Origin of the sequence: Pseudomonas sp. zfem001, from assembly GCF_032621725.1 — a bacterium.
Lineage (GTDB): Bacteria > Pseudomonadota > Gammaproteobacteria > Pseudomonadales > Pseudomonadaceae > Aquipseudomonas > Aquipseudomonas sediminis.
Genome location: NZ_JAVYJI010000004.1, coordinates 54929 through 109796, shown reverse-complemented (window position 1 = coordinate 109796; position 54868 = coordinate 54929). Strand labels below are relative to the sequence as shown.

Annotated in this window: 57 protein-coding genes (2 of these 57 cut by a window edge); 32 read left to right on the top strand and 25 right to left on the bottom strand. The window is 63.8% G+C overall.

The genetic code is table 11. The features are described 5' to 3' along the window. Both doeB and RTH74_RS14885 read left to right on the top strand, forming a co-directional pair. Positions 1-770, top strand: partial view of a N(2)-acetyl-L-2,4-diaminobutanoate deacetylase DoeB gene (doeB, locus tag RTH74_RS14890; RefSeq protein ID WP_316915162.1) — the 3' portion only. The gene continues 232 nt to the left of window position 1, outside the view; 770 of the gene's 1002 nt are visible here — the last part of the coding sequence; its start codon lies off the left edge, out of view; the stop codon is at positions 768-770. A gap of 108 nt (positions 771-878) precedes the next feature. Further along, positions 879-1355 (top strand): Lrp/AsnC family transcriptional regulator, encoded by a 477-nt coding sequence (locus RTH74_RS14885; protein ID WP_316915161.1) that lies wholly within the window; start codon positions 879-881, stop codon positions 1353-1355. Here the strand turns inward: RTH74_RS14885 and choX (RTH74_RS14880) are convergent. Beyond that, positions 1352-2278: a choline ABC transporter substrate-binding protein gene (gene choX / locus RTH74_RS14880; protein ID WP_316915160.1), complete on the bottom strand. Its 927-nt coding sequence runs from the start codon at positions 2276-2278 to the stop codon at positions 1352-1354. The genes RTH74_RS14885 and choX (RTH74_RS14880) overlap by 4 nt on opposite strands. Positions 2279-2677: 399 nt before the next feature. Here choX (RTH74_RS14880) and RTH74_RS14875 point away from each other — a divergent pair, with 399 nt between their 5' ends. The 4 genes from RTH74_RS14875 to RTH74_RS14860 all read left to right on the top strand — a co-directional run bounded on the left by RTH74_RS14875 (position 2678) and on the right by RTH74_RS14860 (position 6932). Next, positions 2678-3049 (top strand): C40 family peptidase, encoded by a 372-nt coding sequence (locus tag RTH74_RS14875; protein WP_371916968.1) that lies wholly within the window; start codon positions 2678-2680, stop codon positions 3047-3049. Positions 3050-3204: 155 nt separating this feature from the next. Next, positions 3205-3855: a 7-cyano-7-deazaguanine/7-aminomethyl-7-deazaguanine transporter gene (locus RTH74_RS14870; RefSeq protein ID WP_316915158.1), complete on the top strand. Its 651-nt coding sequence runs from the start codon at positions 3205-3207 to the stop codon at positions 3853-3855. Between the two features lie 216 nt (positions 3856-4071). Next, entirely contained in the window at positions 4072-5535 is a 1464-nt protein-coding gene (locus RTH74_RS14865) for an NAD-dependent succinate-semialdehyde dehydrogenase (protein ID WP_316915157.1), read from the top strand. Between the two features lie 20 nt (positions 5536-5555). Next, a complete protein-coding gene (locus RTH74_RS14860; RefSeq protein ID WP_316915156.1) occupies positions 5556-6932 on the top strand; it encodes an aspartate aminotransferase family protein in 1377 nt (458 codons plus the stop codon). A gap of 162 nt (positions 6933-7094) precedes the next feature. Here RTH74_RS14860 and RTH74_RS14855 read toward each other — a convergent pair whose 3' ends face one another. The 5 genes from RTH74_RS14855 to def form a co-directional block, all read right to left on the bottom strand. Further along, positions 7095-7421: a tetratricopeptide repeat protein gene (locus RTH74_RS14855; RefSeq protein WP_316915155.1), complete on the bottom strand. Its 327-nt coding sequence runs from the start codon at positions 7419-7421 to the stop codon at positions 7095-7097. Positions 7422-7595: 174 nt separating this feature from the next. Next, the gene (gene trkA / locus RTH74_RS14850; RefSeq protein ID WP_017676312.1) at positions 7596-8969 is read right to left on the bottom strand and encodes a Trk system potassium transporter TrkA; all 1374 of its coding nucleotides are present in this window, start codon (positions 8967-8969) and stop codon (positions 7596-7598) included. A gap of 11 nt (positions 8970-8980) precedes the next feature. Further along, positions 8981-10294, bottom strand: coding sequence for a 16S rRNA (cytosine(967)-C(5))-methyltransferase RsmB (gene rsmB, locus RTH74_RS14845; RefSeq protein ID WP_316915154.1), 1314 nt, complete (start codon positions 10292-10294; stop codon positions 8981-8983). Then, on the bottom strand, positions 10291-11223 hold the full coding sequence (gene fmt / locus RTH74_RS14840; RefSeq protein WP_316915153.1) for a methionyl-tRNA formyltransferase: 933 nt from the start codon (positions 11221-11223) through the stop codon (positions 10291-10293). Before fmt ends, rsmB begins: the two co-directional genes overlap by 4 nt. A 56-nt stretch (positions 11224-11279) precedes the next feature. Continuing rightward, positions 11280-11786 (bottom strand): peptide deformylase, encoded by a 507-nt coding sequence (gene def / locus RTH74_RS14835; RefSeq protein ID WP_013713230.1) that lies wholly within the window; start codon positions 11784-11786, stop codon positions 11280-11282. A gap of 153 nt (positions 11787-11939) precedes the next feature. Between def and RTH74_RS14830 the strand changes: the two genes are divergently transcribed. The 3 genes from RTH74_RS14830 (at position 11940) to RTH74_RS14820 (ending at position 14798) form a co-directional block, all read left to right on the top strand. Next, positions 11940-12977, top strand: a complete 1038-nt coding sequence (locus tag RTH74_RS14830; RefSeq protein ID WP_316915152.1) for a LysM peptidoglycan-binding domain-containing protein — start codon at positions 11940-11942, stop codon at positions 12975-12977. An 81-nt stretch (positions 12978-13058) separates the two neighbouring features. Beyond that, complete coding sequence (gene dprA / locus RTH74_RS14825) at positions 13059-14174, top strand: DNA-processing protein DprA (RefSeq protein WP_316915151.1); 1116 nt, start codon at positions 13059-13061, stop codon at positions 14172-14174. Between the two features lie 66 nt (positions 14175-14240). Continuing rightward, on the top strand, positions 14241-14798 hold the full coding sequence (locus RTH74_RS14820) for a Sua5/YciO/YrdC/YwlC family protein (RefSeq protein ID WP_316915150.1): 558 nt from the start codon (positions 14241-14243) through the stop codon (positions 14796-14798). Positions 14799-14878: 80 nt separating this feature from the next. Here RTH74_RS14820 and RTH74_RS14815 read toward each other — a convergent pair whose 3' ends face one another. Beyond that, positions 14879-15856: an NADPH:quinone reductase gene (locus tag RTH74_RS14815; RefSeq protein WP_316915149.1), complete on the bottom strand. Its 978-nt coding sequence runs from the start codon at positions 15854-15856 to the stop codon at positions 14879-14881. Positions 15857-16002: 146 nt separating this feature from the next. Here RTH74_RS14815 and hemF point away from each other — a divergent pair, with 146 nt between their 5' ends. Beyond that, positions 16003-16917, top strand: coding sequence for an oxygen-dependent coproporphyrinogen oxidase (gene hemF, locus RTH74_RS14810; RefSeq protein ID WP_316915148.1), 915 nt, complete (start codon positions 16003-16005; stop codon positions 16915-16917). Between the two features lie 144 nt (positions 16918-17061). Beyond that, a complete protein-coding gene (gene aroE, locus RTH74_RS14805) occupies positions 17062-17883 on the top strand; it encodes a shikimate dehydrogenase (protein WP_316915147.1) in 822 nt (273 codons plus the stop codon). A 55-nt stretch (positions 17884-17938) separates the two neighbouring features. Here aroE and RTH74_RS14800 read toward each other — a convergent pair whose 3' ends face one another. Genes RTH74_RS14800 through betC form a run of 3 tightly spaced genes read right to left on the bottom strand, consistent with a single transcriptional unit; the run spans position 17939 to position 22047 of the window. Next, positions 17939-19510, bottom strand: a complete 1572-nt coding sequence (locus RTH74_RS14800) for a SulP family inorganic anion transporter (RefSeq protein ID WP_316915146.1) — start codon at positions 19508-19510, stop codon at positions 17939-17941. Between the two features lie 58 nt (positions 19511-19568). Beyond that, positions 19569-20489, bottom strand: a complete 921-nt coding sequence (gene choX, locus RTH74_RS14795) for a choline ABC transporter substrate-binding protein (protein ID WP_316915145.1) — start codon at positions 20487-20489, stop codon at positions 19569-19571. 49 nt (positions 20490-20538) lie between these two features. Continuing rightward, positions 20539-22047, bottom strand: a complete 1509-nt coding sequence (betC, locus tag RTH74_RS14790; RefSeq protein ID WP_316915144.1) for a choline-sulfatase — start codon at positions 22045-22047, stop codon at positions 20539-20541. 113 nt (positions 22048-22160) lie between these two features. Here betC and RTH74_RS14785 point away from each other — a divergent pair, with 113 nt between their 5' ends. Continuing rightward, positions 22161-23081, top strand: coding sequence for a choline sulfate utilization transcriptional regulator (locus tag RTH74_RS14785; RefSeq protein ID WP_316915143.1), 921 nt, complete (start codon positions 22161-22163; stop codon positions 23079-23081). 113 nt (positions 23082-23194) lie between these two features. After that, complete coding sequence (gene pbpG / locus RTH74_RS14780; protein ID WP_125881591.1) at positions 23195-24097, top strand: D-alanyl-D-alanine endopeptidase; 903 nt, start codon at positions 23195-23197, stop codon at positions 24095-24097. Positions 24098-24166: 69 nt separating this feature from the next. Here pbpG and RTH74_RS14775 read toward each other — a convergent pair whose 3' ends face one another. Further along, positions 24167-25060 (bottom strand): LysR substrate-binding domain-containing protein, encoded by an 894-nt coding sequence (locus RTH74_RS14775; protein WP_125834728.1) that lies wholly within the window; start codon positions 25058-25060, stop codon positions 24167-24169. Positions 25061-25264: 204 nt separating this feature from the next. On the opposite strand from RTH74_RS14775, the gene dkgB reads away from it, so the two are divergent. Continuing rightward, positions 25265-26068: a 2,5-didehydrogluconate reductase DkgB gene (gene dkgB, locus RTH74_RS14770; RefSeq protein ID WP_316915142.1), complete on the top strand. Its 804-nt coding sequence runs from the start codon at positions 25265-25267 to the stop codon at positions 26066-26068. Positions 26069-26141: 73 nt separating this feature from the next. On the opposite strand, the gene RTH74_RS14765 is transcribed toward dkgB, so the two are convergent. Then, the gene (locus RTH74_RS14765; protein ID WP_316915141.1) at positions 26142-26885 is read right to left on the bottom strand and encodes an SDR family oxidoreductase; all 744 of its coding nucleotides are present in this window, start codon (positions 26883-26885) and stop codon (positions 26142-26144) included. Between the two features lie 281 nt (positions 26886-27166). Here RTH74_RS14765 and ybaL point away from each other — a divergent pair, with 281 nt between their 5' ends. The 5 genes from ybaL (at position 27167) to RTH74_RS14740 (ending at position 32192) form a co-directional block, all read left to right on the top strand. Then, positions 27167-28897 carry a YbaL family putative K(+) efflux transporter gene (gene ybaL, locus RTH74_RS14760; protein ID WP_316915140.1) on the top strand — a complete coding sequence of 577 codons (1731 nt, stop codon included), beginning with the start codon at positions 27167-27169 and terminating at the stop codon, positions 28895-28897. Positions 28898-29073: 176 nt separating this feature from the next. Continuing rightward, entirely contained in the window at positions 29074-29481 is a 408-nt protein-coding gene (locus RTH74_RS14755) for a hypothetical protein (RefSeq protein WP_316915139.1), read from the top strand. Between the two features lie 126 nt (positions 29482-29607). Then, the gene (locus RTH74_RS14750) at positions 29608-31044 is read left to right on the top strand and encodes a SulP family inorganic anion transporter (protein WP_316915138.1); all 1437 of its coding nucleotides are present in this window, start codon (positions 29608-29610) and stop codon (positions 31042-31044) included. Positions 31045-31174: 130 nt separating this feature from the next. Continuing rightward, complete coding sequence (locus RTH74_RS14745) at positions 31175-31777, top strand: nucleotidyltransferase domain-containing protein (protein WP_316915137.1); 603 nt, start codon at positions 31175-31177, stop codon at positions 31775-31777. After that, positions 31767-32192 carry a hypothetical protein gene (locus tag RTH74_RS14740; RefSeq protein ID WP_316915136.1) on the top strand — a complete coding sequence of 142 codons (426 nt, stop codon included), beginning with the start codon at positions 31767-31769 and terminating at the stop codon, positions 32190-32192. The genes RTH74_RS14745 and RTH74_RS14740 overlap by 11 nt, the downstream gene beginning before the upstream one ends. Positions 32193-32341: 149 nt before the next feature. Here the strand turns inward: RTH74_RS14740 and trpA are convergent, their stop codons facing one another. Both trpA and trpB read right to left on the bottom strand, forming a co-directional pair. Further along, entirely contained in the window at positions 32342-33151 is an 810-nt protein-coding gene (gene trpA, locus RTH74_RS14735; protein ID WP_316915135.1) for a tryptophan synthase subunit alpha, read from the bottom strand. Further along, on the bottom strand, positions 33148-34362 hold the full coding sequence (gene trpB, locus RTH74_RS14730; protein ID WP_316915134.1) for a tryptophan synthase subunit beta: 1215 nt from the start codon (positions 34360-34362) through the stop codon (positions 33148-33150). Before trpB ends, trpA begins: the two co-directional genes overlap by 4 nt. A gap of 124 nt (positions 34363-34486) precedes the next feature. Here trpB and RTH74_RS14725 point away from each other — a divergent pair, with 124 nt between their 5' ends. The 6 genes from RTH74_RS14725 to RTH74_RS14700 all read left to right on the top strand — a co-directional run bounded on the left by RTH74_RS14725 (position 34487) and on the right by RTH74_RS14700 (position 40419). Then, positions 34487-35365: a LysR family transcriptional regulator gene (locus tag RTH74_RS14725; protein WP_316915133.1), complete on the top strand. Its 879-nt coding sequence runs from the start codon at positions 34487-34489 to the stop codon at positions 35363-35365. Positions 35366-35439: 74 nt separating this feature from the next. Beyond that, entirely contained in the window at positions 35440-35946 is a 507-nt protein-coding gene (locus RTH74_RS14720; protein ID WP_316915132.1) for a sigma-70 family RNA polymerase sigma factor, read from the top strand. Continuing rightward, on the top strand, positions 35943-36884 hold the full coding sequence (locus RTH74_RS14715; protein WP_316915131.1) for a FecR domain-containing protein: 942 nt from the start codon (positions 35943-35945) through the stop codon (positions 36882-36884). Before RTH74_RS14720 ends, RTH74_RS14715 begins: the two co-directional genes overlap by 4 nt. A 96-nt stretch (positions 36885-36980) precedes the next feature. Next, a complete protein-coding gene (locus tag RTH74_RS14710; RefSeq protein WP_316915130.1) occupies positions 36981-39389 on the top strand; it encodes a TonB-dependent receptor in 2409 nt (802 codons plus the stop codon). Positions 39390-39512: 123 nt separating this feature from the next. Continuing rightward, positions 39513-39728, top strand: a complete 216-nt coding sequence (locus tag RTH74_RS14705; protein WP_099524991.1) for a dodecin — start codon at positions 39513-39515, stop codon at positions 39726-39728. Positions 39729-39837: 109 nt separating this feature from the next. Further along, on the top strand, positions 39838-40419 hold the full coding sequence (locus tag RTH74_RS14700) for a hypothetical protein (protein ID WP_316915129.1): 582 nt from the start codon (positions 39838-39840) through the stop codon (positions 40417-40419). A 21-nt stretch (positions 40420-40440) separates the two neighbouring features. On the opposite strand, the gene RTH74_RS14695 is transcribed toward RTH74_RS14700, so the two are convergent. From RTH74_RS14695 to RTH74_RS14680, 4 genes are all read right to left on the bottom strand, one after another. Further along, positions 40441-41670 (bottom strand): nucleoside recognition domain-containing protein, encoded by a 1230-nt coding sequence (locus RTH74_RS14695; protein ID WP_099524989.1) that lies wholly within the window; start codon positions 41668-41670, stop codon positions 40441-40443. Between the two features lie 158 nt (positions 41671-41828). Beyond that, entirely contained in the window at positions 41829-42290 is a 462-nt protein-coding gene (locus RTH74_RS14690; protein ID WP_099524988.1) for an inhibitor of vertebrate lysozyme family protein, read from the bottom strand. Between the two features lie 10 nt (positions 42291-42300). Beyond that, the gene (locus tag RTH74_RS14685) at positions 42301-42465 is read right to left on the bottom strand and encodes a DUF1328 domain-containing protein (RefSeq protein ID WP_017676339.1); all 165 of its coding nucleotides are present in this window, start codon (positions 42463-42465) and stop codon (positions 42301-42303) included. 19 nt (positions 42466-42484) lie between these two features. Next, complete coding sequence (locus RTH74_RS14680; RefSeq protein WP_099524987.1) at positions 42485-42682, bottom strand: hypothetical protein; 198 nt, start codon at positions 42680-42682, stop codon at positions 42485-42487. 376 nt (positions 42683-43058) lie between these two features. On the opposite strand from RTH74_RS14680, the gene RTH74_RS14675 reads away from it, so the two are divergent. Further along, entirely contained in the window at positions 43059-43463 is a 405-nt protein-coding gene (locus tag RTH74_RS14675) for an acyl-CoA thioesterase (protein WP_017676341.1), read from the top strand. Between the two features lie 66 nt (positions 43464-43529). Here RTH74_RS14675 and RTH74_RS14670 read toward each other — a convergent pair whose 3' ends face one another. Beyond that, a complete protein-coding gene (locus RTH74_RS14670; protein WP_099524986.1) occupies positions 43530-44630 on the bottom strand; it encodes a TRAP transporter substrate-binding protein in 1101 nt (366 codons plus the stop codon). A 244-nt stretch (positions 44631-44874) separates the two neighbouring features. On the opposite strand from RTH74_RS14670, the gene RTH74_RS14665 reads away from it, so the two are divergent. The 3 genes from RTH74_RS14665 (at position 44875) to RTH74_RS14655 (ending at position 47791) form a co-directional block, all read left to right on the top strand. Next, positions 44875-45420, top strand: coding sequence for a TRAP transporter small permease subunit (locus RTH74_RS14665; protein WP_099524985.1), 546 nt, complete (start codon positions 44875-44877; stop codon positions 45418-45420). Next, positions 45413-46789: a TRAP transporter large permease gene (locus tag RTH74_RS14660; protein ID WP_074859838.1), complete on the top strand. Its 1377-nt coding sequence runs from the start codon at positions 45413-45415 to the stop codon at positions 46787-46789. The genes RTH74_RS14665 and RTH74_RS14660 overlap by 8 nt, the downstream gene beginning before the upstream one ends. A gap of 99 nt (positions 46790-46888) precedes the next feature. Next, positions 46889-47791, top strand: coding sequence for a D-hexose-6-phosphate mutarotase (locus RTH74_RS14655; RefSeq protein WP_316915128.1), 903 nt, complete (start codon positions 46889-46891; stop codon positions 47789-47791). Here RTH74_RS14655 and RTH74_RS14650 read toward each other — a convergent pair. The 5 genes from RTH74_RS14650 to purE all read right to left on the bottom strand — a co-directional run bounded on the left by RTH74_RS14650 (position 47784) and on the right by purE (position 50942). After that, positions 47784-48257, bottom strand: coding sequence for an FAD/FMN-containing dehydrogenase (locus RTH74_RS14650; protein WP_316915127.1), 474 nt, complete (start codon positions 48255-48257; stop codon positions 47784-47786). The two genes, RTH74_RS14655 and RTH74_RS14650, sit on opposite strands and share 8 nt — an antisense overlap. Positions 48258-48288: 31 nt before the next feature. Beyond that, positions 48289-48822: a DUF3299 domain-containing protein gene (locus tag RTH74_RS14645; protein WP_316915126.1), complete on the bottom strand. Its 534-nt coding sequence runs from the start codon at positions 48820-48822 to the stop codon at positions 48289-48291. 63 nt (positions 48823-48885) lie between these two features. Beyond that, positions 48886-49131 carry a GlsB/YeaQ/YmgE family stress response membrane protein gene (locus tag RTH74_RS14640; RefSeq protein ID WP_024306226.1) on the bottom strand — a complete coding sequence of 82 codons (246 nt, stop codon included), beginning with the start codon at positions 49129-49131 and terminating at the stop codon, positions 48886-48888. Positions 49132-49219: 88 nt separating this feature from the next. Continuing rightward, entirely contained in the window at positions 49220-50305 is a 1086-nt protein-coding gene (locus tag RTH74_RS14635; protein WP_316915125.1) for a 5-(carboxyamino)imidazole ribonucleotide synthase, read from the bottom strand. 145 nt (positions 50306-50450) lie between these two features. Then, a complete protein-coding gene (purE, locus tag RTH74_RS14630) occupies positions 50451-50942 on the bottom strand; it encodes a 5-(carboxyamino)imidazole ribonucleotide mutase (RefSeq protein ID WP_003242109.1) in 492 nt (163 codons plus the stop codon). 276 nt (positions 50943-51218) lie between these two features. On the opposite strand from purE, the gene adhP reads away from it, so the two are divergent. The 3 genes from adhP (at position 51219) to RTH74_RS14615 (ending at position 54229) form a co-directional block, all read left to right on the top strand. Continuing rightward, positions 51219-52241: an alcohol dehydrogenase AdhP gene (gene adhP, locus RTH74_RS14625; protein WP_316915124.1), complete on the top strand. Its 1023-nt coding sequence runs from the start codon at positions 51219-51221 to the stop codon at positions 52239-52241. 120 nt (positions 52242-52361) lie between these two features. Continuing rightward, on the top strand, positions 52362-53156 hold the full coding sequence (locus tag RTH74_RS14620; protein WP_316915123.1) for a hypothetical protein: 795 nt from the start codon (positions 52362-52364) through the stop codon (positions 53154-53156). An 80-nt stretch (positions 53157-53236) separates the two neighbouring features. Continuing rightward, positions 53237-54229: an AraC family transcriptional regulator gene (locus tag RTH74_RS14615; RefSeq protein ID WP_316915122.1), complete on the top strand. Its 993-nt coding sequence runs from the start codon at positions 53237-53239 to the stop codon at positions 54227-54229. 118 nt (positions 54230-54347) lie between these two features. Here RTH74_RS14615 and RTH74_RS14610 read toward each other — a convergent pair whose 3' ends face one another. After that, positions 54348-54868, bottom strand: partial view of a sulfatase-like hydrolase/transferase gene (locus RTH74_RS14610; RefSeq protein WP_316915121.1) — the 3' portion only. It continues 1516 nt past the right edge of the window; the window shows 521 of its 2037 coding nt (coding positions 1517-2037); its start codon lies beyond the right edge, outside the window; it ends in the stop codon at positions 54348-54350.

Genomic DNA, 54868 nt, shown 5'->3' with positions numbered 1-54868 from the left:
TGCGCGCCGAGGACGTCAGTGGCCGGGTGATCATCGTGCCGTTCATGAACACTCCGGCGGTGCAGGCGGGCACCCGTACCTCGCCCATCGACAAGGGCAACCTCAACCGCAGCTTTCCTGGCAAGCCGGACGGCACGGTGACGCAGAAGATCGCCGATTACTTCCAGCGCAGCCTGCTGCCCATGGCCGACGTGGTGTTGGATATCCATTCGGGCGGCAAGACCCTGGATTTCCTGCCCTTCGCCGCCTGCCACGTTCTGCCGGACAAGGCGCAGGACGCCGCCTGCGCCGCTGGCATGCGCGCGTTCGCCGCGCCCTACTGCATGCGAATGCTGGAACTGGACGCAGTGGGCATGTACGACACCGCGGCCGAGGAACAGGGCAAGGTATTCGTCACCACCGAACTGGGCGGCGGCGGCAGCAGCACGGCGAAAAGCCTGGCTATCGCTGAGCGCGGCGTGCGCAACCTGCTGATCCATTTCGGCTTGCTGCAAGGCGAGATCGAGGCCGGCAAGTCGGTAATGCTGGATATGCCCGACGGCGACTGCTTCGTCGCCAGTGAGGACGATGGCCTGCTGGAAATGTGCCGCGACCTCGGTGATACCGTGGAGAAGGGCGAGGTGATCGCGCGGGTGCACAGTGCGCGTCGTACTGGCGCACCGGCCACCGAGTACCGTGCCAAACGCAGCGGCCTGCTCGCTGCGCGGCATTTTCCGGGGCTGGTGAAAAGTGGTGATACCCTCGCGGTCATCGCCGAGGTGGTGGACTAGAAACGGTCGCGGSTAAAGCCCCTCCCACAAGAGACGCAGACAGTGGGAGGGGGCTTTAGCCGCGAACTGGCCTCTACATCTTTAAACCCTTAGCCAACCGAGAAACCGATGCACAAGCTCGACCGCTATGACCTGAAGATCCTGCGCATCCTCGCCGAGGACGGGCGGATCACCAAGTCGGCCCTGGCCGAGGCGATCAACCTCTCGGTGACGCCGGCCTGGGAGCGGGTGCGCAAGCTGGAAAGTGCCGGGTTGATCAAGGGCTACCGCGCGCAGATCGACTGGGCGGCGCTATTTCGCAGCCAGCAGGTGCTGGTGGAAATCACACTCGCCCGCCACACCGCGCAGGATATGCGCCGCTTCGAGCAGCGCCTGAGCGAGGCACCGGAGGTGGGCTTCTGCTACGCCACCGGCGGCGGTGTCGACTACATCGCGATGATCCGCGCTCGCGATATCGACCACTACCAGCGTTTCGTCGATCAGCTGTTGCTCGAAGACCTGGGCATCGAGCGCTACTTCACCTACATCGTCACCAAGACCATCAAGGCGGACACGGCGGGTGCGCCCGCCGAACTGGACGACTAGAGCTTCGCTTTCACCGCCGCCAGCCCTTCACCGCCATCACGGGTTTTCACGCCCTCCAGCCAGCCATCGAGCACCTGCGGGTTGGCCTTGATCCAGTTCTTGATCGCCGTGGCGTTGGCTACCTTGCGGTTGAGCACGTCGTCCATGATGGTGTTCTCCATCTCCTGGGTGAACTTCAGGTTGGTCAGCAGCTTGCCTACGTTCGGGCATTCGGCCACATAGCCCTTGCGCGCCAGAGTGTTGACCGAGCCAGTGCTGCCGAAGAATTTCTCGCCGCCCTTGAGGTACTGCATATCGAACTGCACGTTCATCGGGTGCGGAGTCCAGCCGAGGAACACCACGAACTCGTCGCGCTTCACCGCGCGGCCGACTTGTACCAGCATCGCCTGCTCGCTGGATTCCACCAGCTGCCAGTCGCCGAGGCCGAACTCGTTGCCGGCGATCATCTGGCGGATGTAGTCGTTGGCCGGCGAGCCGGAGCCGATACCGTAGATCTTCTTGCCGAACTTGTCGGCGAATTTGGCGAGGTCGTTGAAGTCTTTCACGCCAGCTTCATAGGCGTAAGTCGGCACGGCCAGGGTGTATTCGGTGCCGCCGAGGTTTTCCACTACCTTGTCGATCTGTCCGCTGGCCACGTAGCGGTCGTAGTCATGCTGGCCTGCCGGCATCCAGTTGCCGAGGAACACGTCGACCTGCCCTTTCTGTAGTCCGGCGAAGATGATCGGCACGGCCAGGGTGCGCGTCTGCGCTTTGTAGCCCAAGCCGTCGAGCAGCAGGCTGGCGATGCCATTGGTCACGGCGATGTCGCTCCAACCGGGATCGGCCAGGGTCACCGTGGAACAGCTGGTGTTTTCGGTCTGCGCCTGGGCGCCGTGGGCGAGTGCCAGGAGCGAGGCGCCGAGCAGGAAAGCTTTGAGCGTCATGAGTGAATCCTTTCCGAAGATGAGTCGCTCCGCGACCTTAACGGCCGAGGGTTAGAGGCTCAACCTCCGAGTCGTGATTGGACGCGATTGGTTGGGAATACGAAGGTATCAGCGGTAAACCGTTCGTCGGCTCGTCGCCTTGGAAATGAACCAAAGACTTTTCCTGGCAGTCCGTCTCCGGGATGGGCAGGAGGCTCGTTTCCGATGCAATGCCTTGATTCGGAAGGGCTTCCGCGCAAAGGCCAATCACCAGGGTCACTGGGTTTGAATAAGTTCTTCATGTCACTTTGCCTGGGAGGCGCTCTTTTACTGGGAATTTGTACCCAAGCCTCCGCCACCTTTCGTATCCACACCCTTCCTGCCAGCGCGCCAGCGGTTGCGCCAAAACCGTCCAGCGAAGTGATCGACCGCGCCCTCGGCGCGTTGGGCACGCCTTATCGCTGGGGTGGTACCAGCCTGCGCCACGGTTTCGATTGCAGCGGCCTGGTGCAATACGCCTTCAAGACTCAGGACGACCTCGACCTGCCGCGCACCTCCCGCGCGCTGTCGCGCCTGGACGCACCTTCGGTGAAGCGCAGTGATCTGCAGCCGGGCGATTTGCTGTTCTTCCGCATTCGCAGCCGCTCGGTGGATCACGTGGCCATCTACATCGGTGAGGGCCGCTTCGTCCACGCGCCGCGCCGTGGCACCAACGTGCGTATCGACTTCCTCAACAACTCGTATTGGCAGCGGCATTTCCAGCTGGCCAAGCGGGTGGTGCCGGAAGCCTGAGTCAGCGGCGGCGCGACCTTCCATCCGAGCGGTTTGGTCATCTGCGGGAAAACCTATCCCGCGGGTCAACAACGCGCTAGAATGCGCGCCGCTCGCGGCCATGTCGGCTGCGGCAGTGGGTTCCCTAACCCCACTCCATGAAAAAGGACATCGACATGACCCTGATTCCTGCGTCGGTCAGTCGGCCCGTGCTGGCTGGCCTGATCGCCTTCCATATTCTTATCATCATCGCCAGCAACTACCTGGTGCAGCTGCCGATCACCCTGTTCGGCTGGCATACCACCTGGGGCGCGTTCAGCTTCCCGTTCATCTTCCTGGCCACTGACCTTACCGTGCGCCTGATCGGCAAGCATGCCGCGCGCGTGGTGATCGCCCGCGTGATGCTGCCGGCGCTGGTGGCCTCCTACGTGGTGTCGGTGCTGTTCCATGAAGGGGTATTCGGCGGTCTGGCGACGCTGGGCGAATTCAACCTGTTCGTCTTTCGCATCGCCGTGGCCAGTTTCCTGGCCTACGCCTTCGGCCAGTTGCTCGATATTCAGGTGTTCGACCGCCTGCGCAAGATGCGCCAGTGGTGGGTCGCGCCGACGGCCTCGACCATCTTCGGCAACCTGCTCGATACCTTCCTGTTCTTCTCAGTGGCCTTCTGGCGTAGCGACGATCCGTTCATGGCCGCCAACTGGGTGGAGATCGCCACTGTGGACTACGTGATCAAGCTGGCCATCAGCCTGATCCTATTCGTGCCGTTGTACGGCATGCTGCTCAGTGCCATCGTGCGGGCCTTGCCGCAGCGCACTGCCACGGCGTGATGCTCACTCGCCGCTGAAGCGCCTCCCACGGTGGCCAAGTATGTGGGAGGGGCTTTACCCGAGTGCCGCCGTCAAGGCATGACGGGCGCCCCAGAAATCTTCTGTTCCGGCTGATCCTTCAGAAAAAACTGCGGTAACGCCTGCCCGGCTCGGAAAAAATGCCAAGCCGCTCTTCCCTAGCATGTCTCCCATGCCCATCGGCCCGGAGACATCGCCATGCCCCTCGACCATCCCCTGCTGTTCAAATCGCTGTGCTATGTCGACGGTCACTGGCTGCACAGTGACGACGGCACCAGCATTGCCGTGCACAACCCTGCCGACCAGAGTGTGATCGGCCATGTGCCGATGCTTGGTGAGCAGCAGCTCGTAGCTGCAGTGGACGCCGCCCAGCGCGCCTTCGCCGGCTGGCGCGAGCAGAGCCTGGAAACCCGCGCGGCGCTGCTGCGGCGTTGGGCCGAGCTGATCCTGCAGCATCAGGAAGACCTGGCGCGCATCCTCAGCCAGGAACAGGGCAAGCCGCTGGCCGAAGCCCGTGGCGAGATCCGCTACGCCGCCAGCTTCATCCCCTGGTTCGCCGAGGAGGCGCGCCGGCTCTACGGCCAGACAATCCCCAGCCATATCCCTGGTGCCCAGCTCGGTACGGTGAAGGAGCCAGTGGGCGTCTGTGCCCTGCTCACGCCGTGGAATTTCCCCAGCGCGATGATCACCCGCAAGGCCGCCGCGGCGTTGGCCGCCGGTTGTACCGTGGTGGTCAAACCGGCGCACGAGACGCCCTATTCCGCCTTTGCCCTGGCGCAACTGGCCGAGGAGGCCGGCTTGCCAGCCGGTGTGTTCAACGTGGTATTGGGTGAACCGCAGATGGCCATGGAAACCCTGGTCAAAGATGCCCGTGTGCGCTCGGTGAGCTTCACCGGCTCGACTCGCGTGGGCAAACTGGTGCTGCAGGCGGCTGCTGAGGATGTGAAGAAGGTGGCGCTGGAACTGGGCGGCAATGCGCCGCTGATCGTTTGCGCCGATGCCGATCTCGATCACGCCGTGCAGGTGGCGCTGGATGCCAAGTTCCAGACCTCCGGCCAGGACTGCTGCGCCGCCAACCGCATTCTGGTCGAGCGCCCTGTTTATGAAGAATTTCTACAGCGCTTCGCCAAGGCCGTGCGTGGCCTGCGCGTCGGCCCTGGGCATGACGCGCGCAACCAGATCGGTCCGCTGATGCACCAGGCTGCGCTGGATGCCACCGCCGCTCGGGTCGCCGATGCCATCGAACAGGGCGCGCGCCTGCTGGCCGGTGGCGAGCCGCATGCTCTGGGCGGCTGGTTCTGGCAGCCGACGCTGCTGGCCGACGTCACCGACGCCATGCGCATCTACCGTGAGGAGAACTTCGCCCCCATCGCCGGTGTACGCGCTTTCGACACCCTGGACCAAGCCGTGGCCATGGCCAACGACACCGAATACGGCCTGGCCGCCTACATTTGTTCCAACCGCGTGGATGTCGTCCACCCGCTGATCCGTCGCCTCGACCACGCCATGGTCGCGGTCAACGGCACCAAGTTCACCGGCCACCCGATCCCCTTCGGTGGCATGAAAGCTTCCGGTCTCGGCCGTGAGGGCGGTACGGAAGGCTTCGAGCCCTTCGTCGAGACCAAATACTTCTGCATTCATCATCAGGGCCAGCGCTACTGAGCCAAACCGGAGGATTTTCCATGAGCCATTACGACGAGTTGTTCGCCCAGGACCGTGCCCACTTCATGCACCCGTCCACCCACGCTCACGACCACGCCAGCGGCGCACTCAAGGGGCGCATCATCACCGGCGCTTCCGGCATCCGTATTCGCGACCACGAAGGCCGCGAGCTGCTCGATGCCTTCGCTGGCCTGTACTGCGTGAACATCGGTTATGGCCGCACCGAGGTCGCCGAGGCCATCTACAAGCAGGCTCAGGAGCTGGCCTACTACCACACCTATGTCGGCCACTCGACCGAGGCAATCATCGAACTGTCGGCGCGCATCATCGACTGGGCGCCGAAGGGCATGAAGAAGGTCTACTACGGCCTGTCCGGCTCGGACGCCAACGAGACCCAGATCAAGCTGGTGCGTTACTACAACAACGTGCTTGGCCGCCCGGCGAAGAAGAAGATCATCTCCCGCCAGCGCGGCTACCACGGCTCGGGCATCATGACCGGCAGCCTCACCGGTCTGGCCAGCTTCCATCAGCACTTCGACCTGCCTCACGCGGATATCAAACACGCCGCCTGCCCGCACTTTTACAAGGCTCCGGCCGGCATGGATGAAGCGGCTTTCGTGCGCCATTGCGCCGAGGATCTGGAGCGTCTGATCCTGGCTGAAGGCCCGGACACCGTGGCCGCCTTCATCGGTGAGCCGGTGATGGGCACCGGCGGCATCATCGTCCCACCCACTGGTTACTGGCAGGCCATCCAGGCCGTGCTGGCCAAGTACGACATTCTGCTGATCGCCGACGAGGTGGTCTGCGCCTTCGGCCGTCTGGGCACGCCGATGGGCAGCCAGATGTTCGGCATGCAGCCGGACCTGATCACCACCGCCAAGGGCCTGACCAGTGCCTACGCGCCGCTGTCGGCGGTGATTGTCGGCGAGAAGGTGTGGAGCATGATCGATGAGGCCTCCAGCCGTGACGGCGCCATGGGCCATGGCTGGACCTACTCCGGCCATCCGATCTGCGCCGCCGCTGCGCTGGCCAACCTGGATATTCTCGAAAAGGAAAATATCTCTGCCAACGCCGCCGATGTCGGCGCCTACCTCAACCAGCAACTGCGCCAGACCTTCGAAGGTCATCCCCTGGTGGGCGAAGTGCGCGGTGTCGGCATGCTTGCCGCGCTGGAGTTCATGGCTGACAAGGAGGCGCGCACGCCATTCGATGCCGCGCTCAAGGTCGGCCCGCGGGTCTCTGCTGCCTGCCTGGAGCGCGGTATGATCGCCCGCGCCATGCCGCACGGCGACATCCTCGGCTTCGCCCCGCCGCTGGTACTGACCAAGGCCGAGGCAGACGAGGTGGTGGGCATCGCCAAGGCGGCGGTGGATGCGGTGGCGAGCGAGGTGCTCTGAGCTCGATAGCGCGAATAGGTTGCCATCCTGTGGAAAGGGCTTCAGCTGCGATGGCTGAGCCCTGATCCTTCCAGGATGCCCAGAAGCTCGCCGCTGAAGCGCCTCCTACAGTCCGTGGGACTTTTCGATCAGCGGGGTAGTGCTGAGCTTGTGGGAGGGGCTTTAGCCGCGATTGCTCCCCGGCTTGTCCAGCTTGCGCAAAAACACGGTCATTTCCTTCTCGGCCTGCTTGTCGCCCTTGGCCTGGGCGGCGGCAATGCCCTGCTGCCAGGCCTGGCGCGCGCCGTCGTGGTCGCCTTCGGCCTGCAGCGCCTTGCCCAGCAGCTTCCACGCCGCTGAATAGGCCGGGTCGAATTCCACGCAGCGTTGTAGGTGCTCTGCCGCCTGCACCGCATTGCCGCCATCCAGGTGGGCTTTGCCCAGACCGAAGCGCAACAGGGCGTTGTCCATGCCCTTGGCCAACATCTTTTCCAGTGCCTCAGTGCTCATCTCGGCTCCCAGTCTGCTGCGCGTCGGCACTGCTGCGTTAAAAACAGGCTCGGACTGCTCATGTACTGTTCGTACACTCCGCGTCCTCGCCTGTTTTTGCCTTGCATTGCTCTAGCTCGCGAGACTTTGAAATTTTTAGAAGAGGGTCAGTCGTAGCCCGATGCAATCCGGGACTCAGAAGAACGTCAGACCCGCCTGGAACAGACGCTCGACGTCGCGGATGTACTTCTTGTCGACCAGGAACAGGATCACGTGGTCGCCGGACTCGATCACCGTGTCGTCGTGGGCGATCAGCACCTGTTCGTCGCGGATGATGGCGCCGATGGTGGTGCTCGGTGGTAGGGCGATGTCTTCGATGGCGCGGCCGATCACCTTGCTCGATTTGGCATCACCATGGGCGATCACTTCCAGCGCCTCGGCTGCGCCACGGCGCAGGCTGTGCACGCTTTCGATATCGCCACGGCGCACATGGGTCAGCAGGGTGCCGATGGTGGCAAGCTGCGGGCTGATGGCGATGTCGATCTCGCCACCCTGGACTAGGTCGACATAGGCCGGGTTGTTGATGATGGTCATCACCTTGCGCGCGCCCAGGCGCTTGGCCAACAGCGACGACATGATGTTGGCCTCGTCGTCGTTGGTCAGGGCGAGGAAGATGTCGGCATCGTTGATGTTCTCTTCCACCAGCAGGTCGCGATCCGAGGCGCTGCCCTGCAGCACGATGGTGCTGTCGAGGTTCTCCGACAGGTAGCGGCAGCGCGCCGGGTTCATCTCGATGATCTTCACCTGGTAGCGGCTTTCGATGGCTTCGGCCAGGCGTTCGCCGATGTTGCCACCACCGGCGATCACCACGCGCTTGTAGCTGTCTTCGAGGCGGCGCATCTCGCTCATCACCGCGCGGATGTGCGCTTTGGCAGCGATGAAGAACACTTCGTCATCGGCCTCGATGACGGTGTCGCCCTTGGGCATGATCGGCCGGTTGCGGCGGAAGATCGCCGCGACGCGGGTGTCGACGTTAGGCATGTGCTGGCGCAGCTGGCGCAGTTGCTGGCCCACCAGCGGGCCGCCGTAGTAGGCCTTGACCGCTACTAGCTGCGCCTTGCCTTCGGCGAAGTCGATCACCTGCAGGGCGCCCGGGTATTCGATCAGGCGCTTGATGTAGTTGGTCACCACCTGCTCGGGGCTGATCAGCACGTCGACCGGAATCGCTTCGTTGTCGAACAGCGCCTCGCGGGTCAGGTAGGCCGCCTCGCGCACCCGGGCGATCTTGGTCGGCGTGTGGAACAGGGTGTAGGCCACCTGACAGGCCATCATGTTGACTTCGTCACTGTTGGTCACCGCCACCAGCATGTCGGCATCATCGGCGCCGGCCTGGCGCAGCACGGTGGGGAAAGAGCCCTTGCCCTGCACGGTGCGGATATCCAGGCGGTCGCCAAGGTCGCGCAGGCGATCACCATCGGTGTCGACCACGGTGATGTCGTTGGCCTCGCTGGCGAGGTGTTCCGCCAGGGTGCCGCCCACCTGGCCGGCGCCGAGAATGATGATTTTCACTGATTGCTCCGTTAGCTGTGGCTGGTCACAGCGGTCTTTATCAGCTTGGCATAGTAGAAGCCGTCGTGGCCGTCCAGCTGTGGCAGCAACTGGCGACCGTGGGCTGGCTGCAGACCGAACTCGCCAGCGATGGCGACTTCCTGCGCATCGGCGGTGCGGGCCAGAAACGCGGCGATGGTCTCGCTGTTTTCCGTCGGCAGCACCGAGCAGGTGGCGTAAAGCAGGATGCCGCCGGGCGCGAGGGTTGGCCACAGCGCATCGAGCAGTTCGCCTTGCAACTGCGCCAGGGCGGGAATGTCCTCGGGCTTGCGGGTCAGCTTGATGTCCGGGTGACGGCGGATCACGCCGGTAGCCGAGCAGGGCGCGTCGAGCAGGATGCGTTGGAACGGCTGGCCGTCCCACCAGGCCGCGGTATCGCGACCGTCGGCAGCGATCAGCGTGGCCTCCAGGCGCAGGCGTTTTAGGTTCTCGCGCACGCGCGCCAGGCGCTTGGCTTCCAGATCGACGGCGACCACTTCACTTAAGCCTGGCTCGACTTCCAGCAGATGACAGGTCTTACCGCCCGGTGCGGCGCAGGCATCCAGCACACGTTGGCCTGGCGCCAGTTCGAGCAGGTCGGCGGCCAACTGCGCGGCTTCGTCCTGCACGCTGACACGGCCTTCCTTGAAGCCGGGTAGCGTGGTCACGTCGCAGGGCTGCAGCAGGCGCACGCCGTCACGGCTGAAGGCGCAGGGCTCGGCATCAATGCCGGCGTCGCGCAGTTCGGTGAGGTACGCGTCGCGGCTGCCGTGACGGCGATTGACCCGAAGGATCAGCGGCGGATGCGCGTTGTTGGCGGCGCAGATGACTTGCCAGTGCTCGGGCCAGAAGGCCTTGAGCTGTTTTTGCAGCCAGCGCGGGTGCGCGGTGTGCAGCACCGGATCGCGATCGAGCTCGGCGTACAACACCTCATGCTCGCGCTGGGCGCGGCGCAGCACGGCGTTGAGCAAACCCTTGGCCCAAGGCTTTTTCAGCGCACCGGCGCAGCCGACCGTTTCGCCGATGGCGGCATGCTCCGGGATGCGGCTGTGCAGCAACTGATAGAGGCCGATCAGCAGCAGCGCTTCCACGTCCTTGTCAGCTGCCTTGAAGGGTTTTTCCAGCAGTTTGTCGGCCAGCAGTTGCAGGCGTGGCTGCCAGCGGGCGGCGCCGAAGGCCAGGTCCTGTGCCAGGGCACGGTCGTGGTGCTCGACCTTGTCCAGCTGCGGCGGCAGGCTGCTGCCCAACGAAGCCTTGCCAGAGAGCACGGCAGTCAGGGCGCGGGCGGCGGCCAGGCGCGGGTTCATTGACCGAGTACCAGACCGGGGGCGAACTGCTCGCGGCGGCTGTTATACAGGTCGGCGAAGGCCAGCGGCTTGCCGCCGGGCAACTGCAGGCGGGTCAGGCGCAGTGCACCTTCGCCGCAGGCCACGGTCAGGCCCTGCTTGTCGGCGGCGAGGATGGTGCCGGGAGCGCCCTTGCCTACGCCGATCTCGGCCGCATGCACCTTGAGTGCATCACTGCCCAGCGTAGTGTGGCAGATTGGCCAGGGATGGAAGGCGCGCACCAGGCGCTCCAGCTCCACGGCTGGGCGGCTGAAGTCCAGCAGCGCTTCTTCCTTGTTCAGTTTGTGCGCGTAGTTGGCCAGGGCATCGTCCTGCACTTCGCCCTTCAGCGTACCGGCAGCCAGGCCGTCGATTGCCTGCAGCACCGCCTGCGGGCCGAGCTGGGCGAGACGGTCATGCAGGCTGCCGCCGGTATCGTCAGCACTGATCGGCGTGTTGACCTTGAGCAGCATCGGCCCAGTATCGAGGCCGGCCTCCATCTGCATTACGGTGACGCCACTCTCGGCGTCGCCGGCCTGCACTGCGCGCTGGATCGGCGCGGCGCCGCGCCAGCGCGGCAGCAAGGAGGCGTGACTGTTGATGCAGCCCAGGCGTGGGGTGTCGAGTACCACCTGCGGCAGGATCAGGCCGTAGGCGACTACTACCATCAAGTCCGGCTTGAGCGCCGCCAGCTCAGTCTGGGCCTCTTCATTGCGCAGGCTGGCCGGTTGGTAGACCGGGATGCCGTGCTCGACGGCGAGTTGCTTGACCGGGCTCGGCATCAGCTTCTGGCCGCGACCTGCCGGGCGATCCGGCTGGGTGTAGACGGCAATGATCTGGTGCGGGCTAGCCAGCAGGGCCTTGAGGTGTTCGGCGGCGAATTCCGGGGTGCCGGCAAAGACGATACGCATGGGGCAGTCACCAAAGAAAAAGGCTTGCCGTGGCAAGCCTTTCGGGTAATCGGAGGTCAGGCGCGTTGGCGATGCTGTTTTTCCAGCTTCTTCTTGATGCGGTCGCGCTTGAGGTTGGACAGGTAATCCACAAACAGCTTGCCGTTGAGGTGATCGCACTCATGCTGGATGCACACAGCAAGCAAGCCTTCGGCGATCAGCTCGTAGGGCTGGCCATCGCGGTCCAGTGCCTTGATCTTGACCTTCTGCGGGCGGTCGACGTTCTCGTAGAAGCCGGGCACCGACAGGCAGCCTTCCTGGTACTGGTCCATCTCGTCGGTCAACGACTCGAACTCGGGGTTGATGAACACCCGCGGTTCGGACTTGTCCTCGGACAGGTCCATGACCACCACGCGCTTGTGCACGTTGACCTGCGTCGCCGCCAGGCCGATACCGGGTGCGTCATACATGGTCTCGAACATGTCGTCGACCAGTTGACGGATGGAGTCATCCACGACGTCCACCGGTTTGGCGATGGTACGCAGGCGTGGATCAGGAAATTCGAGGATATTCAGGATCGCCATATGCGTTTGTGATGCACTTGTGGAATAAAGTCAAAATCCGCTGCTAAGATGATGAACAGCATTGAAAAACGGCTTCACGCCGCGTATTCAGCGGGTTTGGCACGCGGCGCTAGGGCGCTTCACGTGAAGGCACATAATAAAGGGATTCACCGTATGAGGAAATCACTACTCGCCCTGCTCTTTGCAGCGGGCGGACTGGCCCTGACCAGCTTGGCTCAGGCCGAAGTGCAACTCAAGGACGGTCACCCGGACCGCTACACAGTGGTCAAGGGCGATACCCTCTGGGACATTTCCGGCAAGTTCCTGCGCCAGCCGTGGAAATGGCCGGAGATCTGGCACGCCAACCCGCAGGTGGCTAACCCGCACCTGATCTATCCCGGCGATACCCTCAATCTGGTCTACGTGGACGGTCAGCCGCGCCTGATGCTCAACCGCGGCGAGTCCCGCGGCACCATCAAGCTGTCGCCGCAGGTGCGAAGCACGCCGATGGCCGAAGCGATCCCGACCATCCCGCTGGAGGCGATCAACAGCTTCCTGCTGAGCAACCGTATCGTCGACACCCCGGAAGAATTCAACGCCAAGCCTTATGTCGTCGCCGGTAACGCCGAGCGCGTGGTCAGCGGTGCCGGCGATCGCGTCTACGCCCGTGGCGAGTTCGACGAACAGAACCCTGTCTACGGTATCTTCCGTCAGGGCAAAACCTACGTGGACCCTGAAACTCAGGAATTCCTCGGCATCAACGCCGATGACGTCGGCTCTGGCGAGATCGTGGCCGAAGAAGGGGATGTGGGTACGCTGCTGCTCAAGCGCTCGACTCAGGAAGTACGCCTGGGAGATCGCCTGTTCCCCACCGAGGAGCGTGCGATCAACTCCACCTTCATGCCTAGCGAGCCGATCACCGACATCGATGGTTTGATTCTCGATGTACCGCGTGGCGTCAGCCAGATTGGTCAGTTCGATGTTGTCACCCTGAACAAGGGGATACGCGACGGCCTGGAGATCGGCAACGTGCTGGCGGTGTTCAAGACCGGCGAGACCGTACGTGACCGCGTTACTGGCGAAAACGTGAAAATCCCGGACGAGCGTTCCGGCCTGCTGATGGTGTTCCGCACCTATGACAAGCTCAGCTATGGCCTGGTACTGCAGGCCAGCCGCCAGCTGGCGGTGATGGACAAGGTCCGCAACCCGTAATACCCAACGAGCCCCGCACTAGCGGGGCTCGTGCTTTCAGGCCGCCAGGATGGCGGTGCAACTGCTCAGGGACGAATCGCCATGCCTGCATCCTCCTCGCTTTCCCCCGCCATCTCTCCTGCCGAACTCGAAGCTCGTCTGCGTCTGCATTTGTTGCCGGAGTTGGGGCCGCGGCGTTTTCGCAAACTCCTGAGTGCGTTCGACAGCGCCTCGGCTGCGCTCAGTGCGCCGGCCAGCGCCTGGCGCGCGTTGGGGTTGCCGGCGGCTTGCGCCGAGCCCCGGCGTAATGCGGACATTCGCGAGCGAGCGGCTGCCGCCCTGCAATGGCTGGGTGAGCCTGGTCAACATGTGCTGATGTGGGACGATCCAGGCTACCCGGCTCTGCTCGGCGAGTTGGCGGATGCGCCGCCGCTGTTGTTCGTAGCGGGCGAGCCGGGCGTGCTGGAGGCGCCGCAACTGGCCATGGTCGGCAGTCGGCGGGCCTCGCAGCCAGGCCTGGATAACGCGCGTGCCTTCGCCCGTAGCCTGGCGGGCGGCGGTTTCGTCATCACCAGTGGTCTGGCCTTGGGGATCGATGGCGCTGCACATCAGGGGGCGCTGGAAAGCGGCGGCAAAACGGTGGCCGTGCTGGGCACCGGTTTGCAGTGCCTTTATCCACGACGGCATGTGAGGCTGGCGGCGCAGATCAGTGAGCAAGGCGGTGCGCTGGTCTCCGAGCTGCCGCTGGACTGTCCGCCGCAGGCGAGTAACTTCCCGCGGCGCAACAGGATCATCAGCGGGCTGTCGCTGGGTGTGCTGGTAGTCGAGGCTAGCCCGTCCAGTGGTTCGCTGATCACCGCACGCCTGGCTGCCGAGCAGGGGCGTGAGGTCTATGCCATCCCCGGATCGATCCATCACCCTGGCGCGCGTGGCTGCCATCAACTGATCCGAGATGGCGCCACCCTGGTGGAAAGCATCGAGCATATCCTCGAAGCCCTGCGTGGCTGGCAGGCGCCAGCCGTCCAGCCCACATCGGCGCCGCTCGCTGGCGTCGAGCATCCATTACTGGCCTTGCTGCATGCCGCGCCGCATAGCACCGAGGCGTTGATGCAGGCCAGCGGTTGGCCGCTGTCACAGGTGCTGGCGGCTTTGACCGAGTTGGAGCTCGATGGCCTGGTGTGCAACGAGTCCGGGCGTTGGATGGCGCGCAGTCGCTAGCAGGCCGTGGCGGGTCGTGATTGGCTTGGATAGACTGCCGCCCATTGATTCAGCGGGAGACAGGCGATGGCCAGCAACTGGCAGATAAAGCAAACGGCGCGAGTGGTGCGCGAGGGCGGCGTGATCGCCTATCCGACCGAGGCAGTCTGGGGCCTGGGCTGCGATCCCTGGAACGAAGAGGCGGTGTATCGTCTTTTGGCGCTCAAGGAGCGGCCGATGCGCAAGGGGCTGATTCTGGTTGCCGATGACATCGAACAGTTCGATTTTCTTCTCGATGATCTGCCAGAGGTCTGGCAGGAGCGCCTGGCTGGTAGCTGGCCAGGCCCGAATACCTGGCTGGTGCCGCATCAGAATCGTCTGCCCGAGTGGGTCACGGGCGAGCACGACAGCGTTGCCCTGCGCGTCAGTGATCATCCGTTGGTACGTGCGCTGTGCCGCTACACCGGGCCGCTGATTTCTACCTCGGCCAACCCGGCTGGGCGTCCTTCGGCGCGTTCGCGCCTGCGCGTCGAACAGTACTTCCCCGGTGAACTGGACAAGGTGCTCGGCGGCGCACTGGGCGGGCGCAAGAACCCTAGCCTGATTCGTGACCTGCGCACGGGCGATGTGATTCGCCCGTCCTGAAACATGAAATCGTGTAGGAGCGGCTCTGCTCGCGAAGCGTTTGCAGGGGCCGGGTTCGCGAGCAGAGCTCGCTCCTACGCTTACGGCAGCAAGATGGTCGAGCCAGTGGTCTGCCGTGAACTCAGTGCATCCTGCGCGGCGGCGGCGTCCTTCAGTGCGTAGCGGTTGCTGATTTCCACCTGCAGCTTGCCGCTGGCGATCATGCCGAACAGATCATCGGCCATGGCCTGCAGACGCTGTGCGTTGGTGGCGTAGCCGGCCAGGGTCGGACGGGTGACGTAGAGCGAGCCCTTCTGCGCCAGGATGCCCAGGTTGACCCCGGTGACCGCACCGGATGCATTGCCGAAGCTGACCAGCAAGCCGCGCGGTGCCACGCAGTCCAGCGAAGTTTCCCAGGTGTCCTTGCCGACGCCGTCGTAGACCACCGGACACTTGGCGCCGTCAGTCAGCTCCAGCACCCGCTGCACGACGTTCTCATGGCTGTAATCGATGGTCGCCCAGGCACCCTGCTCCTTGGCCCGCGCGGCCTTTTCCGCCGAGCTGACGGTGCCGATCAGATTCACACCCAGCGCCTTGGCCCACTGACAGGCGAAGGAGCCGACGCCACCAGCAGCGGCATGGAAGAGGATGGTTTCGCCGCCCTTGAGCTCATAGGTCTGGCGCAGCAGGTATTGCACGGTCAGCCCCTTGAGCATTACCGCAGCGGCCTGTTCGAAGCTGATGCTGTCCGGCAGTTTCACCAGCTTGTCGGCGGGCAGTACATGCAGCTCGCTGTAGGCACCCAGCGGGCCGGTGGCGTAGGCGACGCGATCGCCGACTTTGAAGCCTTCGACCTCACTACCGACGGCTTCGACCACGCCGGCACCTTCGGTACCCAGGCTCGACGGCAACGCCGGTGGTTGATACAGGCCGCTGCGGAAATAGGTGTCGATGAAGTTCAGACCGATGGCCTGGTTGGCGACCCGTACCTCGCGCGGGCCTGGCGCTGCCGGCTGGTAGTCACGGTACTGCAGCACGTCGCTGCCGCCGTGCTGGCTGAACTGAATACGCTTGGCCATCTCGGATTCCTTGTCTGCTCGAGCCGCTGCTAACGGCGAAAGGGTCTATCCAATCGTCTCGTTTGACTGACGTCAACTGCGGATGTGCCTGGGTGAATGCTATGCTGCCCGCCGATTCCGCCCTGCTCTCTGTTCAAGGTGCCGCCGTGACTGACCGTACCGAGGCCGTTAAGGCCTACCTGCTCGACCTGCAAGATCGCATCTGTTCCGCCCTGCAAGCCGAAGACGGCCAGGCTGTGTTCGCCGAGGACGCCTGGCAGCGTCCGGCCGGTGGTGGCGGGCGCACGCGGGTGATCGAAAACGGCGCGCTGATCGAGAAAGGCGGGGTGAATTTCTCCCATGTGTTCGGCGACAGCCTGCCGCCGTCAGCCAGCGCCCATCGTCCCGAACTCGCAGGACGCGGCTTCCAAGCACTTGGCGTTTCGCTGGTGATCCACCCGGAAAACCCTTACGTGCCGACCTCGCACGCCAACGTGCGCTTCTTCAGCGCCGAGAAGGAAGGCGAAGAGCCGGTGTGGTGGTTCGGTGGAGGTTTTGACCTCACGCCCTACTACGCCAATGAAGAAGACTGCGTGCACTGGCACCAGGTCGCGCACGACGCCTGCGCGCCGTTCGGTGCCGAGGTCTATCCCAAGTTCAAGGCCTGGTGCGACCGCTACTTCCACCTCAAGCATCGCGGTGAGCCGCGCGGCATCGGTGGGTTGTTCTTCGACGACCTCAACGAGTGGGATTTCGACACCAGCTTCGCCTTCATGCGTGCCATTGGCGATGCCTATATCCAGGCCTACCTGCCCATCGTCCAGCGCCGCAAGCTGACGCCGTTCGGCGAACGCGAGCGCGAGTTCCAGGCCTTCCGCCGCGGCCGCTACGTCGAGTTCAACCTGGTGTTCGACCGTGGCACGTTGTTCGGCCTGCAGTCCGGCGGGCGCACCGAGTCGATCCTCATGTCGCTGCCACCGCACGTGCGCTGGGGCTACGACTGGAAGCCCGAGCCGGGCAGCGAGGAAGCTCGCCTGACCGAGTATTTCCTGACCGATCGTGATTGGCTGGCGCAGGCCTAGCTTCCATTCTCTCTTGTAGGAGCTGCGCCCCGCAGCGAATGACGGCGGCGTGTGCTACCGCGGCGAAGCAGAGGCTTCGCCCCGAGGCGGGGCTCCTACAGGACGGCGTCAGTTTCGTAGATTTCTACCGTTACAGGACTTTCCATGGACCGCTACTGCGTCTTCGGCAACCCCATCGGCCACAGCAAATCACCGCTGATCCACCGCCTGTTCGCCGAGCAGACTGGCCAGGTGCTCGACTACCAGGCACGCCTGGCTCCGCTGGACGACTTCACTGGCAATGCCCGCGCCTTCTTCGCCGACGGTCTGGGCGGCAACGTCACCGTGCCGTTCAAGGAGGAGGCCTTCCGCCTCTGCGACGCACTCACCGAGCGTGCGCGCCGTGCTGGCGCGGTGAATACCCTGAAGAAACTCGAGGACGGTCGCCTGCTGGGTGACAACACCGATGGTGCCGGCCTGACCCGCGACCTGCAGGACAACGCCGGTTTCAGCCTGGCGGGCAAGCGCGTGTTGCTGCTCGGTGCGGGTGGCGCTGTGCGTGGCGTGCTCGAGCCCTTCCTGGCGCAGAAGCCGGCGGTGCTGGTGATCGCCAACCGTACCGTGGCCAAGGCCGAACAACTGGCGCGTGAGTTCGCTGATCTCGGCCCGCTGGTCGCCGCTGGCTTCGACTGGATCGATGCGCCGGTGGACCTGATCGTCAACGGCACTTCCGCCAGTCTCGGTGGTGATTTGCCGCCGATTGCGCCGAGCCTGATCCAGCCCGGTCATACCCTCTGCTACGACATGATGTACGCCAAGGAACCGACCGCCTTCAATCGCTGGGCCGCCGAGCAGGGTGCGGCGCGCTGCCTGGACGGCCTCGGCATGCTGGTCGAGCAGGCCGCCGAGGCGTTCGAGCTGTGGCGTGGCGTGCGCCCTGACACTGCACCGGTGCTGGCCGAGCTGCGTCGTCAACTGGCCGGCTGAATCTCCCATAGCTCGTGATGAGCGCCACCCTACGGCTGGCTGTGGCGCAGGTCACTCAATCCTCGAACAACACCGGGCAGCTCTCGGCGCCCTCCAGCTTGAGGATTTCCTCTACCACCTGCGGCCGTGCCTGGCGCAGCACCAGGCTGCGCTTCAGTGCCTGCAAACGGCGCGCTTCCTGGTGCAGCATTTCCACGCCTGCGTAGTCGATGAAGTTGATGTGCCGCGCGTCGATTACCAGGCGCTGCCCGCGGCTGCGTTGCAGCAGTTGCTGGATGTACTGGCAGGCACCGAAGAAGATCGAGCCGTCGATGCGCAGCACCTCGTCGTCGCCGTCGTGCCACAGGCGCACGCGTGGCTGTGAGGTGCGCTTGAGGTAGAAGAACAGCGAGGCCAGCACGCCGGCATAAATCGCTGTCTGCAGCTCCAGCACCAGGGTGGCGGTGAAGGTCAGCAGCATCACCATGAACTCGGCGCGGCTGACCTTGCGCAGTGCACGGATCGCTGGCAGATCCACCAGGCCCCAGCAAATCAGCAGGATACCGGCGGCCATCACCGGCAACGGGATATGCGTCAGCAGTGCCGTACCGAACACCGCGAACAGCGCCACCAGCAGCGCCGAGAACACCCCGGCCAGCGGCGTGCGTGCGCCGGCCTGCAGGTTCAGCGCCGAGCGGGTGAAGGAGCCGGCCGACAGCGACGCGGAAAACCACGGCCCGAGCATGTTCGACAGGCCCTGGGCGCGTACTTCCTGGTTGGCATCGAGGAACTGGTGCGATTTCACCGCCAGCGCGCGGGCGATGGACAGGCTGGTGACCAGCCCGAGCATGCCGCAGGCTACCGCTGCCGGTAGCAGGCGCAACACGTCGTCGAGGTCGAAGCTCAGCAGGGTCAAAGGCGGCAGACCACCTTCGAACGGCGCCACCAGGGCGATGTCAGCGGTGAAACGTGCCGGCAGCAACCAGGCCAGCAGGCTGCCGCAGACCAGGCCGATCAGCAGTGCAGGCAACTTTGGCCAGAGCTGCCGCACCATCAGGCTGAGCAGCAGGGTGAAGGCCGCCAGGGCCACGCTGGGCCAGTGCGCCTGCGGCAGGTGCTGGCCGATCTGCAGCAGGCTGGTCAGCGCCGTGGGTTGGCTGGCGACTTCGACGCCGAGCAGATTGGGCATCTGCCCGATGGCAATCACCAGTGCCGCGCCGAGGGTGAAGCCGAGCACCACTGACTGCGAGACGAAGTTCACCAGCGCGCCGAAGCGCAGCAGGCCGAGCAGCCACTGGAACAGCCCGGCAAGAAAGGTCAGCAGCAGGATCAGGGCAATGAATTCGTCGCTGCCGATGCGTGCCATGGGGCTGACGCTGGTGAACAGGACGATGGAGATGGCTGCGGTCGGTCCGCAGATGAGGTGCCAGGAGGAGCCCCACAGGCAGGCGATGATCACCGGTACGATGGCCGCGTACAGGCCGTATTCAGCCGGCAATCCGGCGATCAGCGCATAGGCCAGCGATTGCGGCAGAGCCAGGATGGCGCCGGTCAGGCCCACCAGCAGGTCATTGCCGAGGGTCTTGCGGCTGGTGCCAGGCAACCAGCGGAGAAACGGCAGCAGGGTCTGTCGGTCAGGTAGGCGCATGGTTCGGGTCGAGGGTGGGCCGCGGGCGACTCCACCCTACTCACTTGCCGCGGTTAATTCAAAGCCGCGCCTTCACGGCGGCCAGGCCGTCGCCACCGTCGCGGGTGGTCACGCCGTCCAGCCAGCCATCGAGCACCTGCGGGTTGGCCTGCAGCCAGGCCTTGATCGCAGCGTCGTTGCTGGCCTGCTTGCTCAGCACCTGATCCATGATGCTGTTCTCCATTTCCTGGGTGAAGGCGAGGTTGCTCAGCAGCTTGCCGACGTTGGGACACTGTGCGGCGTAGCCCTTGCGCGCCAGGGTGTTGACCTCGCCGCTATCGCCGAAATATTTCTCGCCGCCTTTCAGGTACTTCATGTCGTACTGAACGTTCATCGGGTGCGGGGTCCAGCCGAGGAAGACCACGAACTGATCGCGTTTCACCGCGCGGCCGACCTGCACCAGCATCGCCTGTTCGCTGGACTCCACCAGCTTCCAGTCACCCAGGCCGAACTCGTCGGCGGCGATCATCTGCTTGATCGACTCGTTGGCCGGCGAGCCGGAGGCGATGCCGTAGAGTTTCTTGCCGAACTTGTCGGCATGCTTGTCCAGATCGGCGAAGGTCTTCACCCCGGCCTCATAGGCATAGGTCGGGACCGCCAGGGTGTACTCGGTACCTGCGAGGTTCTGCGCCAGCTTGTCCACTTCGCCGCTGGCGACGAACTTGTCGTAGTTGCTCTGCTGCGCCGGCATCCAGTTGCCGAGGAAGACGTCGACCTGGCCCTTCTGCAGGCCGGCGAAGATGATCGGTACGGCCAGGGTCTGGCTTTCCGCTTTGTAGCCGAGGCCATCGAGCAGGAAGCTGGCGATGCCGTTGGTCACGGCGATGTCGCTCCAGCCCGGGTCACCCAGCTTGACCGTGGCGCAGGCGGCGTCCTCGGCCCAGACGTTGCAGGCACTGGTGAGCGCTGCAGTGAGTAGTAGCACGCTGAATCGGTTCATGGCGTCTCTCCTTTTTTCTTCTGTTTTGGGGGCGGCAGTCGGTAAAGGTTCATACCTGAGGAAAACGGGCTCGGCGTTCCAGGTCGTCGAGATCGATATGGTTGCGCATGTACTGTTGGCTGGCGTCGACCATTGGCTGGTGATCCCAACTGGTCAGTTTGCCCTGGCTCAGGGCCTCAGCCACCAGACGGCGGCGGCGCTGGCTGGCCAGGGTGGCGGCGTGGATGGCCGGGATGTCCCAGCGCTCGCGGGCCTCGGCCAGGAAGCCGGCGAGGATGCCTTTGTGCTCGCTGCAGTTGGCGAGGTTGCGGCGCTCCTGCGGGTCGCTGTCGAGGTTGAACAGCAGCAGCGGGTCCTGTTCGGAATAGACGAATTTCCAGGGGCCGCGGCGAATCATCATCAGCGGGCTGACCGTACCTTCGGCCATGTACTCACCAAGCACTTCGTCATGGCCGCCCTTGCCCTGCAGGTGCGGCAGCAGCGAGTGGCCCTCCAGCTCTAGCCCCTGCTCGACCTGGCCGCCGGCCAGTTCAACCAGCGTCGGCAAGAGATCGAGGGTCGAAACGGACTGGCTGACCCGGTGCGCGGCGAAGCGCTTCGGCGCGTGCACCAGCAGGGGTACGCGGGCGGACATCTCGAACCAGTGCATCTTGTACCAGAGGCCGCGCTCGCCAAGCATATCGCCATGGTCGCCGGAGAAGACGATCAGGGTGTCTTCGGCCAGGCCGCACTCTTCCAGGGTCTTCAGCAGCTTGCCGATGTTGTCGTCGATGTAGCTGCAAGCGCCGAAATAGGCGCGGCGGGCGTCGCGAATCTTGTCCTCGGGCAGTGGTTTGTCCCACAGGTCGATGACCTTGAGGATGCGCTGCGAGTGCGGGTCCTGCTCGGCCTGCTCGAGGTGTTGGCGCGGCAGAGGAATGTCCACATCCTCGTAGCGATCCCAGTATTCGCGCGGGATGGTGTAGGGGTCGTGCGGGTGGGTCATCGACACGGTCAGACAGAACGGCTGATCCGGTGTCATGCGCACATGGTCGTAGAGGTACTGGCGCGCCTTGAACACCACCTCCTCGTCGAAATCCAGCTGATTACTGCGCACGCAGGGGCCGGCCTGCAGCACTGAGGACATGTTGTGGTACCAACTGGCGCGCACGTCCGGCTCGTCCCAGTTCACCGCCCAGCCGTAGTCGGCCGGGTAGATGTCGCTGGTCAGGCGTTCCTCGTAACCGTGCAGCTGGTCCGGGCCGCAGAAGTGCATCTTGCCCGACAGCGCGGTGCGGTAGCCGAGGCGGCGCAGGTAGTGGGCATAGGTCGGTACATCGGCCGGGAAGTCGGCGGCGTTGTCATAGGCGCCGATCTTCGAGGGCAGCCGCCCGCTGACCAGGGTGAAGCGCGACGGCGCGCAGAGCGGGCTGTTGCAGTAGGCCGAGTCGAACACCACGGCCTGCTCGGCCAGTTTCATCAGGTTGGGCATCTGCACCGGCGAGGCGGCATCGTGCAGTGGCAGGATCGGCGCGGCCATCTGGTCGGCCATGATGAAGAGGATGTTCGGGCGCTTCATGGTGGCGGCTATTCCATACTGTTGGTTTATGCGACAGTGCTGGCTCCATGATTCCGGTAGAACAACAGCAGGGTAAACCCAGCTGCGACACATGCCTTGGATAAGCAGAGCTTATGTTTAAAGCCATCGATGGATTGTCGCTCGACGCGTTGCGGGTGTTCGAGTCGGCCGCGCGCCAGCTCAGTTTCACCGCCGCCGCCAGTGAATTGGGCAGCAGCCAGCCGGCTATCAGCCAGCAGATCAAGCGTCTGGAGCAGCAACTGGCCACGCGCCTGTTCGACCGCGTCTATCGCGGGATCGTGCTGACCGAAGCCGGTGAGCTGTTGCTGGCCCATGTGCAGGAGGGACTGGCCAGCCTCGATGCCGGGCTCGTTGCTGTCACCGCACGGCAGCAGCATGAGGTGCTGCAGGTGGCCACCGACTTCGCCTTCGCCGCTTACTGGTTGATGCCGCGCCTGCAGCGTTTCAATCGGCTGTACCCGGAGGTGGACGTCAGCCTGATCACCAGCGAGCGTGACCCTGCCACGGTGCCCAGCGACATCGACGTGGCGATCCGCTTTGGTGATGGCCGTTTCAAGCACGGCGAGGCACGCCTGCTGTTTCGCGAGGAGGTGTTCCCGGTGTGCAGCCCGCGCCTGCTCGGCGAGCGTCAGCCGCCGTTGCCGATCTCAGCGCTGGTCGACCTGCCGTTGCTGCACCTGCGCCCCGAGCACCGTTCGCGCTGGTTCGACTGGGATGGTCTGTTTCGCGCGCTGGGTATCGCCAGCCTGCCAACGCCCGGCGCGCTGCGCTTCGACAACTACACCCTGTTGATCCAGGCGGCGATTGCCGGGCAAGGGGTGGCCATCGGCTGGCGCCATCTGGTGGATGAACTTCTGGCTCAGGGGCTGCTCTGTCGTCTGGGTGATGCCGAGGCGCATTCGGCACTTGGCTATTACCTGGTACTGCCCGAGCGCAAGCGTCGTCAGCGCCTGACCGCGCGTTTCGTCGACTGGTTGCAGGCCGAGCTGGATTCGTCGGCAGCGAGCGTTTGATCGGGCCATACTGCAACAGCGAGACGTGAGTCTCTATACTGTTCGCCGCCGCTCTAGCCGGTCGTTTTTATCACCTGCCAGCGGCCCCCACACTCCAACCGGTGAAGTGAACCGTGAAACTCCGTCATTCGATTTTGGGCCTGCTGCTGTGCGGCAGCCTTGTTGTTTCGAACCTCCAGGCCGCGCCGGCCCAGCCGAAGCAGGAGCTGGCCGCTGGTAGCGCATTGCTGATCGACCTGAAGACTGGCCAGGAGCTCTATTCCAGTAATCCGGATCTGCGCCTGCCGGTCGCCTCGGTCACCAAGCTGATGACCGCCATGGTGGTGCTCGATGCCAAGCTGCCGTTGGACGAGGTGCTGCCGATCACCATCCGTGACACCCATGAGATGCAGGGCGTGTTCTCCCGCGTGCGTATCGGCAGCGAGATCACCCGCCGCGAGATGCTGCACCTGGCGCTGATGTCCTCGGAGAACCGCGCCGCCGCCAGCCTTGCGCACCATTACCCGGGCGGCCATGGTGCCTTCGTTGCAGCGATGAACGCCAAGGCCAAGGCACTGGGCATGCGCAACAGCCATTTCGTCGAGCCCACCGGCCTGTCCGAACTGAATGTCGCCACCGCGCGCGACCTGGCGCTGATGGTCAAGGCGGCCAACCAGTATGCGCTGATTCACCAGTTCAGCACCGACTCCGAAGCCACGGTGGCCTTCCGCAAGCCCAACTACACCCTGGGCTTTCGCAACACCAACGCACTGGTGCGCAAGGCGGACTGGAACATCAACCTGAGCAAGACCGGCTTCACCAACGCTGCAGGCCGCTGCCTGGTGATGGCCACGACCATCGCCAACCGCCCGGTAGCTTTCGTGGTGCTCGGTGCGTTCGGCAAGTACACCCACATGGCCGACGCCAACCGCCTGAAGCGCTGGATGGAGACTGGCAAGGTCACTCCGGTGCCGGCTGCGGCGCTCAGCTACAAGCAGCAGAAGCTGGCCGAGTGGAGTCTGCAGGCCGCACAGTGACCTCAGGCTGATGATGCAAAAAAGGGCGACTCATTGAGTCGCCCTTTTTCGTTGTGCTGTCGTGCTGCGTCAGTGCGGGGAGCCCAGCCTCTCGCTGAGAAAATCGAGAAAGCAGGTGATGCGCGACGCCAGCGCGGTGTTGCGGTAGTACACCGCGTTGATCGGCTGGCGCACCTCCACGCGCTGCTCGGCCAGAACTTCTACCAGCGCGCCGCTGGCACGGGTGGCATCGGTCATGAAGTCCGACAGACATACCAGGCCTTCGCCGGCCAGGGCCAGTTCGAGAATCGTGTCGCCACTGGAGGCCCGCAGGCTCGGGGTGATGCGCCAGCGCTCGCCGAGGGCGTGGCGTAGCGGCCATTCGTTGAGGCTGTCCGGTTCGGTGAAGCCGATCAGGCTGTGTCCGGCCAGGTCTTCGGTGCGCGCCGGGTTGCCGTGTTGGCGCAGGTAGTCGGGGCTGGCCAGTACGCGGCGGCGGCTGTGGTAAAGCGGCCGGGCGTGCAGGCTGGAGTCTGGCAGGTTGCCGATGCGAATGGCCAGGTCGGTGCGGCGCTCAAGCAGATCGATGATGCGGTCGTCGCTGTTCAGCTCCAGTTCGATCTGTGGATAGAGCGCACGGAAATCGCCAATCAGCGGCACGATCACGTGCAGCATGAAGGGCGAGGCGGTGTTGATGCGCAAGCGCCCGGACGGTGCCTGGCGACGCAGGGTCATCTGCTCCTCGGCTTCCTCAACGCTGGCCAGGATGCGCCGCGCCTGGGCCAGGAACACCTCACCCTCCTCGGTCAGCTCCAGGCGCCGGGTGGTGCGGCGTAGCAAGGTGACGGCGAGTTTTTCTTCCAGCCGGCTGAGGGCACGGCTGACACCGGACGCGGTTTGTTCGAGCTGCTCGGCGGCGGCGCTGATCGAGCCGCAGTCGACCACGCTGACGAAGGCGAGCATTTCTTCCAGGCTGGTCTTCATTGTTGCTCTTCAGTCAAAGGTGTTTGCTGGCTTGGTAGGTTTTTCCGCATGAGTCTGGCGCGGATACTGCTCGCCAGCAAGCCTGCCTGCTGCTCGCCCTTAATCCCGGGCCTGCAACTTTTACCCGTTGAGTCAGGCCGAATCATTCAGTCCCTGTCGATCTGCTGATCGGCCATCCATTCACCACCAGTGAGGATCTTCGTCATGAAATTCATTCCCCCCTTCGGCCTCGGCACCTTCCGCCTCAAGGATCAGATCGCCATCGACTCGGTGCGCACGGGTTTGGAGCTGGGTTACCGGCATATCGACACGGCACAGATCTACGGTAATGAGGCCGCAGTCGGCCAGGCCATCGCCGCCAGCAACGTGGCGCGCGACGAGTTGTTCGTGACCACCAAGATCTGGACCGAGAACCTCGGCAACGGCCGAGTGATCGCCAGCTTGCAGGAGAGCCTGCAGCGCCTGGGCCTGGAACGGGTCGATCTGACGTTGATCCACTGGCCGTCGCCGAACGACGAGATCCCGGTGGCGCAGTACCTGGGCGAGCTGCTGGAGGCCAAGCGCCAGGGGCTGACGGCTGCGATTGGCGTGTCCAACTTCACCATCGCTCATTTACGCGAGGCCATCGATGCGGTGGGTGTGGAGGAGATCGCTACCAACCAGGTGGAAATCCATCCGCTGCTGCAGAACCGCAAGCTGGTGGAATTCGCCCGGCAGCAGGGCATCCACCTCACCGCCTACATGCCGCTGGCCTACGGCAAGGTGTTGGCCGAGCCGGTGATCCAGCGTATCGCCGCAGCCCACGGCGCCAGCCCGGCACAGGTCGCCCTGGCCTGGTCGCTGCAGCAGGGCTATGCGGTGATTCCGTCCTCGACCAAGCGTGAGAATCTGGCGGCCAATCTGGTCGCTGCCGAGTTGCGTTTGAGCGAAGAGGATATGGCCGCCATCGCCACTCTGGAGCGTGGCGAGCGCGTCGCCAACCCGGGCTTCGCACCGCGTTGGGACTGAGCCGTTCGTGTTGGTGCGCGCGGCGCACCTGACCACGAATGTGTGGGAGGGGCTTTAGCCGCGACTCTGGTTTCTATCTGCCGCCAGCTATATCGATCAGCGCGCCGGTGGTGTAGCTGGCCTTGTCGTCGAGTAGCCAGACGATCGCCTCGGCGACTTCCTCGGCGCGTCCGGCGCGTCCCAGCGGTGTCGCCTTGCCCAGGCGCTCGGCGCGATCCGGTTGGCCGCCGCTGGCGTGAATCTCGGTGTCGATCAGCCCCGGGCGCACGGCGTTGACCCGCACGCCCTCGCCGCCCAACTCCTTGGCCAGGCCGCGGGTCAGGACATCCATGGCACCTTTGGCGCCGGCATAGTCGACGTATTCGAAGGGTGAGCCAAGGCTGGCGGCTACCGATGACACCAGCACCATCGATCCCCCATTACCACCGCGGCTGCGGGCCATGCGTCGGGCGCCCTCGCGTGCGCTGAGGTAGCTGCCCAGTACGTTGACCTCGAACATGCGGCGCAACCGCTCGCTGCTCATGTCCAGCAGCGGCATGGGTGGGGCGACGATGCCGGCATTGACCACCAGGCCGTGCAGCGGACCGAATTGGTCCATGGCCTCGAACAGGCGCAGCACGTCCTCTTCATTGGCAACGTCGCCAGGCAGCGCGACGGCCTTGCCGCCCATGGCCTCGATCTGCGCCACCACTTCATCGGCGGCGGCGCGGTCATTGCGGTAGTTCACGCCGACTGCCCAGCCGTCAGCGGCAGCCAGCAGGGCAGCTGCGCGACCAATGCCTCGGCTGGCGCCAGTGATTAGCAGGTTCTTGCTCATGGCTGGACTCCTTTCTTGTGCTTGTATTCAGGTTGCCGGATTTACGCCGGGCCCGCCACGGCGTGAGTCTTCCGATGAATGGCGTGCGCGGCAGCAGCGCGTCTATGACGGCCGCTGTAGTCATCCCGTTAATACTTTGCACAACGCTGCCTGAATGAATAGTCGAGTGAAAAAATTGGAGAATTGAAAGCGTGATATAAGATTCGCTTCTTATTCTTTAAAGAAATATATGGCCGCGGCGCAGGTGCAGTGGCAGGCAAACTCGATTAGCAGGAGGTGCGATGGAGCACAACATATCCCTCATCACCATGTTGGCCGGTGGCTTCGGCCTGGCTCTGATCTTTGGCTTTATCGCAGAAAAGCTGAAGCTGCCGGCGTTGGTGGGTTATCTGTTGGCGGGTATCGCGCTGGGTCCGGCGACCCCAGGTGTCGTTGCGGACATGGAACTGGCCCCGCAGTTGCTCGAGATCGGCGTGATGCTGCTGATGTTCGGCGTCGGTTTGCATTTCTCCCTGAAAGATCTGTTGGCGGTGAAGAAGATCGCGCTGCCCGGCGCGGTCGTGCAGATGAGCATGGCCACCGTGCTTGGCCTCGGTGTTGCCAGCTGGTGGGGTTGGACTTTCGGCGAGAGCCTGTTGCTCGGGCTGTCGCTGTCCTGCGCCAGCACCGTGGTGCTGCTTAAGGCATTGGAAACGCGCGGCATCACCGATTCGATGAATGGCCGCATCGCCGTAGGCTGGCTGGTGGTGGAAGACCTGGCCACCGTACTGGTATTGGTACTGCTGCCGCCACTGGCTGGCATGCTCGGCGGCAAGGTAGTCGGTGCCGATATCGGCACGCCGCTGTGGCAGGTGCTGGGCATGACGCTGTTGCAGGTGGCTGTTTTCATCGCACTGATGCTGGTGGTCGGGCGCCGCGTGTTGCCCTGGTTGCTGCTGCAGATTGCCAAGACCGGCTCGCGCGAGCTGTTCACCCTGTCCGTGGTTGCCGCCGCCATTGGCATCGCCTACGGCGCAGCAGTGCTGTTCCATGTGTCTTTCGCGCTTGGTGCCTTCTTCGCGGGTACAGTGATGCGCGAGTCGGACCTCTCGCACCGTGCGGCTGAAGAGTCGCTGCCGCTGCGTGATGCTTTCTCGGTCCTGTTCTTCGTCTCGGTTGGCATGTTGTTCGAGCCGGCCGTGCTGGTCGAAGAGCCGCTGCGTGTGCTGGCCGTGGTGGCCATCATCATCGTCGGCAAGGGCCTGGCAGCGGCGCTGCTGGTTCTGGCTTTCCGTTATCCCCTGAGCACGGCACTGACCGTGGCGGCGAGCCTGGCGCAGATCGGCGAGTTTTCCTTCATCCTCGCTGGGCTGGGCAAGGACCTGGGCCTGCTGTCGGCTGAGGGCATGAGCCTGGTGCTGGCCGGCGCGCTGATCTCGATTGCTCTCAATCCGCTGGTGTTTGCCTGCATCAAACCGATCAAAGAGCTGGCTCTGCGACGTTCGGCTCTGGCTCGACGCCTCGAGTTTCGTGAAGACCCGCTGGCGGTGCTGCCGGCCAGCACCGAGCGCAAGTACCTCGAGGGGCAAGTGGTAGTGGTTGGCTACGGCCGGGTCGGCCGACGTATTGCCAAGGCCTTGCTGGAGCGCGGCATTCCTTTCGTCGTGGTCGAGCAGAATCGCGAGCGGGTCGAGCAGATCCGTGGTCAGGGCATCGCCGCCGTCAGCGGTGACTCGGCCGAGCCGGGTACGCTGATCCAGGCGCACATCGCCAAGGCATCGATGCTGGTGATCGCCACGCCCGATCCGCTGAACGTGCAGCGCATGGTCGAAACTGCGCGGGCGTTGAACCCGCAGGTGGAAGTCGTGATCCGTACGCACAGCGCCGATGCAGTGGAAATTTTCCGCCGTGAAGGTTTCGGCGAGGTGTTCTTCGACGAGGAAGAACTGGCGCGCGGGATGAAGGACCACGTCCTGTCCAAGTTCGCCCCGGCTCAGCCGCACGCAGATAGCAGCCCGGCGCACGGTCACTGACAGACGATGGTAAAGCCGCTGGAGGGGCGACCCTTCAGCGGCTTTTTCGTGGCGATTGTCCGGTGATCGACGAGATGGCATCTGCGTCATCCGTGCCCACAAAGCACCTGAAAGTCAGTAGCATCTGCGCCGCTCGTTCGCTGTGAGCGTGCTTCATTACCTGATAAGGAAATCCCATGAGCAAACTGCTATTCGTCTCCCTGCTTGCCGTTGTCTCGAGTGCGAACGCCCTGGCCAGCGCCGCCACGGTCGACAACCAGGAACAACTGCTCGGCATCTGGGCCATGACACCGCTGAACAATGGCATCGCCAACGTGGTGGAGTTCAAGGCCAATGGCAAGAGCGACCTGCATCCATTCAATTGCGCAGAGCAGGGTGAGCGCGAGGTGGAAGTCTCCGACTATCGCCTCAGCGAGGATGGCCAGACGATCCACATCACCTCGCCCTACCAGAGCTTCGATCTGCAGGTACTGGCGTTCAATGCCAAGACCATGGAGCTGGGCATGGAGATCGAAGGCCACAAACTGAGCTTCTCCTACGTCAAAGGCGACAAGATCGAGCCGCTGTGCGCCTTGTATCGCTGATTCTGGCCTGATCGGCCGTCTGCCGCGCAAGGCCAGCCCTTGCGCGGCAGAACTCAGCGCGGGTGCATGACGGCGGTGGGCTCGGGCGTTACCATGCGCGCCCCTTCTCCATCCGCTTACCTCGCCATGAAACCCGCCTCCCTACGCGCTGACCTGCTGGCCGGCCTGACTTCGTCCTTCGCCCTGGTGCCCGAGTGCATCGCCTTTGCCCTGGTAGCCCAGGTCAACCCGCTGATGGGCCTGTACGGCGCCTTCATCATCTGCACCCTCACCGCCTTGTTCGGTGGCCGGCCGGGGATGATTTCCGGCGCCGCCGGCTCGATGGCGGTGGTGATCGTCGCCCTGGTGGTGCAGCACGGCGTGCAGTACCTGCTGGCCACGGTGCTGCTTGGTGGCCTGATCATGCTGGCGTTCGGCTTGCTGCGCCTGGGCAAGCTGATCCGCATGGTGCCGCACCCGGTGATGCTGGGTTTCGTCAACGGCCTGGCGATCATCATCGCCATGGCCCAGTTCGAGCACTTCCAGCACGACGGCCATTGGCTGCAGGGCAACGCGTTGTACCTGATGCTCGGTCTGGTGGCGCTGACCATGCTCATCGTCTACCTGCTGCCACGCCTGACCCGCGCCGTACCGCCGGCGCTGGTGGCGATCCTTGGCATCGGTGCGCTGGTCTATCTGCTGGATCTGCCCACGCACACCCTGGGTGACATGGCGCAGATCGCCGGTGGTCTGCCCAGCCTGGTGCTGCCGGACATTCCCTGGACGCTGGACACTTTGATCATCATCGCCCCCTACGCCGTGCTGATGGCCCTGGTCGGCCTGCTGGAGACCCTGCTGACCCTGAACCTCACCGACGAAATCACTGCCACGCGCGGCCACCCGGATCGCGAATGTGTCGCCCTCGGCGCGGCCAACATGGTTTCCGGCGCATTCGGCGGCATGGGCGGCTGCGCGATGATCGGTCAGACCGTGATCAACCTCGGCTCCGGCGGCCGCGGGCGACTGTCCGGCGTGGTCGCCGGGGTGATGATCCTGCTCTTCGTGCTGTTCCTCTCGCCGCTGATCGAGCGTATCCCGCTGGCGGCGCTGGTCGGCGTGATGTTCGTGGTGGCGCAGCAGACCTTCGCCTGGGGCTCGCTGCGCGTCGCCGGCAAGGTGCCGGCCAACGATGTGCTGGTGATCGTCGCGGTGACCGCCATCACCGTCGCCACCGACCTGGCTACCGCCGTGCTCTGCGGCATCGTCATCGCCGCGCTCAACTTCGCCTGGCAGCATGCCCGCGAGCTGTATGCCGACAGCGATATGCAGGCCGACGGCAGCAAGCTGTACCGCGCCCACGGCACCCTGTTCTTCGCCTCCTGCACCACCTTCCTGGCGCAATTCGAGCCGGCCGATGACCCGCAGCAGGTAACCCTGGACTGCCGCCACCTGAGCTTCGTCGACTACTCCGCCATCGCTGCGCTGAAGACACTGCGCGAACGCTACGAGCGTGCGGGCAAACATCTTCGTGTGGTGCACTTGTCCGAGCGCTGCAAGCAGTTGCTCAAGCGTGCGAGCGAATGAGGTTGCAACTGCGGCTGAGTGCCTTGCCTGCTGCTAAGGCAGGCCGCGTTCTCGCTATTAAGTGAAGAAACCATTGAAGAGTCCCTAAAAGGGAACTATCGTTCCTTTTTTGGGACTCATTGGGCCGCCCATGCAAACTCTTTCATTAGGCGAGGCGCTGTTCACCGGCACCCAGCGCAAGGTATTGGGGCTGCTTTACGGCAAGCCGCAACAAAGCTTCTATGCCAATGAAATCGCCCGCCATGCTCAGGTTGGCAAAGGCAGCCTGATGCGTGAGCTGGAGCGTCTGCAGCAGGTGGGTATCCTGAGTATGACCCGTCAGGGCAACCAGACCCATTACCAGGCTAACCCGCACTGCCCGATCTATACCGAGCTGCAAGGCATCGTGCGCAAGACTTTCGGAATTGATGCCCCGCTGCGTGAAGCACTCGCGCCGTTGGCTGGACAACTGACGTGGGCATTCGTCTATGGTTCGCTGGCCAAAGGCAGTGAACACGCTGATAGCGATATCGACCTGATGCTGATCGGCAATGGACTCAGCTATTCCGACGTGATGGAGCGCTTATTGCCGGTGGAGGCCCAACTAGGACGCACCATCAACCCGACGCTCTATACTCCGCACGAGTGGCAAGCCAGGAAAGTCGCTGGCAACAGTTTCGTGCTGCGGGTGGCGCAGCAGGACAAGATCGAGCTGATCGGCCACGATCCGGAGGGAACCGAACATGGGCAATAACGACAATCTGGACAACCTGCTGCGCACAGGCGGCCTTAAGGCCGAACCGCCAGACCCCAAGGAATGCGAAGGACTGCTGCGTTCGGCCGTCGACCGCCTGCAGGACGCCCACAACCCTGCGCTGTCATTCGCCAGCCGCTTCGACCTCGCCTACAACGCTGCTCACGCACTGGCTCTGACTGCATTGCGCCTACAGGGCTATCGTTCCGACCGCCGCTATCTGGTGTTCCAGTGCCTGGCGCACACGCTTGCCGTCAGCAAGGCGCAAGTGCGCCTGTTTGCGCTATGCCATGACCGACGCAACCTGGCCGAGTACGAAGGGTATATAGACGTGGATGAGCCGCTGCTGGCCGAGTTGATTGCGGCGACCGATGCACTTCTGCCTGACGTACGGAAAGCCATGGCGATGGCGTAATCTACACGAGCACCTAGGATGCGTTGATCCTCGCGAAACCCATCAAACAATTCCCCGGGTATCGCTACGCTCGACTCAGGCTACAAAGCCATGAAAAAGCCGCTGACAGATCGCTCCGCCAGCGGCTTTCTCGTATGCCAGAGAGGGTATCAGCGGCGCGCGCCGCGTACCCCTTCGGCCAGTTCGCGGCACAGGCCGAGCACGCCGTCGATGGCCTGCTGCGGGCTTTTCGCCTCGGCAATCTTGTCGATCAGCGCCGAGCCAACCACCGCGCCTTCGGCGCGCTTGGCCACTTCGGCGGCGTGCTCCGGGGTGCGGATGCCGAATCCGATGCATACGGGCAGCTCGGTGTGGCGACGCAGGCGCGCCACGGCTTCCTCGACATGATCCATGGTTGCCGCACCAGCGCCGGTAACGCCTGCCACCGATACGTAGTAGACGAAGCCGGAGCTGCCAGCCAGCACGGTGGGCAGGCGGTCATCGTCGGTGGTCGGCGTGGTCAGGCGGATGAAGTCGATACCCGCGCTCTGCGCCGGCTCACACAGTTCGTCGTTATGCTCCGGCGGCAGGTCGACCACGATCAGGCCGTCGACACCGGCCTCTTTTGCGTCGGCAATGAAGCGCTCGACGCCGTAGACGAAGATCGGGTTGTAGTAGCCCATCAGCACCAGCGGCGTGCTCTGGTTGCCTTGGCGGAATTCACGAACCATCTGCAGTGTCTGCTGCATGCCCTGCTTGCCGGCCAGCGCGCGGATGTTGGCGAGCTGGATGGCCGGGCCGTCGGCCATCGGGTCGGTGAACGGCATGCCCAGTTCGATCACGTCGGCGCCAGCGTCCGGCAGGCCCTTGAGGATGCTCAGTGAGGTGGCGTAGTCGGGGTCACCGGCGGTGATGAAGGTCACCAGCGCAGCGCGGTTTTCCGCTTTCAGTTCGGCGAAACGGTTCTGCAGGCGGCTCATGCGTGTTTCTCCTGGTTGTCCTGCATGTGGTGCATCACGGTCTGCATGTCCTTGTCGCCACGACCGGACAGGTTGATCACCATCAGGTGATCCTTAGGCAGCTTCGGTGCGCGTTTGAAGGCTTCGGCCAGCGCGTGGGCGCTTTCCAGGGCCGGGATGATGCCCTCCAGGCGGCAGCAGTGGTGGAAGGCTTCGAGGGCTTCGTCATCGCTGATCGGCACGTATTCGACGCGCTTGATCTCGTGCAACCAGGCGTGTTCCGGGCCAACGCCGGGATAGTCGAGGCCGGCGGAAATCGAGTGGGCATCGGTGATCTGGCCGTCCTCGTCCTGCAGCAGGAAGGTGCGGTTGCCGTGCAGCACGCCAGGCGCGCCGCCAGCCATGCTCGCCGCATGCTTGCCGGTGTCGACGCCATGGCCAGCCGCCTCGACGCCGACGATCTGCACGCCTTGGTCATCGAGGAAGGGGTGGAACAGGCCGATGGCGTTGGAGCCGCCGCCGATGCAGGCCACCAGGGAGTCGGGCAGGCGCCCTTCCTTCTCCAGGATCTGCTCACGCACTTCGTTGCCGATCACCGACTGGAAGTCGCGCACCATGGCCGGATACGGATGCGGGCCGGCGGCGGTGCCGATCAGGTAGAAGGTGTTGTGGACGTTGGTCACCCAGTCGCGCAGGGCTTCGTTCATGGCGTCCTTGAGGGTACCGGTGCCGGCGGTGACCGGAATCACCTCGGCGCCGAGCAGTTTCATGCGGAAGACGTTGGCCTGTTGGCGATCGATGTCGGTGGTGCCCATGTACACCACGCACTGCATGCCGAAGCGCGCAGCCACGGTGGCGGTGGCCACGCCGTGCATGCCGGCGCCGGTCTCGGCGATGATGCGCTGCTTGCCCATGCGCTTGGCCAGGAGGATCTGGCCGATGCAGTTGTTGATCTTGTGCGCGCCGGTGTGGTTCAGGTCTTCGCGCTTGAGGTAGATCCTCGCTCCGCCGAAGTGCTCGCTCAGGCGCTCGGCGTAATAAAGAGGGGTAGCGCGACCAATGAAGTCGCGGTGGAAATAAGTGAGCTCTTCGAAGAAAGCCGGATCACTCTTGGCCTTCTCGTATTCGGCGGCCAGCGAGTTGATCAGCGGCATCAGGGTTTCGGCGACGAACTGACCGCCGAAGCGGCCGAACAGGCCGCGAGTGTCGGGGCCGGTGCGAAATGAGGTCATGGCGTGCTCCTTGTCGACAGCACTGGGCTGGCAGGGCGAGTGGGTGATGGGGCCATTTTACCGCTGGCCGACGCGGTGAAAAGCGATTAGATTGCAGTAACACGTCAGAAAAAGTCACATAATCATGAGCCGAGAACTGCCCCCGCTCAACGCTCTGCGCGCCTTTGAGGCCGCCGCACGCCTGCAAAGTATCAGCAAGGCAGGTGAGGAGCTGCACGTCACCCACGGTGCGATCAGCCGGCAGATTCGTGCCCTGGAAGAACGGCTCGGTGTTAGCCTGTTCGACAAGGACGGGCGTGGCGTAAAACTCACTGATGCCGGCTTGCGCCTGCGTGATGTCACCACTGAGAGCTTCGAGCGTCTGAGTAGCGTTTGTGCTGATTTGCGCCGTGAAACCGAGGAGCGGCCCTTCGTCCTTGGCTGCCCGGGCAGCCTGCTGGCGCGCTGGTTCATTCCGCGCCTGGATCGCCTGCAGCGCGAGCTGCCGGAACTGCGCCTGCAACTGTCGGCCAGCCAGGGCGAGCTGGACCCGCGCAGCGCCGAGGTGGACGCCACTCTGCTGTTTGCCGATCCGCCGTGGCCGAGCGACATGCAGGTATTCGAGCTGGCGCCCGAACGCATCGGCCCTGTACTCAGCCCGCGCTATGTCAACCACGCGCAGTTGAGTTCGGCCACCGCCGATGCGCTATACGCTGAGCCACTGCTGCACACCACTTCGCGTCCGCAGGCCTGGCCGCAGTGGGCCCGTGCCCAAGGGCTGGCGCCCGAGCGACTGCAGCACGGCCAGGGTTTCGAGCATCTCTACTATCTGCTGGAAGCCGCCGTGGCCGGGCTCGGCGTGGCCATCGCGCCGCAAACGCTGGTTGCCGACGACCTGCGTGCCGGCCGCCTGGTCGCGCCTTGGGGCTTCGTCGAAACCGCGGGCTGCCTGGCGTTGTGGACGCGTCGCGCCGATCCGCGCAGCGAGCGCCTGGCGCAGTGGCTGAGGCGCGAGCTGGCGTAGCACTGGCGGTGTTGCCAAGTCGATGAGGTACGGATGACAATGCAATTCATTGTCATTTGATATGAAATCGCGCTATGCCCGCCGACGCCCAGGTGCTGCACACCCTCTACCGTGACCATCACAACTGGCTGCAAGGCTGGCTGCGTCGGCGCCTGGGCAATGGCTGCGATGCCGCCGACCTGGCGCAGGACACCTTCGTGCGTCTGCTGCGTGCCGGCAATGCGGCGAGCATTCGCGAGCCACGTGATTACCTGGCCACGGTGGCGCGGGGGCTGATGGCCGACTTTCTGCGGCGGCGTTCGCTGGAGCAAGCCTATCTCGAAGCGCTGGCCAATCAGCCGCAGGCCGAACACCCCAGCGCCGAGCATCAGGCGCTGCTCCTCGAAGCGCTGATGGAGGTCGACCGTCTGCTCGCCGGTCTCGGCCGCACGGTGCGCGAGGTGTTCATTTTGTCCCAGCTCGACGGCCTTACCTACGCGCAGATTGCCGCGCGCCTGGGCATTTCCCTGCGCAGCGTGAACACCTACATGGCCCGCGCCGTGGAGCATTGCTGTCTGCTGCAGGCAGGCTGGCAGCCGTGACCGAGGTGCAGCGCGCGGCGCTCAAGGCCGCCAGCAACTGGTACGCGCGGCTGTGCGCCGGTGACAGCGATGTCCATGAGCAGCAGGCCTGGCAGCACTGGTACGACGCCGACGAGCTTCATCGCCAGGCCTGGCAGCAGATCGAGCAACTGCGCGAGCAACTGGGCCTGCTGCCCGGCCCCATTGCTTCGTCGGTCCTGCGTGGCGTCGACCATGGCCGGCGCCGTCTGCTTGGCAGCCTGGCGTTGGTCGGCCTGGCGCTGCCGCTGGGTTGGTTCGCCTGGCACAGCGATACGCGGCGCTACTGGCTGGCCGACTACCGCAGTGGTGTGGGTGAGCGCCGCCAATGGCAATTGAGCGATGGCAGCCAGCTGATGCTGGGCACGGCCAGCGCCGCGCAATGGTATGTCGATGGGCAGCGCCGCCTGTTGCGCCTGGTCAGTGGCGAGGCGCTGATCCAAAGCTTCGACGAAGCCCGCCCCTTGCTGGTGGAAACCCGTCACGGCGTGGTGCGCAGCGAGGGCGCGCGGTTCTGCGTGCGCAGCGACGAGCAGGGCTGCCGCGTCGCGGTGCTGGAGCAGCGGGTGGAGGTCGCGCCGCTGCGGTATCTGCAAGCCATGCAGACGCTGCTTGCCGGGCAGCAATTGCATTTCGATGCCGAACGACTCGGGGCGCCGCGTGCCAACGATGCCGCCACGACGGCCTGGGCGCAGGGCAGCCTGATCGCGCTGGATCAGCCGCTGGGTGAGGTGATCGCCGAGCTGGCGCGCTATCGCCATGGCGTGCTGCGTATCGACCCGTCCCTGGCCGGGTTGAAGGTGTCCGGCAGCTTCCCGTTGGCCGATACCGATCGTGCCCTGGCGGCGCTGGAACACAGCTTCCCGCTGCGTGTGGTGCGGCGCAGCGATTACTGGGTAACGCTGGTGCCAAAGGTTTAATTAGCAAAAATATTCATTGTCGTTTGCACTTTTTTCTCGACTGGATCGGCCCTCCTGACATCTCGGCTACAGGCCTTTCGTTCTCAGGGGAAATCCATGCGTCAACCTCGCTGCAAACTGCATTCGCTAACCCTCGCTGTGCAAACTGCCCTGCTCTGTTCCGGCCTGGCGCTGGCCGTGCCGCTGGCCAGCGCTGCACCCGCCGAGCCTGCCGTGCAGACACAGGTTTTCGACATCGCTGCCGGTCCGCTGGCCGAGGTGCTCAACCGTTATGCCAGCGCCGCCGGCGTGGCGTTGTCGTTCGATGCCAGCGCGCTGCAGGGGCAAAGCAGCCCGGGTCTGCAGGGCCCCTATCAGGTCGAGGACGGCTTTGCCCGTCTGCTGCAGGGCAGTGGCTTGCGCGCGGTGCGCCAGGCCGAGGGGGTCTACGGCCTCGATGAGCTGCCCGCGCCAAGTAAGCTGGGCAGTGATGTGCTGCAGCTGGAAGCGATGACCGTCAGCACCCTGCGCAGTGACAGTGCAGTGGGCGAGACCACGCAGCGCGTGACCGTCATCGACCGCCAGCAGATCGAGCAGCAGCTGGCGCTGAGCAGCGACCCAGGCCAGGTGTTGAGCAACCTGATTCCGTCCTACTCGCCGAGTCGGCAGAAGATGTCCAACGCCGGTGAGACGCTGCGTGGGCGCACCCCGCAGTTTCTCGTCGACGGCGTGCCGCAAGCCAGTTCGATCCGCAACGACGGGCGCAGCAGCTACACCATCGACCTGGCACAGATCGAGCGCATCGAGGTGATTCATGGCGCCTCGGCCGAGCACGGCGGCGGCGCCACCGGCGGCATCGTCAACTTCATCAGCCGTCGGCCCGAAGGTAACGGCGTCAGCCAGCACGCCGGGGTCAGCCTGGAGAGCGACGACCGCTTCAGCAAGGATGGCCTGAGCTACAAGATGAACTACCGGCTCAGCGCCCAGCAGGGCGACTGGGAAACGTTGTTCGGTGCCACCTGGCAGGAGCGCGGTGCGTTCTACGATGCCAACGATGAGCTGATTGGCGTCGCCTACCCGGGCGAGATCCAGGACACCCGCGACCACGACCTGATGTTCAAGCTCGGCTACTGGATCGACGACGTGCAGCACCTACAATTCAGTGCCAATCATTACGAGCTCAAGGGCAACAACGACTACGTGCCGGTACTCGGCAACCGCGCCGCCGGTATTCCCACCACCGCGCGCAAGGGCGATCCGCAGGGCGACCCGGCGTTCAACGAGAACCGCCAGTACACCTTCAGCTACAGCAATCAGGACCTGTACGGCAACGTGCTCGATATGCAGCTCTATCACCAGCGCTACCGTGGCCAGTTCGGCGCGTTGATCTCAGCGACCTTTCAGGACCCCAACATCGCGCCGGTCGGCACCCTGTGGGAGCAAAGCCGCAGTGACTCGGAGAAATGGGGTGGCAAGCTGACCCTGCGCCGCAAAGGCCTGTTCGACGGTCTGCTGGATCTGACCGGTGGCCTCGACCTGATGCGCGACAAGGGCGAGCAGGTGCTGGTGCAGACCAATCGTAGCTACGTGCCGCCGTCTACCTACGACAACCAGGCTGGTTTCCTCCAGGGCGACCTGCACCTGACCGACAAGCTGACCCTGATGGCTGGCGTGCGCCGCGAGCATTCCGAGCTCGACGTGGATGACTTTCGCACCGTGTGGGGCACCAACAACGCCGGCGGGGTGAGCGTCACCGGCGGTAAGGTGTCGTTCGGCAAAACCCTGAGCAACTACGGCTTCACCTACCAGGCTACCGATTGGGCACAGCTCTACGGCGGCTACTCCGAAGGCTTCGGCATGCCGGACATCGGCCGTGTGCTGCGTGGGTTGGACGAACCGGGGCTGGAGGTGGAAAGCCTGCTGGAGCTGGAGCCGATCGTCACCCGTTCGCGTGAAGTGGGCTTGCGTCTGAACTTCGACCGGGTGGACATGGAGCTGAGCTATTACGAGTCCTTCTCCAGCGTCGGCGAGCGCCTGTCGGTGAACAGCGACGGCAACTACATCGCTAACCGCGAGCGAGTGGAGATCCAGGGGTACGAGCTGACCGGCAACTGGCATATCGATGACCGCCACAGCCTGCGTGGCAGCTACGCCCACAGCCAGGGTAAATCCGACACCGATGGCGACGGCAAGGTGGATACTCGCCTGACCGGCCTGAACATCTCGCCGGACCAGTACAGCCTGGGCTGGCAAGCCAACTGGAACGACGACTGGTCGAGCTACCTGCAATACAACTACTACGTCAGCCGCAGCTTCGACGACCCGCGCCTGGAATTCGACGGCTACGCCCTGCTCTCCGCCAGCGTCAGCCGCCGCCTGCCGGTGGGTAGCCTGTCGCTGGGCATCGACAACCTGCTCGACGAGGACTATTTCACCTACTACTCGCAGTCGGCACGTATCGCCAACGACTACAACTTCAAGGGTCGTGGGCGCACCTTCACCCTGGGCTACCAGGTGGACTTCTAACGCCAGCCCAGGCGCTGGAAAGCCCGTGGCGGCTTTCCAGCAGGCCGGATAAGGGGGCGACAGATGACACTTCTACGGGGCGGGCTAGTCTGAACAAGAACCTTCACCACTCAGGAGTCCGTCATGTCCACTCACCACACCTACAAGAAGATCGAGATCGTCGGCTCGTCGCGCACCAGCATCGAGGAAGCCATCGAAAATGCCCTGGCAGAATGCGCCAAGAGCGTGCGCAACATGGATTGGTTCGAGGTGATCGACACTCGTGGCCATATCGAGAATGGCAAGGTGGGGCACTATCAGGTCACGCTCAAGGTTGGCTTTCGCCTGAGCGGTAGCTGACGGGCACTCAGACGCAAGGCTGTGGCACCGCGCACAGCGACGAGGGCTGTCGCTGGCGAGGTGTGCTCGGTTCGGGCAAGCTGCGCGGGTCAATTCAGGGAGGAATGCCATGTTCAGACTCGTGCTGCTGCTCAGCCTGCTCGCACTCGCGGGCTGCGTCGACAACGAACCGCCTCTCGCCGAGGAGCGCCGACTGCTGCTCAGTGGCGAGGATTTCGCCGCTTACGAGGCCCCGGACGAGGGGCGCTACGAGAAGCTGGTGACCTACGCTGCGCGCAGCATCGACCTCAGTTTCGAGAGCGAGGGCAGCGACTGGTTCTACCTCTACAGCGGTGTCTCTCTCTACCCGCGCGCCGGTGATGCCTTGATGACCAGCTACGCCGAGACGTTCGGCGCCTCGTTCGGCCTGCGTGACAGCGGGCTGGTGCAACAGGATCTGCCGCTGGACACCAAGCTGGCCAGCCGCGCCAGCCTCAAGCTGCTGACCCAGGACGGTGAGCCGGTGGGCAACCTGTTCTATGCCACGGTCGGCAACAAGTCGATGTTCACCATTTTCACCGGGGTGTACTTCGAACAGGCTGAGGACTTCGAGGCATTCATCGCGCCCAAGCTGCTGGCGTTGCGCGAATACCAGCACAGCGATCCGTTGCTGAGCTGGGCGGGCGACAAGCTGGGGTTGGGCGCTGACTGAGCAGCCCTGACTTCGCGGCGATCAGCCGAAGAACCAGTAGCACACGCCGATGGCGGCGATGATCCCGGCCGCATCGGCGACCAGGGCGCAGCCCACTGCGTGGCGGGCGCGCTGCAGGCCGACCGCCCCGAAGTACACCGCCAGCACGTAGAACGTCGTTTCGGTACTGCCCTGCACCGTCGCCGCAACCAGCGCCGGGAAGCTGTCGACGCCGAAGTTCTCCATGGTTTCGATCAGCATGGCGCGCGCGGCACCGCCGGAGAAGGGTTTCATCAGCGCAGTGGGCAGAGCATCGACGAAGCGGGTATCCCAGCCCAGCGCTTCGATCAGCCAGCGAATGCCGTCGAGGCCGAAATCCAGCGCGCCGGATGCGCGCAGAACGCCGATGGCGCAGAGCATGGCGACCAGATACGGCAGCAGGCTCTTGGCCACGTCGAAGCCTTCCTTGGCACCGTCGATGAAGCTCTCGTACACCGCCACCTTGCGCAGCGCGCCAACCACCAGAAACATCAGGATCAAGCCGAACAGGGTGAGGTTACCGAGCAGCGATGACAGCGCCGCCAGCGCCGTGGCGCTCATGCCGGCGAGCAGGGCCATGAAGCCACCGAGCAGCAGCGCGGTAGGAATCAGGTAGGCCAGCACCACCGGGTCCCACAAACGCAGGCGCTGCATCACTGATACCGCCAGCAGGCCTGCCAGGGTCGACGCACTGGTCGCCAGCAGGATCGGCAGAAATACCAGCGTGGGATCTTCAGCACCTTGCTGCACGCGGTACATGAAGATCGATACCGGCAGCAGGGTCAGAGAGGAGGTATTGAGTACCAGGAACAGGATCTGTGCATTGCTCGCCGTGGTGGCGCTGGGGTTGAGATCCTGCAAGGCGCGCATGGCCTTGAGGCCGATGGGCGTGGCGGCGTTGTCCAGCCCCAAGCCGTTGGCGGCGAAGTTCATGCTGATCAGCCCCAACGCTGGATGGCCGCGTGGCACTTCCGGCATCAGGCGGGCGAACAATGGGCCCAGCATGCGTGCGAGCAGATCGACCAGCCCGGCCTTTTCGGCGATACGCAGCAGCCCCAGCCAGAGTGTCAGGGTGCCGAACAGCACCACCATCAGCTCCACCGAGAGCTTGGCCATGGCGAACAGGCTTTCGACCATTGCGCCGAATACGGCTGCATCACCGCCAATCAGCCAGCGTGCCAGAGCGGCAGCGGCTCCCAGCAGAAAAAAGCTCAGCCACAGGCCATTGAGCATTGCGATCCCCCTAGATTGGCAAGCGACGCCTTCCCTGATCGCCTTCTCCCTGAGGAAGAAGATGGCGCAAAGCGCCAGATGAAGGAGGACATGCCGTTATGGCGGGGGATGATAACGTGCCGGCGGTGTCTGTGGGACAGCCGGCAAACTGCCGTCACTCAATACCAGTTGGGATCGCTGCGCAGCTGTTCCATCAGCATCTGCTGGATTTCCTCGTCCGGCTCGCCCAGCCAACGCAGGCTGGCATGCTCGCTTGGCGCGCGGTCTTCCGGCAGGCCATCCGGTACCTGCACATACAGCGCGTAGGCATCGTCGTCTTCCCATTCGAAGGCGACATAGGCGCGCTGATTGAAGCATCTGTTCGCTTCGCAGATCTGGCCAACCAGATAGCGATCACTATCGGCTTCCACTGTCTGCATGGGAGTGGACAGGCCGCTGAGGTTGATCAGCCAGTCCGGCAAGCGCTCTTCGTTCTTCACCAGATCCTGCCAGGCTTCACGGTACTCGGTGTTGCTGGTGAGCAGTTCGCCTGGATGGAAACTGGCGTCGCGGTCGGCGGCCTGAGCCGCCAGGGCGCCGCCCATCAGCAGGGCGGCGGCAATGGCGTGGATCGATTGCATCTATGTCTCCCTAGAGGCGCGGGCGGCGGCCCATGACAAACGAGACGATGAACAGCACCAGGAACACCACGAATAGAATCTTGGCGATACCTGCAGCGGTGCCGGCGATACCACCGAAGCCCAGTACGGCGGCGATGATGGCGATGATCAGGAAAGTGACTGCCCAACTAAGCATGGTGTTTCTCCTTGATGGATCAGTGGGTAATGGCCCAGGCAGGCCAGGGGTCTTGCGCGTTGCTCGGGTCCACAGGCTGGGGCGCGGCGCCCGTAGGCAGCTCCAGCTCGGCGGTATTGCGGCTTGCGCACAGGGTCTGGCCAATCAGTACAACGCTTGCGAGCGTCAGACTGAGCAGAAGCAGCAAGGTGGCGAGCACCAGAGCAACTATCCACATGGCGGTTCTCCTGTTGCGTGTAAGACGGATCTCTCGTAGTCGTGGCATGTCCGTCTGTTGTTCCTTTTCTTGCATTGCAACCAGCACATGACCGGTTGCCCACTGATAACATTGCAGTGCCCGTGCCAGAGTTTTTCCTTATATAAAATCTTTTAAAATCATTGGCTTATAATTTTTTGATGGCATTTTGGGGCAGGCATACTGCCCGAATGGTGCTGGTGCGGCCGTGCGTTTTGCCCGACAGGGCCGATACTGCGGGGCTTTGCGCCCTGCCAGAGTGGTCGCCCGTCGACTGCACAGTCGGTATACTCGTTGCGCCCGTGTGCCATGCGGGTTCCGCGCCCAGAACAACAACCGCGCCGCGAGTCTCGAACCGATGAACGACTACGAACAGGAAGACCCGATTCCCCAGGGCGACCTCGCTCTGCAGATCACCGCGTTGCCGCGCGAGACCAATGGTTTCGGTGATATCTACGGTGGCTGGCTGGTGTCGCAGATGGACCTCGCGGGCACCGCGATGGCGAGCAAGGTTGCAGGTGGCCGCGTGGCGACCGTCGCCATTGATCGCATGGCCTTTCTGGTTCCGGTATCGGTGGGCGCGCAGCTCTCGTTCTACACTCAGGCGCTGGAGATCGGCCGCAGTTCGATTCAGATGATGGTCGAGGTGTGGAGCGACGATCCGCTGTCCAACGAGTGGCGCAAGGTCACCGAAGCGGTATTCGTGTTCGTCGCCATCGACGGCAGTGGCCGCACTCGTCCGGTGCCGCCGCGTCGAGGCTGACCGCTTTCTGAATTGCAGTAACGAAAACGCCGGCTAGAAGCCGGCGTTTTGTTTTGCCCTGAGCGGTCAGCCGCGGATGTTGTAGATATCCTTCTCGTTGCTTTCCGCGTATTCGTACAGGCGCTTGAGATAGGCCTTCTGATGTTCCCAGACTTTGGTTGCCGCCGGATCGGCCGCAGCGCTGGCATCGACTACCTCGGCAGCCACTTCCTTCAGGCGTGCCAGGACTTCGTCCGGCAGGCGGCGAACTTCCACGCCGTCGGCCTTGAGCTGCTCCATGGCCTCCATGTTCTTGGCGTTGTAATCGTCGAGCATGTCGCCGTTGACGTCACGAGCAGCCGCGCGAACGATGGCTTGCAGATCTGGCGGTAGGGTTTCCCAGGCCTTGATGTTGACGTCCAGCTCGAACAGAACGCTCGGCTCCTGCCAGCCCGGGGTGTAGTAGTACTTGGCTGCTTTGTGCAGGCCGAGGGCCAGGTCGTTGTATGGGCCGATCCACTCGGTGGCGTCGATGGCGCCGGTCTGCATGGCGGTGAAGATCTCACCGGCCGGCATGTTGACCACGGTACCGCCCATCTTGGTCAGCACTTCGCCACCCAGACCCGGGGTACGCATCTTCAGGCCCTTGAAGTCGTCGACCGAGTTCATTTCCTTGTTGAACCAGCCGGCGGTCTGCACGCCGGTGTTGCCGCAGGCCATCGGCAGTACGCCGAACGGTTTGTAGACCTCTTCCCACAGCTGCTGACCACCGCCACGGTGCAGCCAAGCGTTCATTTCCTGGGCATTCGGGCCGAACGGCGAGGCGCAGAAGAACTGAGCCGCCGGAACCTTACCTTTCCAGTAGTACGGCGCACCGTGACCCATCTCGGCGGTGCCGCGAGAGACTGCATCGAATACTTCCAGGGCCGGCACCAGTTCACCGGCTGCGTATACCTTGACCTTCAGGCGGCCGTTACTCATTTCATCGACCAGCTTGGCGAAGCGCTCGGCCCCCACGCCGACGCCCGGGAAGTTTTTCGGCCAGGAGGTGACCATCTTCCAGTTGAAGGTCTGAGAACTCGAACCCTCTTGAGGTGCTGCGGCGCTTTTGGCTTCTTCTTTACAGCCAGCCAGTGCGGTTGCTGCAAGGCCTACGCCCGCTGCGGCGAGTATGTCGCGACGTTTCATGCAATGCTCCTTCTTGTTGTATTGGTCTTACCACGGGATCGCCGAAGGCAGACCGGGCGTGAATAACATAGGGGGTCGTGACCTACAAGCCTAGCTACTACGACTAAAGTTGTACGGGCATTGCTGCAATACTAGTAGCCTGCATAGAATCGCCGGCCTGCGGCCCATAAGGACGCGGGCGGCGTGATATGCAGCCAACAGGTTTGCTGTCCTGTCTCCTACTCATAACGATAAAGGACTCACTATGTCCGACAAGCCTTCATTTCCCCTCGCTCTTGCATATCTGATCGATGCGCTGAACAGCTGGTTCGGCAAGGCCTGCGCCTGGCTGACGGTATTTTTGGTAATCGGTACAGCCATCGTCGTGGTGCTGCGTTACGGTTTCGGTATCGGCGCGACTGCCCTGCAGGAAGCGGTGCTGTACGCTCACGCACTGGTGTTCATGGGCGCAGCGGCCTGGGTGCTGCAACGCAACGGACACGTGCGTGTGGACATCTTCTACCAGAAGTTCAGCGGCCGCCGTCAGGCGCTGGTCGAGATCTTCGGTAATCTGCTGTTCCTGCTGCCGGTCGCGCTATTCCTCGGTTGGGCCAGTTGGGATTACGTCAGCAACTCCTGGTCGACGTTCGAAGCGTCCAGCGAATCTGGCGGCCTCAAGTTCGTCTACCTGCAGAAAAGCATCATCCTGGTACTGGTCGTCAGCCTGGTACTGCAAGGTATTTCCAATCTGATCAAGGCAATCTACGTCTTCAGCGGTCGCCTGCCAGCTCCGGAGGTGAAACATGGCTGAGTTGATGGCGATTCTGCTGTTCGTCAGTATTTGCGTGGCCTTGATGGCCGGCTTCCCGGTAGCGTTCACCCTGGCTGGCGTTTCCCTGCTGTTCGCCGCCATCGGTGTCGTCACGGGCACCTTTGATCCTGGTTACCTCAGCGCCCTGCCGAACCGTCTGTTCGGCATCATGAACAACCAGACGATGCTCGCCGTGCCGCTGTTCGTGTTCATGGGGGTGATGCTGGAACGTTCACGGGTGGCCGAGGATCTGCTCGAGTCCATGTCGCGTCTGTTCGGCACCCTGCGTGGCGGCCTGGCCATCTCCGTGTGCGTGGTCGGTGCCCTGCTGGCCGCTTCCACCGGTATCGTCGGCGCCACCGTGGTGACCATGGGCCTGCTGGCACTGCCGACCATGTTGCGCCGTGGCTATGATCCGGCCATTTCCACCGGTACTCTGGCTGCTACCGGCACCCTGGGGCAGATCATTCCGCCGTCCATCGTCCTGGTGCTGCTGGGTGACGTGATGTCCAGCGCCTATCAGCAGGCGCAGTTGAAGATGGGCATCTTCTCGCCGAAGACCGTCTCGGTTGGCGACCTGTTCGTCGGCGCTCTGCTGCCCGGTCTGCTGCTGGTCGGTCTGTATATCGTCTACATCATCGCTGTCGCCATCTTCCAGCCGAAGAAACTGCCGGCGCTGCCGCAAGAAGAACTCGGCCCGATCGAGTGGGGCAAGCTGGGCAAGGCGCTGATTCCGCCGCTGATCCTGATTGGCGCGGTACTGGGCTCGATCCTGGCTGGCTACGCCACCCCCACCGAAGCCGCTGCGCTGGGCGCCGTAGGCGCGATGCTGCTGGCCTTCAGCAAGGGCAAGCTGAACTTCGGCCAGCTCAAGGAAGTGGCCTACGGCACCACCGAAATCAGTGCCATGGTATTCATGATCCTGATCGGCGCGTCGCTGTTCTCCCTGGTGTTCCGCGGCTTCGGCGGTGAGGCGCTGATCGAGGACGTGTTCGCCCAGCTGCCTGGCGGCGTGCTCGGTGCGTTCTTCCTGGTGATGGTGGTGATCTTCCTGCTCGGCTTCATTCTCGACTTCATCGAGATCACCTTCGTGGTGGTGCCGATCGTCGGTCCGGTACTGCTGGCCATGGGGCTCGATCCGATCTGGCTGGGCGTGATGATCGCACTCAACCTGCAAACCTCCTTCCTCACTCCGCCATTCGGCTTCGCGCTGTTCTATCTGCGTGGCGTGACACCGGCGAGCATTCCCACCAGTACCATCTATAAAGGTGTGGTGCCGTTCATCCTGATCCAGATTCTGCTGCTGGTGATCGCCTATATCTTCCCAGGGCTGATCACTTGGCTGCCGGAGCAGGTCTACGGCAAGTAAGTCTCGCTGGCTGGTTTGGCAAAACGCCCGTCCTCGTGATGGGCGTTTTGCTTTTTGCGTTGTCACACTATTGGTCATCTATCTCAACGAGAGGTCGTCATGAGCACCGCCCAAGTCGAACGCGTGGAACTGGATCAACTGGTCTGCTGGCGCATTCGTGCTGCCGGCAGCGAATTGCTGGTAGCCCAGCAGGGCGCGCAGATTCTCAGTTACCAGCAGGGCGAGCAGCCGCCGCTGATCTGGCTAAGCCCGGATGCGGCCTATCAGCGTGGCCAAAGCGTGCGCGGTGGTGTGCCGGTGTGCTGGCCCTGGTTCGGAGATCTACGCCGCAATCCGCAGGCCGTGCAGGCGCACTATCACCTCGAGCAGGCGCCGGCCCATGGCCTGGTGCGTGCATTGGACTGGGAGTTGCTGGGCATCGACGAGGAGGACGACGCCGTCACCCTGCGCTTTGCCTACGACACGCGCACTCAGCCGCTGGAGGGCTGGCCCAGGGATGTCGGCCTGACCTTAGTCGTGCGCCTGGCAGACGATCTCGGCATGAGCCTGGAAACCCACAATCGCGGTACGGAGCCGCTGACCCTGAGCCAGGCGCTGCACAGCTACTTCGCCGTCAGCGACGTGCGCCACGTCAGCGTCGAGGGGCTGCAGGGCTGCCGCTATATCGACACCTTGCAGGACTGGCAGGAGCTGCGTCAGCAGGAAGCGCTGGCGTTCGATTCGGAGACCGATCGCATCTACTTCGACACCGCCGCGCGGCTGAGCATCGTCGATCCGGGCTGGGGTCGGCGCATCCATCTGGATGCTCGTGGATCACGTTCGGCTGTGCTGTGGAATCCCTGGGTCGACAAGGCCAAGCGCCTGTCGCAGTTCCCCGGCGAGGCCTGGCAGAACATGCTTTGCATCGAGACGGCCAACGTGCTGGAAGACATCGTGCAGCTGAAAGCCGACGAACGGCATCGTCTGGAGCTGCGCCTGTCCAGCGAGCCGCTCGCTAGTTAGCGCCGCCCTGCTGCTCCAGCGCCTGGCGAAGCGGCTCGGCGCTGGTAAAGGTCTGTTGCTGAACCAACTTCCCATCCTCCAACTGCAACCACAGCACCTCACCCTCGCCAGCCGGATAACGCGGGGCGATGCGGGCGTCGCGGTCGAGGAGGATGCGGTAGTTGTAGTCGCGCATCTTCGGCAGGGCGAAGAGCGTGGCGATGATACGGGGCATGCGGCTGACGTCGGCGAGGAAGACTGCCTGGCGCTGTTCCAGATAGCCCTTGGGTTTGCCTTCCAGAGCGGCGTCGACCAGCTTGGCGCCATCCATGTCGCGCGCGACCAGCAGGATCTGCGTCTCGTCGTTCAGGGTGTAGGGCGCGTCGAACTGATCGAGCAGCGTCCAGGGCGCCAGGCGCTCGCCGGGCTCCAGGGCCAGTGCAGCGGTGGACAGCAGGCACAGCAACAGCAGGGCGGCAGCTTTCATGCTGGAACTCCTAGCAGGGGATGGCAGGCAGTTAGAGATCTTCGTCGGTCACCAGGCGTACTTCGCCGGCATCCATGGCATAAGCGGCGTCGGCCAGGTCGTTGCTGACCTGCTCCACCTTCAATTCGCCACTGACCCACAGCGGGGCGTAGATGTCGTCGAGCGGGATGCCTTTCGGGTAGCGCACCAGCACAAGCTGATTGGGTGGTGGTGGCGGCACATGGATGCAGGCGCCCGGATAGGGGACCAGGAAGAACAGGGTGCTGTTGCCCTTCTCGTCGTTTTCCAGCGGCACCGGATAACCACCCAGGCGGATGGCCTTGCCATCGAGCTCGGCGACGGTCTTGGCGGAGTACATCACCGCAGGCAGATCCTGATCCTGCTGGCGCAGGCCGCCCTCGCTGTAGAAGGTGCTGTCGCCTTCAGGACTGTCATGGCTGATCTCGGGCATTTCCTCGAGAGCCTTGCGGTCTTCGGGGGGCATCAGATCGAGCCAGTCGGTTTCCGGTAGTTCGGCGTGAGCCAGGCCGGTACAGAAGAGTAGGGCGAGCAGCAAGTGGCGCATGGGGTATGGCATCTCGTGGCAGCGTAAACGAGGAGCCGACAAGTCGGCTCCTGGCTGGGCTAGTCAGCCCTTCTTGATCGCGCCGTAGATTACCAGCAGAACGATGGCGCCGATCACTGCGCCGATGAAACCGGCTGCCTGGCCAGCTTCGTAGATGCCCAGCGCCTGCCCGCCGTAGGTGGCGGCAATGGAGCCGCCGATGCCGAGCAGGATGGTCATGATCCAGCCCATGCTGTCATCGCCGGGTTTGAGAAAGCGTGCGACCAGACCGACGATCAGGCCGATGAAAATGGTGCCGATAATGCCCATTGGCGTATCTCCTTGATCCAGGTCGCCGCGATTGCGGCGACCTGATATCTGACCAACGAAGGTGCTATCGGTTCGCCAGTTACCGGACTTACGCCTTGCTGATCAACGCTTCGACGGCGGCAATACCGGCATCGAGGCTGGCACGGTCTGCGCTGCGCAGGGTGGCGTGGCCAACCTTGCGCCCGGCCTTGAAGGCCTTGCCGTAGTGGTGCAGGTGGCAGTCAGCGATGTTGATCACCTTGTCCACCGGCGGCACTTCACCGATAAAGTTGAGCATGGCGCTCTCGCCCAGCTTGGCGGTGGAGCCCAGCGGCAGGCCCGCGACGGCGCGCAGGTGGTTCTCGAACTGGCTGCACTCGGCGCCTTCGATGGTCCAGTGCCCGGAGTTGTGCACGCGCGGGGCGATCTCGTTGGCCTTGAGGCCGCCGTCTACTTCGAAGAACTCGAAGGCCAGCACGCCGACGTAATCGAGCTTGTCCAGCACGCGGCCGACGTAGTCTTCGGCCAGCGCCTGCAGCGGGTGATCGGTGCTGGCGATGGACAGGGCGAGAATGCCGCTGTCGTGGGTGTTGTGCACCAGCGGGTAGAAGCGCGTTTCGCCATCACGGGCGCGCACGGCGATCAGCGATACCTCGCCGGTGAAGGGCACGAAGCCTTCAAGGATGCACGGCACGCTGCCCAGTTCGGCGAAGGCGTCGGTGACGTCTTCAGGTTTGCGCAGGACTTTCTGGCCCTTGCCGTCATAGCCCAGGGTGCGAGTCTTCATCACCGCTGGCAGGCCAATGCTGGCCACTGCGGCATCGAGGTCGGCCTGCGACTGGATATCGGCGAACTCCGGTGTGGGGATGCCCAGCTCGCGGAACATGGACTTCTCGAACCAGCGGTCACGGGCGATGCGCAGGGCTTGCGCGCTCGGGTAGACCGGTACGAACTGCGAGAGGAAGGCCACGGTTTCGGCCGGCACGCTCTCGAACTCGAAGGTGACCAGGTCGACCTCGTCGGCCAGTTGGCGCAGGTGATCCTGATCGCCGTAGTCGGCACGGATATGCTCGCCGAGCGCCTGCGCGCAGGCGTCCGGCGCCGGATCGAGGAAAGCGAAGTTCATGCCCAGCGGGGTGCCCGCCAGCGCCATCATGCGGCCCAGCTGGCCGCCACCGATTACACCGATTTTCATAACAAAGCCCCTTTTCAGCAGGTGGCGAACCAAGCAGTTGAACGTTGCCCGCAGCGGAGGAAGCGGAGTTTACGCCGGTAAATGAGCCTTCCGAGCAGCGCACGGCGTTCAAATACGCCGTGTCGCAGCCCTGATGGAATGGGCTTCAGGCCTCGCGCGGGTCCGGGTTGCTCAGCACGGTATCGGTCTGTTCCTGGCGGAACTGCTTCAGCGCCGCATGGAACTGCGGGTGCTGGTGACCGAGGATGCTGGCGGCCAGCAGGGCGGCGTTGACTGCACCGGCCTTGCCGATGGCCAGGGTGGCGACCGGAATGCCGGCCGGCATCTGCACGATCGACAGCAGCGAGTCGACGCCCGAGAGCATGGACGACTGCACCGGTACGCCGAGTACCGGCAGGTGGGTCTTGGCTGCGCACATGCCTGGCAGGTGAGCGGCGCCACCGGCACCGGCGATGATCACCTGGATGCCGCGTGCTTCTGCCTCTTCGGCGTACTGGAACAGCAGGTCCGGGGTGCGGTGGGCGGAAACCACCTTGACCTCGTGGGGGATGCCCAGCTTGTCCAGCATCTCGGCGGTGTGGCTAAGGGTGGACCAATCGGACTTGGAGCCCATGATCACGCCAACCAGTGCGCTCATCGTCGTGCCTCTTCTCTCGGGCGCCTCGCGGCGCGTCAAAAACCAACAAGCCACGCGGGCGGGCCAGCGTGGCTTGTCATGATTCGTTGGCCGGGTGCTGCCGGCCGAAGGCCGCGCAGTATAACGCAAAGCCAGCGCTGGCGGGCAGTGGCGACGACCGTTTGTCATGCAGGATGTGGCAGAAGGGGAAAACCGCCTAAACCTTGCTCTGGAGCAATGCCGGCACGGGCTGCGCGCGCACACTGGTGTTCCACTCGCATGGAAGAGGAACAGCACATGAACCAGACCATGAAAGCCGCAGTCGTCCACGCCTTTGGCGAACCCCTGCGCATCGAGGAGGTGAAAACGCCGCTGCCCGGGCCTGGGCAAATTCTGGTCAAGATCGAAGCTTCGGGCGTCTGCCACACCGACCTGCATGCGGCCGAAGGCGACTGGCCGGTGAAACCGAGCTTGCCGTTCATTCCCGGTCACGAGGGCGTCGGCTACGTGGCGGCGGTCGGTAGCGGCGTCACGCGGGTCAAGGAGGGCGACCGCGTCGGCGTGCCCTGGCTGTACACCGCCTGCGGCTGCTGCGAACACTGCCTTACCGGCTGGGAAACCCTGTGCGAGAGTCAGCAGAACACCGGTTATTCGATCAACGGTGGCTATGCCGAATACGTGCTGGCTGACCCGAATTACGTCGGCATCCTGCCGAAGAATGTCGATTTCCTCGAGATCGCGCCGATCCTCTGCGCGGGCGTGACGGTGTACAAGGGCCTCAAGGAAACCAGGGCGCGCCCCGGCCAGTGGGTGGCGATCTCCGGTATTGGCGGTCTCGGCCACGTGGCCGTGCAGTACGCCCGCGCCATGGGCCTGCACGTGGTCGCGGTGGACGTCGACGATGCCAAGCTGGAGTTGGCGCGCAAGCTCGGCGCCAGCCTGACCATCAATGCGCGCAAGGAAAACCCGGCCGAGGTGGTGCAGCGCGATATCGGCGGCGCCCACGGCGTGCTGGTCACTGCGGTGTCCAACGCCGCTTTTGGCCAGGCCATCGGCATGGCGCGCCGGCACGGTACGGTGGCGCTGGTCGGCTTGCCGCCAGGCGACTTCCCCACGCCGATCTTCGATGTGGTGCTCAAGGCCATCACCATCACCGGCTCCATCGTCGGCACCCGTGCCGACCTGCAGGAGGCGCTGGACTTCGCCTGTGAGGGCTTGGTCAAGGCCACGGTGCGCAGCGACAGTCTCGACAACATCAACGGCATCTTCGACCAGATGCGCAGCGGGCAGATCGAGGGGCGCGTCGTGCTGCAGTTCTAAGACAGGGAAATCGCCACGGATAGGCAATTTTCCTACAGAACGGACGCGGAAGAGCGCACAGATCGCCGCCAGACGGCTGGCTATACTGTGCGCCCTTCATCCGTACAAGGACGTGTCGTCATGAAACAGTACGTTTCGCTCGTTGCTCTCTCCCTGCTCTCTCTTCAAGCCGTTGCGCTGGATCTGGCCAAGCATCCGCAGGTCTTCGATGCCGGCCAGGGCGTCAGCCTGGCGCTGGCTCCTTCTGCCGATGGCAAGCAGGCGCTGGTGCAGGTCCGCGGCATCAACCACCCGCTCGACGAAGTGGTGTTTCTCACCGACGTTCGCGAGCTGGGCAACGAGCAGCGCGACTACGGCATCCGCCTCGATGGTCGTGACTACAACCTGTTGAACAAGCGGCGCGCCTGGAGCGGCGAGAGCTACCAGCTCAACCTGCCGAACACTCAGGGCTTCGAACTCAGCTACAACGAGGACAAGACCAAGGCGCTGAAGCCGAAGGATCTCCTGGCGCTCTATGAGCAGCAGGAAAAGGATGGCCTGCAGGCGCGCCTGGCTGCCTTCGACCGCAAGCAGCGTGTTGCCGATTACAGCGCGCGCCTGCAGCAAATGGACGGCGAAGCCACTAAGGCCTGCGGTACCTCGCTGGCGACCAAGGTGGACTGGAGCGCGATCAGCGACGAGCAACTGATTGGCCTCAGCGTGCCGAGCTTCTGCGGCGAGGTAGTCAATCAGATGGCCTATCTGTGCGGCCGTGATGACCGCTACAAGGCCGAAGCCAAGACCCTCAAGGGCGTCGACTGCCGCTTCGGCGAGGCGATGAAACTGCACGAGAAGGACGGTCAGCTGCAGTTCACCACCCAGTCGGATGAAGCCAACCAGGGCGACTTCATCAACGCCATCCTGCGTAACCGTTGATCGTATCGGGCGGGCGTTGACCCGCCCCTCGCGGCATATTTCTTGCGTTCTATTCTCAGTCTTCCCCCACGGAACGCATCATGCTGCACGCCTCGCTGACCACCCTGCACGTGGTTTCCCTGATCCTGCAACGCTTCGCCGACCAGCCCGAGTTGCGCCCGCAATTGCTGGCCGGGAGCGGTATTGGTGCGGCTGATCTGGACAATGCCGACGCGCGCATCACCCGGGTGCAGGAGTTGCAGGTGTGCGCCAATGCCCTGGCCCTGCGTGCCGACATGGGGCTGGAGTTGGGGCGCAGCCTGCATGTTTCCTCCTATGGGCTGTTGGGTTACGCCGCACTCTCGGCTGCCACCTTTGGTGACGCCTGGCGCCTGCTGTTGCAGTACCCGGCGCTGCTCGGTACCTATTTTCGCCTCGATATGCAGGTGGAAGGCGAGTTGGCCTGGATCTGCGCCAGCGGCTATCGCGATGCCGAGGCGCTGGAAGTGTTCAACGTGGAGATGTGCCTGGCTTCGCTGAAACTGATCGGCGATGAGCTGCTTCGCCAGCCGCTGCCGTTGGAGGGTGCCGAGTTCACCTATGCCCAGCCGCGCTATATGAAGCGCTATGCAAAGAGTTTTCCCTGCCCGTTGCGCTTCGCGGCGCAACGTAATGCCTTCGCCTTTCCTGCCGCGTTGCTGGAACGCCGCCTGCCGCTGGCCGACAGCGTTACCCACGGCGACATGGTGGAGCGCTGCCGGCGGCTGAACGCTGAGTTCAGCAGCCGCCAGGCCTGGCTGGAGCGGGTGCGCCAGTTGCTCGCCGCGCAACTGGCCGAGCCGCCGGGGCTGGAGAACCTGGCGCAGCAGATGCACTGCTCGCCGCGTACCCTGCGTCGTCACCTGCAGGAGCTGGGCACCAGCTACCAGGGCCTGCTCGACGAGTTGCGCTTCGAGCGCGCCAAGGCGCTGCTCAATGAGCAGCAATGGCCGGTGTACCGCATCGCCGAAGTGCTCGGCTTCAGCGAGACCGCCAGCTTTCGCCATGCCTTCCAACGCTGGAGCGGGGTGCCGCCGAGTCGCTTTCGCGCCTGAGACGGGTCATGGCATTCGCGGCTGAAGCCGCTCCTACAAGAGCGGCAACTCACACCCCGTAGGAGCGGCTTCAGCCGCGATAAAGGCTCGCCGCTAAAGCGCCTCCTACAGGGGGAACTCATTTCTCTGCCTCCACGTTGCGATACATCTGCAAGCGCGCTGCTTCATGCAAGCCACGGCTGAGCGCCAGCAAGCGCTGGAATTCCTTGGGGTGCTGCTCGGCCACGTTGTCGCGCGGCGTCGGCGAGCGCAGGGCGTGCAGCGTCGGTGAGCTGCCGTCGTGTTGCATCTGCACGAGAAAATCTCGGGTCACCGCGCCGATCACCGGGAAGGTGCCTTCCTGTAGCACCAGCGGCACCACGCGTTCGCCTTCCGGTGCTGGCAGTTGCAGGTCGCGACCGAGGCCGCCGTTGTCGAAGGGCACGCCGACCAGCCCGGCCACCGTCGGCAGCAGGTCGGCCAGACCCACGGCTGCGTCGAACTCGCGCGGCGCCAACCATTTCGGTGCATGAATCAGCAGCGGCACGTTGTTGCTCTCCAGCCCCAGTTGCTCGAAGGCCGGCGCCATGTGCGGAATCTGGCTGATGCGGGTGTTGTGGTCGCCAAAGAAGACGAAAATGGTGTCGTCGTAGAAGCCCT

Bases quoted from the DNA above. Each gene is read 5' to 3' on its own strand.
- RTH74_RS14885 (WP_316915161.1), top strand. From the start codon at position 879: ATGCACAAGCTCGACCGCTATGACCTGAAGATCCTGCGCATCCTCGCC.
- choX (WP_316915160.1), bottom strand. From the start codon at position 2,278: ATGACGCTCAAAGCTTTCCTGCTCGGCGCCTCGCTCCTGGCACTCGCC.
- RTH74_RS14870 (WP_316915158.1), top strand. From the start codon at position 3,205: ATGACCCTGATTCCTGCGTCGGTCAGTCGGCCCGTGCTGGCTGGCCTG.
- RTH74_RS14865 (WP_316915157.1), top strand. From the start codon at position 4,072: ATGCCCCTCGACCATCCCCTGCTGTTCAAATCGCTGTGCTATGTCGAC.
- RTH74_RS14860 (WP_316915156.1), top strand. From the start codon at position 5,556: ATGAGCCATTACGACGAGTTGTTCGCCCAGGACCGTGCCCACTTCATG.
- RTH74_RS14855 (WP_316915155.1), bottom strand. From the start codon at position 7,421: ATGAGCACTGAGGCACTGGAAAAGATGTTGGCCAAGGGCATGGACAAC.
- rsmB (WP_316915154.1), bottom strand. From the start codon at position 10,294: ATGAACCCGCGCCTGGCCGCCGCCCGCGCCCTGACTGCCGTGCTCTCT.
- fmt (WP_316915153.1), bottom strand. From the start codon at position 11,223: ATGCGTATCGTCTTTGCCGGCACCCCGGAATTCGCCGCCGAACACCTC.
- def (WP_013713230.1), bottom strand. From the start codon at position 11,786: ATGGCGATCCTGAATATCCTCGAATTTCCTGATCCACGCCTGCGTACC.
- RTH74_RS14830 (WP_316915152.1), top strand. From the start codon at position 11,940: ATGAGGAAATCACTACTCGCCCTGCTCTTTGCAGCGGGCGGACTGGCC.
- dprA (WP_316915151.1), top strand. From the start codon at position 13,059: ATGCCTGCATCCTCCTCGCTTTCCCCCGCCATCTCTCCTGCCGAACTC.
- RTH74_RS14820 (WP_316915150.1), top strand. From the start codon at position 14,241: ATGGCCAGCAACTGGCAGATAAAGCAAACGGCGCGAGTGGTGCGCGAG.
- RTH74_RS14815 (WP_316915149.1), bottom strand. From the start codon at position 15,856: ATGGCCAAGCGTATTCAGTTCAGCCAGCACGGCGGCAGCGACGTGCTG.
- aroE (WP_316915147.1), top strand. From the start codon at position 17,062: ATGGACCGCTACTGCGTCTTCGGCAACCCCATCGGCCACAGCAAATCA.
- RTH74_RS14800 (WP_316915146.1), bottom strand. From the start codon at position 19,510: ATGCGCCTACCTGACCGACAGACCCTGCTGCCGTTTCTCCGCTGGTTG.
- choX (WP_316915145.1), bottom strand. From the start codon at position 20,489: ATGAACCGATTCAGCGTGCTACTACTCACTGCAGCGCTCACCAGTGCC.
- betC (WP_316915144.1), bottom strand. From the start codon at position 22,047: ATGAAGCGCCCGAACATCCTCTTCATCATGGCCGACCAGATGGCCGCG.
- RTH74_RS14785 (WP_316915143.1), top strand. From the start codon at position 22,161: ATGTTTAAAGCCATCGATGGATTGTCGCTCGACGCGTTGCGGGTGTTC.
- RTH74_RS14775 (WP_125834728.1), bottom strand. From the start codon at position 25,060: ATGAAGACCAGCCTGGAAGAAATGCTCGCCTTCGTCAGCGTGGTCGAC.
- dkgB (WP_316915142.1), top strand. From the start codon at position 25,265: ATGAAATTCATTCCCCCCTTCGGCCTCGGCACCTTCCGCCTCAAGGAT.
- RTH74_RS14765 (WP_316915141.1), bottom strand. From the start codon at position 26,885: ATGAGCAAGAACCTGCTAATCACTGGCGCCAGCCGAGGCATTGGTCGC.
- ybaL (WP_316915140.1), top strand. From the start codon at position 27,167: ATGGAGCACAACATATCCCTCATCACCATGTTGGCCGGTGGCTTCGGC.
- RTH74_RS14755 (WP_316915139.1), top strand. From the start codon at position 29,074: ATGAGCAAACTGCTATTCGTCTCCCTGCTTGCCGTTGTCTCGAGTGCG.
- RTH74_RS14750 (WP_316915138.1), top strand. From the start codon at position 29,608: ATGAAACCCGCCTCCCTACGCGCTGACCTGCTGGCCGGCCTGACTTCG.
- RTH74_RS14745 (WP_316915137.1), top strand. From the start codon at position 31,175: ATGCAAACTCTTTCATTAGGCGAGGCGCTGTTCACCGGCACCCAGCGC.
- RTH74_RS14740 (WP_316915136.1), top strand. From the start codon at position 31,767: ATGGGCAATAACGACAATCTGGACAACCTGCTGCGCACAGGCGGCCTT.
- trpA (WP_316915135.1), bottom strand. From the start codon at position 33,151: ATGAGCCGCCTGCAGAACCGTTTCGCCGAACTGAAAGCGGAAAACCGC.
- trpB (WP_316915134.1), bottom strand. From the start codon at position 34,362: ATGACCTCATTTCGCACCGGCCCCGACACTCGCGGCCTGTTCGGCCGC.
- RTH74_RS14725 (WP_316915133.1), top strand. From the start codon at position 34,487: ATGAGCCGAGAACTGCCCCCGCTCAACGCTCTGCGCGCCTTTGAGGCC.
- RTH74_RS14720 (WP_316915132.1), top strand. From the start codon at position 35,440: ATGCCCGCCGACGCCCAGGTGCTGCACACCCTCTACCGTGACCATCAC.
- RTH74_RS14710 (WP_316915130.1), top strand. From the start codon at position 36,981: ATGCGTCAACCTCGCTGCAAACTGCATTCGCTAACCCTCGCTGTGCAA.
- RTH74_RS14705 (WP_099524991.1), top strand. From the start codon at position 39,513: ATGTCCACTCACCACACCTACAAGAAGATCGAGATCGTCGGCTCGTCG.
- RTH74_RS14700 (WP_316915129.1), top strand. From the start codon at position 39,838: ATGTTCAGACTCGTGCTGCTGCTCAGCCTGCTCGCACTCGCGGGCTGC.
- RTH74_RS14695 (WP_099524989.1), bottom strand. From the start codon at position 41,670: ATGCTCAATGGCCTGTGGCTGAGCTTTTTTCTGCTGGGAGCCGCTGCC.
- RTH74_RS14690 (WP_099524988.1), bottom strand. From the start codon at position 42,290: ATGCAATCGATCCACGCCATTGCCGCCGCCCTGCTGATGGGCGGCGCC.
- RTH74_RS14685 (WP_017676339.1), bottom strand. From the start codon at position 42,465: ATGCTTAGTTGGGCAGTCACTTTCCTGATCATCGCCATCATCGCCGCC.
- RTH74_RS14680 (WP_099524987.1), bottom strand. From the start codon at position 42,682: ATGTGGATAGTTGCTCTGGTGCTCGCCACCTTGCTGCTTCTGCTCAGT.
- RTH74_RS14675 (WP_017676341.1), top strand. From the start codon at position 43,059: ATGAACGACTACGAACAGGAAGACCCGATTCCCCAGGGCGACCTCGCT.
- RTH74_RS14670 (WP_099524986.1), bottom strand. From the start codon at position 44,630: ATGAAACGTCGCGACATACTCGCCGCAGCGGGCGTAGGCCTTGCAGCA.
- RTH74_RS14665 (WP_099524985.1), top strand. From the start codon at position 44,875: ATGTCCGACAAGCCTTCATTTCCCCTCGCTCTTGCATATCTGATCGAT.
- RTH74_RS14660 (WP_074859838.1), top strand. From the start codon at position 45,413: ATGGCTGAGTTGATGGCGATTCTGCTGTTCGTCAGTATTTGCGTGGCC.
- RTH74_RS14655 (WP_316915128.1), top strand. From the start codon at position 46,889: ATGAGCACCGCCCAAGTCGAACGCGTGGAACTGGATCAACTGGTCTGC.
- RTH74_RS14650 (WP_316915127.1), bottom strand. From the start codon at position 48,257: ATGAAAGCTGCCGCCCTGCTGTTGCTGTGCCTGCTGTCCACCGCTGCA.
- RTH74_RS14645 (WP_316915126.1), bottom strand. From the start codon at position 48,822: ATGCGCCACTTGCTGCTCGCCCTACTCTTCTGTACCGGCCTGGCTCAC.
- RTH74_RS14640 (WP_024306226.1), bottom strand. From the start codon at position 49,131: ATGGGCATTATCGGCACCATTTTCATCGGCCTGATCGTCGGTCTGGTC.
- RTH74_RS14635 (WP_316915125.1), bottom strand. From the start codon at position 50,305: ATGAAAATCGGTGTAATCGGTGGCGGCCAGCTGGGCCGCATGATGGCG.
- purE (WP_003242109.1), bottom strand. From the start codon at position 50,942: ATGAGCGCACTGGTTGGCGTGATCATGGGCTCCAAGTCCGATTGGTCC.
- adhP (WP_316915124.1), top strand. From the start codon at position 51,219: ATGAACCAGACCATGAAAGCCGCAGTCGTCCACGCCTTTGGCGAACCC.
- RTH74_RS14620 (WP_316915123.1), top strand. From the start codon at position 52,362: ATGAAACAGTACGTTTCGCTCGTTGCTCTCTCCCTGCTCTCTCTTCAA.
- RTH74_RS14615 (WP_316915122.1), top strand. From the start codon at position 53,237: ATGCTGCACGCCTCGCTGACCACCCTGCACGTGGTTTCCCTGATCCTG.